Origin of the sequence: Acidisarcina polymorpha, from assembly GCF_003330725.1 — a bacterium.
Classification (GTDB): domain Bacteria; phylum Acidobacteriota; class Terriglobia; order Terriglobales; family Acidobacteriaceae; genus Acidisarcina; species Acidisarcina polymorpha.
The window spans coordinates 4,086,201-4,143,871 of record NZ_CP030840.1; the positions used below are offsets into that span (position 1 = coordinate 4,086,201).

Annotated in this window: 47 protein-coding genes (2 of these 47 cut by a window edge); 34 read left to right on the forward strand and 13 right to left on the reverse strand. The window is 57.7% G+C overall.

The genetic code is table 11. The annotated features are described in order from the left end of the window. Nucleotides 1–1,032 carry the 5' portion of a VWA domain-containing protein gene (locus ACPOL_RS17355; protein WP_236656845.1) on the reverse strand. The gene continues 240 nt to the left of window position 1, outside the view, so only the first 1,032 of its 1,272 coding nucleotides appear in the window; the start codon lies at nucleotides 1,030–1,032; its stop codon lies off the left edge, out of view. Nucleotides 1,033–1,296: 264 nt separating this feature from the next. On the opposite strand from ACPOL_RS17355, the gene ACPOL_RS17360 reads away from it, so the two are divergent. The 13 genes from ACPOL_RS17360 (at nucleotide 1,297) to ACPOL_RS17420 (ending at nucleotide 12,216) form a co-directional block, all read left to right on the forward strand. Further along, a complete protein-coding gene (locus ACPOL_RS17360) occupies nucleotides 1,297–2,370 on the forward strand; it encodes a VWA domain-containing protein (protein ID WP_114208171.1) in 1,074 nt (357 codons plus the stop codon). A gap of 181 nt (nucleotides 2,371–2,551) precedes the next feature. Beyond that, nucleotides 2,552–3,040 carry an HNH endonuclease gene (locus ACPOL_RS17365; RefSeq protein WP_114208172.1) on the forward strand — a complete coding sequence of 163 codons (489 nt, stop codon included), beginning with the start codon at nucleotides 2,552–2,554 and terminating at the stop codon, nucleotides 3,038–3,040. A 63-nt stretch (nucleotides 3,041–3,103) separates the two neighbouring features. Continuing rightward, complete coding sequence (locus ACPOL_RS17370; protein ID WP_114208173.1) at nucleotides 3,104–3,358, forward strand: DUF3253 domain-containing protein; 255 nt, start codon at nucleotides 3,104–3,106, stop codon at nucleotides 3,356–3,358. 117 nt (nucleotides 3,359–3,475) lie between these two features. Beyond that, nucleotides 3,476–4,021: an MmcQ/YjbR family DNA-binding protein gene (locus ACPOL_RS17375; protein WP_114208174.1), complete on the forward strand. Its 546-nt coding sequence runs from the start codon at nucleotides 3,476–3,478 to the stop codon at nucleotides 4,019–4,021. A gap of 211 nt (nucleotides 4,022–4,232) precedes the next feature. Continuing rightward, a complete protein-coding gene (locus ACPOL_RS17380) occupies nucleotides 4,233–5,030 on the forward strand; it encodes an SDR family NAD(P)-dependent oxidoreductase (RefSeq protein ID WP_114208175.1) in 798 nt (265 codons plus the stop codon). 92 nt (nucleotides 5,031–5,122) lie between these two features. Further along, nucleotides 5,123–5,914 carry a hypothetical protein gene (locus ACPOL_RS17385; protein ID WP_236656846.1) on the forward strand — a complete coding sequence of 264 codons (792 nt, stop codon included), beginning with the start codon at nucleotides 5,123–5,125 and terminating at the stop codon, nucleotides 5,912–5,914. Nucleotides 5,915–6,007: 93 nt separating this feature from the next. Beyond that, nucleotides 6,008–6,544 (forward strand): 3-hydroxyacyl-ACP dehydratase FabZ, encoded by a 537-nt coding sequence (gene fabZ / locus ACPOL_RS17390; protein ID WP_114210881.1) that lies wholly within the window; start codon nucleotides 6,008–6,010, stop codon nucleotides 6,542–6,544. Beyond that, complete coding sequence (gene lpxA / locus ACPOL_RS17395) at nucleotides 6,541–7,317, forward strand: acyl-ACP--UDP-N-acetylglucosamine O-acyltransferase (RefSeq protein WP_114208177.1); 777 nt, start codon at nucleotides 6,541–6,543, stop codon at nucleotides 7,315–7,317. Before fabZ ends, lpxA begins: the two co-directional genes overlap by 4 nt. 5 nt (nucleotides 7,318–7,322) lie before the next feature. Further along, a complete protein-coding gene (locus tag ACPOL_RS17400) occupies nucleotides 7,323–8,213 on the forward strand; it encodes an LpxI family protein (RefSeq protein ID WP_114208178.1) in 891 nt (296 codons plus the stop codon). A gap of 73 nt (nucleotides 8,214–8,286) precedes the next feature. Next, nucleotides 8,287–8,847: a peroxiredoxin gene (locus ACPOL_RS17405; protein ID WP_114208179.1), complete on the forward strand. Its 561-nt coding sequence runs from the start codon at nucleotides 8,287–8,289 to the stop codon at nucleotides 8,845–8,847. Between the two features lie 8 nt (nucleotides 8,848–8,855). Continuing rightward, nucleotides 8,856–9,299: a DinB family protein gene (locus ACPOL_RS17410; RefSeq protein ID WP_161557419.1), complete on the forward strand. Its 444-nt coding sequence runs from the start codon at nucleotides 8,856–8,858 to the stop codon at nucleotides 9,297–9,299. A gap of 226 nt (nucleotides 9,300–9,525) precedes the next feature. Beyond that, nucleotides 9,526–11,745, forward strand: a complete 2,220-nt coding sequence (locus tag ACPOL_RS17415) for a DUF748 domain-containing protein (RefSeq protein WP_161557420.1) — start codon at nucleotides 9,526–9,528, stop codon at nucleotides 11,743–11,745. Nucleotides 11,746–11,769: 24 nt separating this feature from the next. Beyond that, entirely contained in the window at nucleotides 11,770–12,216 is a 447-nt protein-coding gene (locus tag ACPOL_RS17420; protein ID WP_114208182.1) for a cupin domain-containing protein, read from the forward strand. 154 nt (nucleotides 12,217–12,370) lie between these two features. Here ACPOL_RS17420 and ACPOL_RS17425 read toward each other — a convergent pair whose 3' ends face one another. Further along, nucleotides 12,371–13,330: a YsnF/AvaK domain-containing protein gene (locus ACPOL_RS17425; RefSeq protein ID WP_114208183.1), complete on the reverse strand. Its 960-nt coding sequence runs from the start codon at nucleotides 13,328–13,330 to the stop codon at nucleotides 12,371–12,373. Nucleotides 13,331–13,760: 430 nt separating this feature from the next. Between ACPOL_RS17425 and rplA the strand changes: the two genes are divergently transcribed. From rplA to ACPOL_RS17455, 6 genes are all read left to right on the forward strand, one after another. Further along, nucleotides 13,761–14,471 carry a 50S ribosomal protein L1 gene (gene rplA / locus ACPOL_RS17430; protein ID WP_114208184.1) on the forward strand — a complete coding sequence of 237 codons (711 nt, stop codon included), beginning with the start codon at nucleotides 13,761–13,763 and terminating at the stop codon, nucleotides 14,469–14,471. 127 nt (nucleotides 14,472–14,598) lie between these two features. Further along, a complete protein-coding gene (rplJ, locus tag ACPOL_RS17435; RefSeq protein ID WP_114208185.1) occupies nucleotides 14,599–15,432 on the forward strand; it encodes a 50S ribosomal protein L10 in 834 nt (277 codons plus the stop codon). Between the two features lie 195 nt (nucleotides 15,433–15,627). Continuing rightward, complete coding sequence (rplL, locus tag ACPOL_RS17440; RefSeq protein WP_114208186.1) at nucleotides 15,628–16,005, forward strand: 50S ribosomal protein L7/L12; 378 nt, start codon at nucleotides 15,628–15,630, stop codon at nucleotides 16,003–16,005. A gap of 661 nt (nucleotides 16,006–16,666) precedes the next feature. After that, on the forward strand, nucleotides 16,667–21,145 hold the full coding sequence (gene rpoB / locus ACPOL_RS17445) for a DNA-directed RNA polymerase subunit beta (protein WP_114208187.1): 4,479 nt from the start codon (nucleotides 16,667–16,669) through the stop codon (nucleotides 21,143–21,145). A 201-nt stretch (nucleotides 21,146–21,346) separates the two neighbouring features. Then, the gene (gene rpoC / locus ACPOL_RS17450) at nucleotides 21,347–25,537 is read left to right on the forward strand and encodes a DNA-directed RNA polymerase subunit beta' (RefSeq protein ID WP_114208188.1); all 4,191 of its coding nucleotides are present in this window, start codon (nucleotides 21,347–21,349) and stop codon (nucleotides 25,535–25,537) included. A 490-nt stretch (nucleotides 25,538–26,027) separates the two neighbouring features. After that, entirely contained in the window at nucleotides 26,028–27,737 is a 1,710-nt protein-coding gene (locus tag ACPOL_RS17455; RefSeq protein ID WP_236656847.1) for a DUF2075 domain-containing protein, read from the forward strand. 219 nt (nucleotides 27,738–27,956) lie between these two features. Here the strand turns inward: ACPOL_RS17455 and ACPOL_RS17460 are convergent, their stop codons facing one another. Both ACPOL_RS17460 and ACPOL_RS17465 read right to left on the reverse strand, forming a co-directional pair. Next, nucleotides 27,957–28,181, reverse strand: coding sequence for a DUF433 domain-containing protein (locus tag ACPOL_RS17460; RefSeq protein WP_114208190.1), 225 nt, complete (start codon nucleotides 28,179–28,181; stop codon nucleotides 27,957–27,959). Between the two features lie 122 nt (nucleotides 28,182–28,303). Continuing rightward, complete coding sequence (locus tag ACPOL_RS17465) at nucleotides 28,304–28,732, reverse strand: hypothetical protein (protein WP_114208191.1); 429 nt, start codon at nucleotides 28,730–28,732, stop codon at nucleotides 28,304–28,306. Nucleotides 28,733–29,006: 274 nt separating this feature from the next. On the opposite strand from ACPOL_RS17465, the gene ACPOL_RS17470 reads away from it, so the two are divergent. The 3 genes from ACPOL_RS17470 to ACPOL_RS33625 all read left to right on the forward strand — a co-directional run bounded on the left by ACPOL_RS17470 (nucleotide 29,007) and on the right by ACPOL_RS33625 (nucleotide 30,162). After that, entirely contained in the window at nucleotides 29,007–29,213 is a 207-nt protein-coding gene (locus ACPOL_RS17470) for a DUF6582 domain-containing protein (RefSeq protein WP_114208192.1), read from the forward strand. A 155-nt stretch (nucleotides 29,214–29,368) separates the two neighbouring features. Continuing rightward, nucleotides 29,369–29,758, forward strand: coding sequence for a VOC family protein (locus ACPOL_RS17475; protein WP_114208193.1), 390 nt, complete (start codon nucleotides 29,369–29,371; stop codon nucleotides 29,756–29,758). A gap of 212 nt (nucleotides 29,759–29,970) precedes the next feature. Next, nucleotides 29,971–30,162 (forward strand): hypothetical protein, encoded by a 192-nt coding sequence (locus tag ACPOL_RS33625; protein ID WP_161557421.1) that lies wholly within the window; start codon nucleotides 29,971–29,973, stop codon nucleotides 30,160–30,162. A 181-nt stretch (nucleotides 30,163–30,343) separates the two neighbouring features. Here ACPOL_RS33625 and ACPOL_RS17480 read toward each other — a convergent pair whose 3' ends face one another. From ACPOL_RS17480 to ACPOL_RS17490, 3 genes are all read right to left on the reverse strand, one after another. Beyond that, nucleotides 30,344–31,036, reverse strand: coding sequence for a hypothetical protein (locus ACPOL_RS17480; RefSeq protein WP_114208194.1), 693 nt, complete (start codon nucleotides 31,034–31,036; stop codon nucleotides 30,344–30,346). A gap of 83 nt (nucleotides 31,037–31,119) precedes the next feature. Further along, nucleotides 31,120–32,289, reverse strand: coding sequence for a methionine adenosyltransferase (metK, locus tag ACPOL_RS17485; RefSeq protein WP_114208195.1), 1,170 nt, complete (start codon nucleotides 32,287–32,289; stop codon nucleotides 31,120–31,122). 144 nt (nucleotides 32,290–32,433) lie between these two features. Continuing rightward, a complete protein-coding gene (locus ACPOL_RS17490) occupies nucleotides 32,434–33,003 on the reverse strand; it encodes a helix-turn-helix domain-containing protein (RefSeq protein WP_114208196.1) in 570 nt (189 codons plus the stop codon). A gap of 309 nt (nucleotides 33,004–33,312) precedes the next feature. On the opposite strand from ACPOL_RS17490, the gene ACPOL_RS17495 reads away from it, so the two are divergent. Together ACPOL_RS17495 and ACPOL_RS17500 are read left to right on the forward strand one after the other, a co-directional pair. Then, nucleotides 33,313–34,416 (forward strand): ABC transporter permease, encoded by a 1,104-nt coding sequence (locus ACPOL_RS17495; RefSeq protein ID WP_114208197.1) that lies wholly within the window; start codon nucleotides 33,313–33,315, stop codon nucleotides 34,414–34,416. 111 nt (nucleotides 34,417–34,527) lie between these two features. Continuing rightward, nucleotides 34,528–36,048, forward strand: coding sequence for an ArnT family glycosyltransferase (locus ACPOL_RS17500; RefSeq protein WP_114208198.1), 1,521 nt, complete (start codon nucleotides 34,528–34,530; stop codon nucleotides 36,046–36,048). A gap of 72 nt (nucleotides 36,049–36,120) precedes the next feature. On the opposite strand, the gene mgrA is transcribed toward ACPOL_RS17500, so the two are convergent. Next, nucleotides 36,121–37,158: an L-glyceraldehyde 3-phosphate reductase gene (mgrA, locus tag ACPOL_RS17505; RefSeq protein WP_114208199.1), complete on the reverse strand. Its 1,038-nt coding sequence runs from the start codon at nucleotides 37,156–37,158 to the stop codon at nucleotides 36,121–36,123. Between the two features lie 220 nt (nucleotides 37,159–37,378). On the opposite strand from mgrA, the gene ACPOL_RS17510 reads away from it, so the two are divergent. The 7 genes from ACPOL_RS17510 (at nucleotide 37,379) to ACPOL_RS17540 (ending at nucleotide 47,532) form a co-directional block, all read left to right on the forward strand. Next, the gene (locus ACPOL_RS17510) at nucleotides 37,379–38,572 is read left to right on the forward strand and encodes a glycoside hydrolase family 18 protein (protein WP_114208200.1); all 1,194 of its coding nucleotides are present in this window, start codon (nucleotides 37,379–37,381) and stop codon (nucleotides 38,570–38,572) included. A gap of 147 nt (nucleotides 38,573–38,719) precedes the next feature. After that, complete coding sequence (locus ACPOL_RS17515) at nucleotides 38,720–39,304, forward strand: KdsC family phosphatase (protein ID WP_114208201.1); 585 nt, start codon at nucleotides 38,720–38,722, stop codon at nucleotides 39,302–39,304. A gap of 63 nt (nucleotides 39,305–39,367) precedes the next feature. Further along, the gene (locus tag ACPOL_RS17520) at nucleotides 39,368–43,018 is read left to right on the forward strand and encodes a glycosyl hydrolase 2 galactose-binding domain-containing protein (RefSeq protein ID WP_114208202.1); all 3,651 of its coding nucleotides are present in this window, start codon (nucleotides 39,368–39,370) and stop codon (nucleotides 43,016–43,018) included. Between the two features lie 120 nt (nucleotides 43,019–43,138). After that, nucleotides 43,139–44,356 carry a hypothetical protein gene (locus ACPOL_RS17525; RefSeq protein WP_236656848.1) on the forward strand — a complete coding sequence of 406 codons (1,218 nt, stop codon included), beginning with the start codon at nucleotides 43,139–43,141 and terminating at the stop codon, nucleotides 44,354–44,356. A 2-nt stretch (nucleotides 44,357–44,358) separates the two neighbouring features. Then, on the forward strand, nucleotides 44,359–45,804 hold the full coding sequence (locus ACPOL_RS17530) for a hypothetical protein (RefSeq protein WP_114208203.1): 1,446 nt from the start codon (nucleotides 44,359–44,361) through the stop codon (nucleotides 45,802–45,804). Between the two features lie 114 nt (nucleotides 45,805–45,918). Beyond that, nucleotides 45,919–46,674 (forward strand): SDR family oxidoreductase, encoded by a 756-nt coding sequence (locus ACPOL_RS17535; protein ID WP_114208204.1) that lies wholly within the window; start codon nucleotides 45,919–45,921, stop codon nucleotides 46,672–46,674. 90 nt (nucleotides 46,675–46,764) lie between these two features. Beyond that, complete coding sequence (locus ACPOL_RS17540; protein ID WP_114208205.1) at nucleotides 46,765–47,532, forward strand: SDR family NAD(P)-dependent oxidoreductase; 768 nt, start codon at nucleotides 46,765–46,767, stop codon at nucleotides 47,530–47,532. 46 nt (nucleotides 47,533–47,578) lie between these two features. On the opposite strand, the gene ACPOL_RS17545 is transcribed toward ACPOL_RS17540, so the two are convergent. The 4 genes from ACPOL_RS17545 to ACPOL_RS17560 form a co-directional block, all read right to left on the reverse strand. Beyond that, entirely contained in the window at nucleotides 47,579–48,742 is a 1,164-nt protein-coding gene (locus ACPOL_RS17545; protein WP_236656849.1) for an acyltransferase family protein, read from the reverse strand. A gap of 14 nt (nucleotides 48,743–48,756) precedes the next feature. After that, nucleotides 48,757–49,461, reverse strand: coding sequence for a UMP kinase (gene pyrH / locus ACPOL_RS17550; protein ID WP_114208206.1), 705 nt, complete (start codon nucleotides 49,459–49,461; stop codon nucleotides 48,757–48,759). Nucleotides 49,462–49,542: 81 nt separating this feature from the next. Beyond that, nucleotides 49,543–50,139, reverse strand: coding sequence for a pyridoxamine 5'-phosphate oxidase (gene pdxH, locus ACPOL_RS17555; RefSeq protein WP_114208207.1), 597 nt, complete (start codon nucleotides 50,137–50,139; stop codon nucleotides 49,543–49,545). 170 nt (nucleotides 50,140–50,309) lie between these two features. Next, nucleotides 50,310–50,870 (reverse strand): glutathione peroxidase, encoded by a 561-nt coding sequence (locus tag ACPOL_RS17560; protein WP_114208208.1) that lies wholly within the window; start codon nucleotides 50,868–50,870, stop codon nucleotides 50,310–50,312. Nucleotides 50,871–51,147: 277 nt separating this feature from the next. On the opposite strand from ACPOL_RS17560, the gene ACPOL_RS17565 reads away from it, so the two are divergent. The 3 genes from ACPOL_RS17565 (at nucleotide 51,148) to ACPOL_RS17575 (ending at nucleotide 56,430) form a co-directional block, all read left to right on the forward strand. Further along, on the forward strand, nucleotides 51,148–51,903 hold the full coding sequence (locus ACPOL_RS17565; RefSeq protein ID WP_114208209.1) for an AIM24 family protein: 756 nt from the start codon (nucleotides 51,148–51,150) through the stop codon (nucleotides 51,901–51,903). 272 nt (nucleotides 51,904–52,175) lie between these two features. Then, nucleotides 52,176–55,346 (forward strand): DUF7948 domain-containing protein, encoded by a 3,171-nt coding sequence (locus tag ACPOL_RS17570; protein WP_114208210.1) that lies wholly within the window; start codon nucleotides 52,176–52,178, stop codon nucleotides 55,344–55,346. 247 nt (nucleotides 55,347–55,593) lie between these two features. Next, nucleotides 55,594–56,430 carry a glycosyltransferase family 2 protein gene (locus ACPOL_RS17575; protein WP_114208211.1) on the forward strand — a complete coding sequence of 279 codons (837 nt, stop codon included), beginning with the start codon at nucleotides 55,594–55,596 and terminating at the stop codon, nucleotides 56,428–56,430. Here ACPOL_RS17575 and ACPOL_RS17580 read toward each other — a convergent pair. Next, nucleotides 56,424–57,671 carry the 3' portion of a TonB-dependent receptor gene (locus ACPOL_RS17580; RefSeq protein ID WP_114208212.1) on the reverse strand. It continues 2,112 nt past the right edge of the window, so the window shows 1,248 of its 3,360 coding nt (coding positions 2,113–3,360); its start codon lies beyond the right edge, outside the window; its stop codon occupies nucleotides 56,424–56,426. The two genes, ACPOL_RS17575 and ACPOL_RS17580, sit on opposite strands and share 7 nt — an antisense overlap.

The following is a 57,671-nucleotide window of genomic DNA, read 5'->3' on the forward strand; positions in this document are numbered from 1 at the left end:
GTACTTCGGCAGCACGTTGTTGGAAGGCAGCAGCGGTAGCTTGAGCCGGTCCAGATAGCCGTAGCCCCAGGTCGCGGCGTCGCCGACCATCGTCGCGTAGACGCTGATGTCGTTTCCCTGAAGGTACCGGATGACTTCCTTGAGCGTCGCCTTGCTGCCTGACTCCTTGCCATCGCTGATGACGTAGATGATGCGTCTGCGCCCGCGGCGGCGCTGCGACAGGTCCTTGGCGGCGAACAGAATAGCGTCATTCAGTGTGTGGATCTCTTTAGGCAGGGTCAAGAAGCCGCCAATGCCCCCGGCGTTGCCGCGATCCAGGTTTGGATCGACCGATTTGCCATTGATTGTCGGACCGCTGGCCAGTGGTCCCGAGTTGACCGGGACGCCTTCATCGCGGCCCGGCCGCTTGGCTGCCTGCAACGCAGCCGGAAGCCGATTGCCTTGCGCGCCGGTGAAGTCGGTGATCTTTGCCGGACCGTTGTTGTATGTATAAACGGCGACTTCGTCATACGGGGTGAAAGCTCCAGCGACCGCAGTCAATGATTCGTTCACCTTGCGCATCGTGCCCGCAGAAACGCTCTGGTCAATCACAAAGGCCACCGACAGCGGAACCGCGTCGGTGCTGAAATAGGTGATCCGCTGACGCTCTTTGTTCTCGTAGACCCGGAAATCGCGGAAGGTAAGTCCCGGAATGAGATTGCCCTTCTTGTCCCGTACCGTAACTGGGACCTGGACGATGCCGATTCCGGCGGGTGGCAGGACGTAGGGGTTCGATCCCTTATTTCCCAGCTCGGGCTCTTCCTGCTGAGGTTGATCATCCGCTGCCGGTGGAGCTTGCGGCGCCGCTGCCGGGGCAGGGGCAGGGGATTTCGGTTGGTCAGGAGGGGCATCCGGGGTTGCCGCCTTGCCGGGAGTCACGCCGTCCGACAATCCGGAAGGAGATTGTGGCAACGGTGCGTCGGGCACAGGCTGCTGCGATTGTTGTTGAGCCAACATCAAAAAAGCCAGGGCGATCCCCAAAGCACCTTGCATTTACCAAAAACCCCCAGATCGGCAGACCGGTCAAACCAGACTTCCAGCCCACGCGACTCGTTACTTCACCCTCTTCGCACTGCTTTTACTAGACTCGCATCCGCTGAAAAGGACATCGTGGAGATAGATGCAGTTCATCGTAAAAGGTAGGCAGGGCTAACTCCCAGACTAGCAGATCGAGACTAGTAGCGGGCGCCGCCGCCAACTGCGTTCGTGCCGTACACTGGTGCTGTCTTTATGCGCTTCTTCACCGTCTAAGCCGATATGCGATTACGCGCCTACTGTCGAGCTGTGTTTCTCACCGGCACTGCCATTCTAGGACTGGCCGCAAGCCAGGTGCAGGGGCAGTCTGCGCCCGACCCCGATGCTCCTCCGGTAAGCACCGCTCCCGACGCTGCTCCTCAAGACGACCAGCTCCCCACTACGACGCTGAAGGTGAACGTCAACCTGGTCAGCCTCTACTTCTCGGTGAGGGACAAGCACAACGGCCTGGTCTCTACGCTCACCAGGGAAGATTGCACGATTCTCGAAGACAAGACGCCGCAGACCATCAAGAATTGGACGGCCGAAGCCGACCAACCTCTCACCCTGGGAATCCTGCTCGACACCAGCGGCAGCCAGCAGAACGTTTTGCCACTCGAGCAGGAGACGGGAAGCGCATTCTTAAAGCGGGTTCTGCGGTCGAAAGACGAAGCCTTCCTGGTTTCCTTTGATGTGGATGTCGACCTGCTCTCGGACTACACCAGCAGCGCAAGTCAACTGTCGAAGGCAATGAACAAGGCAGAGATCAACACTGCCGGCGGGAACGGAGCCGGCGGCGCACCGGGAATCGGGCAAGGCCCGGTGCCCACCCATGGCGCTCCAAAGGGAACCTTGCTCTACGATGCCGTGTATCTGGCCGCCAACGACAAGATGCGCTCAGAGAATGGCCGCAAAGCGATGATCCTGCTCACCGACGGCGGCGACCAGGGTAGCAGCAAGAAGCTTGCCGATGCCATCGAAGCCGCTCAGAAGGCCAATGCCATCGTGTACGTGCTGCTGATTGCGGATCGTGGCTTTTATGGCGGCATAAGCTTCGGCTATAACGGTCCGGCGGAGATGAAGCGGCTTGCAGAACAGACGGGCGGCCGCATGATCGACGTTGGCAACAATGGTCCCAAGATGGAAGCCGCCTTCAAGCAGATCGAGGACGAATTGCGTACCCAATACGTCGCCAGCTACACGCCCGTCAACGCGAAGCTGGATGGCACCTATCGCAAGCTCGACATCCAGTGCAAAGGCGACGGCCTGAAGGTCCAATCGCGCAAAGGGTATTACGCGATTGCACCCAACGACTAGAACTGAGGACAGGTCGCCAAGATCGGCTTGAATCTCTTCAGGCAGTAGATCTTTTCAGACAAAAGATTTGCCGCGGCTCTCTCCTGAGATCGTATGAATTCTACGAAACGTCATGCGCTGCGTTCCGGTTACCTCGTCGCATACTCCCCCTAAAGCCTCTCCCGCATTTAGAACAAAAGGAGTGAGTACAGCGCGAGTATTGGCGGGCGGCTGGGTCGACCGGAAGACTATGCCCCGCGGAGCAAACGGTCGCGGTCTATGCCGATGGTGTTCGCTCGAAGTGCCTCCGCGTCGCTATACCTTTTGTTCCGCTTACTGCGTTCACGAATGGAAGCTACGCACCCAGCCCGCTTATCTGCGGGAGCATGTCTTCCAACGTGACCGCGGTGTCTGCGCCATTTGCTCGATCGATACGATCGCCGAGTGGCGCAGACTCAAGCGCTCCCGCGGCACAACGCGCTCAGCCTTGCTTAAGCATTGGGGCCTGAAGGCGAGGATTGGCAAGAGCCTCTGGGATGCGGACCACATCCTTCCCGTCGCTGAAGGCGGTGGCCAATGCGACCTGGTCAATCTCCGCACTCTTTGCCGCCGCTGTCATAGCGTGGTCACAATGCAGCTTCGCGAACGGATTCGTAGCGCCAAGTTCGCAGCATCAATTCGGCCACTGTGAGAGCATCATCCTCAAGCGACGCTGCTGCTTCTGGCGGATCTTTACCGGCTGCAACCATCCTTAATGACGGACATCGACCTCGACACATCCCTGGAGCGGGCCATTCTTGAGCTTTTGCAGCAGCGAGGCCCGGGCAAGACCATCTGCCCGTCTGACGCAGCCAGGAAGGTTGCGGGGGAAAGCTGGAGGCCGCTGATGGAACCAACCAGGCGAGTCGCGCGGCGCCTGGCCGCCGCTGGTGAAATCGTCATCACACAACACGGAATGGTCGTCGATCCTGATCAGGCCAAGGGTGCTATCCGACTACGGCGCAAATAAAGCCCTTCATCGAGTCGCAGATAAAAAAGTTGTTTTTTGGGATTAGCAGGCCAAGCATCAAGGACGTCCATAAGGCATAATCCGCATCGGGCACGCAGAACGAGGGAACGTAGAACAATGGACGCAGAACGCATCCGCGATTTTCTCCGCAAGCTCCCCCACGTTCAAGAAACCGTACAGTGGGGCAACAATCTCGTCTTCTGGGTGGGCGACAAGGTTGTCGGCGGGAAGATGTTCACGGTGGTGAACCTCGACGAGGACGGGCAGGCAGTCATCTCTTTCTCGGCCGGCCCGGAGCGCTACCACGAGCTGCTGGAAAACGAAGGAGTCATCCCCGCTCCCTACTTGGCGCGTATTCACTGGGTGGCGTTGGAGCGGTGGCACGCGCTTTCGGCAAATGAGTTGCTGGATCTTCTCAAAGACGCCCGCGATCTCACCTACCGGAAGTTGCCGAAACGCACGAAGGATCTCCTCGCGCTTTCCCCGGCGGCGCTACAGGAAGCGGTGCAAGAGCGGAGGAAGCTGCTCGCGGCACGCGCCAACGAGCAAGCTGCCGCCAAAGCAGCAGCCAAGTACGCTCAAGAGGCGGCTGGCAAAACCGAGGCGGGCAGAAAAGCGCAGGCGGCAAAGAAAGCTGTTAAGAAAGCGTCGCGTCGGCGATGAGAATGCTCGAGAAGCATTCCCGGTAGATCGCCAAGAGCATGAACCCATTGATGTCAAAGCCGTCAAGATGGCGTAAAGGATGTGACGTCGCTTGGCGGCAGCGCCGGCTGCCGGAGAAAGTGCAAACCCGGCAGGCCACCTTCGAGGCCTGGACGTGCAGCCCGGCGAGCACAAGTTGCTGAAAAATGAGAAGGTTTTGTAGGGTGGGAGCATGGAAACCGTAAGCCAGGGTGTGTCGCTTTCCTTGTCGGGCAAGTCCGCGCTGGTCACCGGCGGATCCCGCGGCATCGGGGGGGAGATCGTCAGACTGTTTCGTGCTGCCGGCGCGAAGGTCGCCTTCAACTACCGCACCGCCCGCCGCCAGGCCGAAACGCTCGCCGGCGAGTGCGGGCAGGATTGCCTTGCCATTGAACAAGAGCTCGCATCTCCGCAACAGGGAGGCGAGCTGGTGGCGAAAGCGGTCGCTGGTTTTGGACGGCTCGACATCCTGGTCGTCAATCACGGCATCTGGCCCCCGGAAGATGCGCCGATCTCCTCCATGAGCGACAGCCAATGGCGTCGGACCATGGATGTCAATCTGGACAGCGTCTTCGGACTGGTTAAAGCGGCTACGGCCCAGATGAAAACTCAAAGTCGGGCCAGCAGCCAACCAGCCGGACATATAGTCCTCGTTAGCTCGACTGCGGGGCAGCGCGGGGAGGCCTTCCATGCCGATTACGCAGTGACCAAAGGAGCGATCGTCAGTCTTACCAAGAGCTTGTCCAGTGAACTGGCCCCGGAAGGCATCTATGTGAATTGCGTTGCCCCCGGTTGGGTAGAGACGGATATGTCGACCCCTGCGCTCGACGATCCGGCCAGGAGGGCCAAGATCTTTTCCGGAATTCCTCTAGGCCGGGTAGCGACACCGCGAGAGATCGCCGGGCCGGTATTGTTCCTGTGCACACCGCTGGCGGGTTTCATCAGCGGAGAGATCTTCAATGTAAATGGCGGAGCCGTCCTCGTCGGATGAGTTCTGATTGGAAAAGTTCTCGTTGAACGAGTTCTGGTTGGATAAATCTGGTTGGATAGAGTTACGAGTGTGGAATGCGATCGAAGATGAGATTGGGTAGTTTCGGAGTTTGGCTCGCGGTTGTTGCCTTCTATGCCGGAAGCACACTTGCCCAGAATGGCGATCAGGATGCCATCGAGAAGGCCAACGCACAGAAGGCCCGCGCCACCATCGCCGCCATGGTGCAGGCGCTCGGCGGCGACCGCTGGCTCACGCTCAAGGACGAGACTTTTGAAGGACGGACCTCTGGTTTTTATCAAGGCAAGCCAACCGGGGCGATCGGAGACTACTTTGATTTGCGCCGCTTTCCAGACCGGGAACGCGTCGAACTTGGCAAGAAACGCGATGTTGTCGAGTTTTTTCTGGGCGATGCTGGCTGGGAGGTCACCTACCGCGGCAAGAAAGCACTGCCCCAGGATCAGATCGATGAAGTTCTTCGCCGCCGCGACCACTCTGTCGAAACCGCCATCCGCGTCTGGCTCAAAGACCCGAAGACGATCGTCATCTACGACAAGCAGAGCCTGGTCGAGCGCCACCTCGCCGATCAGGTTACGCTGATCTCCTCGACCAACGACTCCATCACCATTGAGATGGACGCGCAAACCCATCTGCCTCTTCGTCGAACTTTTCAATGGCGCGACCCGGTCTACAAGGACAAGAACCAGGAAGCCGAAGAGTATGACGACTACCATCTGTTCGACGGCATCCCGACCCCGGTCACCGTCACCCGCTTCCACAATGGCGACATGACCAATCAGCGGTATCTTTACAAGGCCGCTTACAACACCAATCTCCCCGACAGCATGTTCGATGTCGATGCCACGGCGGCAAAGATCAAGAAATAACTTTGACCCGCCGCTCCGCCATGAACTTCGCTCCTTTCCGGAGTGGCCTCTCTCGGTAGCCCCCGGCTTCCCGTTATAATGCAGCTTGCAACTATGGATGCTGAAAACCCCACTCCGCAGTCGAAGCAGGTGCTGGACATCGCCCAAATCATGGCGATCCTGCCGCACCGTTATCCTTTTCTGCTGATCGACCGCGTCGTTGAAATTACACGCATGAAGCGTATCGTGGCGATCAAGAATGTCACGATCAACGAGCCGTTCTTTGCCGGCCATTTTCCTGAATATCCGATCATGCCCGGCGTTCTCGTCGTCGAAGCGATCGCTCAGGCGGGGGGAGCCCTGCTGCTGACCGAGATTCCCGATCGGGAGAAGAAGGTCATGCTCTTTACCGGCATCGAACGCGCCAAATTCCGCCGCCCCGTGGTTCCCGGCGATCAACTGCGGATCGTAGTTGAAGTGTTGAACTGGCGAGTGCGCGCGGTCAAGATGGAGGGCAAAGCTTACGTCGACGGAAAATTAGCCTGTGAAGCCGTCATCATGTGCGCCGTTGTCCCTCGCGTCGCCGAGGCCACTCAGACCGCCGAGCCTGAGCCGGAAGCGCGGGTTCTGGAGGCGGTAGTTACTGAGTGAGCATTCACCCGACAGCGATCGTTGCGTCGAGCGCCATCATTCCCCAATCCTGCAGCATCGGGCCTTACTCCGTCGTCGGTCCCGACGTGGTTCTTGGAGAAGACTGTGAGTTGGTCTCACACGTCATCCTTGATGGCCATTTGCAGGTCGGGGCTCGCAACCGGATCTTTCCCTTTGCCAGCGTCGGCGTCGCTCCCCAGGATCTCAAGTACAAGAACGAACCAACCCGCGCCGAGATCGGCGAAGATACCGTCATTCGCGAGAGTGTCACCATTTCCCGGGGGACCGTCGGCGGCGGGGGCATTACCCGGGTCGGCAGCAATTGTCTCATCATGGCCTACGTGCACATCGGCCACGATAGCCAGATTGGATGCCACTGCATCCTGGCGAACGCGGCGACCCTGGCTGGCCACGTCGTGGTGGAAGATTACGCCACCGTCGGCGCGCTCTGCCCAGTTCATCAATACTGCAGAATCGGAAAATACTCCTTCGTCGGCGGCGGGACCACGATTACGCAGGATGTGCTGCCGTTTTCCCTCACTTCGGCGAAACGCGAAACCCACGCCTTCGGACTGAACAAAATTGGCCTCGAGCGTCGGGGCTTCACCCGTGAGCAGCTGCGCGCGCTGCAGCACGCCTATCGCCTCTTGCTGGCGGCCAAATTGAACACCAGCCAGGCCGTGGAACGCCTGAAATCGGAAGGCTTCCCCAGCGAAGAAGTCGCCTATCTGGTCAAATTCGTCGAACAATCGCATCGCGGTGTTCTCAAGTAGCCGCCATGCAGTTCGATCAGCCCAACAAATTGGATCCACGAAAAAAGCTCGGCCTGATCGCCGGCAATGGCCGCTTTCCCTTTCTGCTGCTCGACGCGGCCCGCGCCCACGGCGAGGAGATCGTGGTTGCTGCGCTCAAAGAGGAGACCGATACGGAAATGGATGCTCGCGCGGCGGCGGATCCGGGAATCCGCGTCCACTGGCTCTCGCTCGGCGAACTCTCGCGCCTTATCGAGACCTTCCAGGCCGAGGGAGTGACCCGCGCCATCATGGCCGGCCAGGTCAAGCACAAACAGATCTTCTCGAGCATCCGGCCCGACTGGAGACTCGCCAAGCTGCTGCTGTCTCTGCGAACGCGAAACACCAATATGTTATTGGGAGCAGTCGCTAAGGTCCTCGGCGATGAAGGCATTGAACTTATCTCGTCGACGTCGTATCTCGAGCCGATGTTGGCGAAGCCGGGAACTCTCACCGTGCGCGCGCCCAATGAGCAAGAGCAGCTCGATATCGTCTATGGCCGCGAGATCGCCCGCATGATTGCCGCTCACGACATCGGGCAAACCGTCGTCATTGCTGGCCAAGCCTGCGTAGCCGTCGAGGCCATGGAGGGCACCGATGCTGCCATTCTCCGCGCCGGCTTGATCATGAAATCGCTCGAAGCGGCAGCATCGACCTTGGATCGAAGCTTGACCGTCATCAAGGTAGCCAAGCCGAAGCAGGACCTTCGCTTCGACGTGCCGGTCATCGGGGTGGCGACGATCCATGCTATGAGGGAAGCGGGCGCCACCTGTCTCGCCTTAGATGCCGGTCGAACATTGATTTTTGATGAAATTGGACTTTGCAGGCTGGCCAACGAGTCCAATATTGCGGTAGTCGCGTCATTGTACCCAGCGTAAAGTCGATTGAGGCGTAAAGTCGATTCAGAAGACCGCCAGGTGGCGCAAGATCGTTGTACGGGAGAACCATACGATGTCCAAAACAAGCTTGTTCGTTGTAACTCTGATCGTTGCCGTAGTGGGTGTCGCAGCGTTCGCTGCCCGCAGCAGCTTTGCCGACGACAGCAGCATGCCGCAGGTTGGCCAATCGGCGCCTACCTTTACTCTGCCGTCGCAGGATGGTACCCAGATCTCTCTCGATAGCTTTAAAGGTAAATGGGTCGTGCTTTACTTCTACCCCAAGGACATGACCACCGGCTGCACCATCGAGGCTCACAATTTCCAGCGCGACCAGGATAAGTTCACCAAGGAAAATGCAGTGATTCTCGGTGTGAGCGTCGATTCGACCGACAGCCACAAGCAGTTCTGCACCAAGGAAAATCTGACCTTCCGCCTGCTCGCCGATCCCGATAAGAAGGTAGTCAAAGCCTACGGCTCCCTGGGGAGCTTCGGGCCGATGGTCATCGCCAAGCGGAACACCTTCCTCATCGACCCCAGCGGTAAGATCGTTAAGGTCTGGACAGGCGTCGATCCCTCCAAGCACAGCGAGGAAGTTCTCGCCGAGCTCGCGACCGTAGAACAGAAGGGCATGTAGTCTTTCCTGTGAGTGAACTAGTCGCCGCGTTCTCCAAGGGCTGCGCAGAGATTCGCGCAGCCCTCGTCGCCTTCCCTCCCCATCGGGCCAATACTGCCTACCGCCCCGGGAGCTGGACCCGCAAACAAGTCCTTGGCCATATGCTCGATTCCGCTTCGAACAACCACCAGCGCTTCGTCCGCGCAGCTCTCGACGGGTACTACTCCGGCCCTGGCTATGAGCAGGACCGTTGGGTCCTCCTCCACGGCTATGCCGAGCTCCCTTGGGAACTACTCCTGGCACGTTGGCTGTCCGCGCATCTTATGCTCGAGCAGGTCGTCCAACATATCCCCGAATCGCGCCTCCAGGCCGCGTGTGTCGTGGACAATGCCGCGCCCGTCACCCTGCAATTCCTGATCGAGGACTACATCGCCCACCAGCGTCATCATCTGGCGCAGATCATCCTCCAATGATTTAATTCCGGAGACCTCCTACTCGAGGGGCTAGCCCCAAGCCTCCGCTTACCGAAGTTCATTCCCAAAGAAGCGGTTCCCGAGTAAGCTGCCTAGAACAGTCTCGCCATGGAAACCCGCAGCAAGCGGCGTTATGCATGGCCTTTTTCTAAGAAAAAGCCACTTTGCTCGATCTTCGAGACTCCATAACAGAAGGCATACTCTCTGGCAGAGGAAGGGAATCGATATGACCAGCCGCAATCGTAAAATCTTGATAGTCGCAGCTTCGGTGATCGTCCTCGTCGTGGTGGTGATTACCTGCATTCCGCTGTTCCTGAATGCGGACAACTTTCGCGCTCGGATCGAGACCACACTCTCGAATTCGCTTGGCCGGAAAGTCACGCTCGGGAAGCTCAGCTTATCGGTATGGTCCGGCAGCCTGGTCGCCGACAATGCCTCCGTCGCCGATGATCCCTCCTTCAGCACCCAGCCCTTCCTGCAGGCGGCTTCAGTAAAAATCAGTGTGGAATTGCTGCCGCTGATCTTGAGCCGTCAACTGCATATCTCCGGATTTACCCTCGATTCTCCAAAAATCCAACTGCTTCGCACCGGCACCGGCACCTGGAACTACTCGAGCATCGGCAACTCTCAGACCAAAGCCCCCAGTAAACAGCAGGACACGGCTGACGTCTTTGGCGGCCTCACCGTCGGCTACGTCGACGTGAACAACGGCCAACTGACCGTGGGCAGCGTCCCTGCGGCCGGAACCCCCACTCTGCCCACGCGCGTCTACGACAAGCTCGACCTCGATGTAAAGAAATTCTCGTTCGATAAGCAGTTTCCCTATAGCGCATCAGCAAGCCTGCCCCATGGCGGGAGCGTCACGATTCTCGGAAACGCCGGTCCGGTCAATCAGAAAGACGCATCCCTGACTCCGTTCTCTGCGCGTCTCGTCCTGAAAAACCTAGATCCGCTCGCCGCTGGCTTTGTCGATGCGGCTGAGGGCATCTCCGGCACCGTCGACTCGATCACGGCCGATGCGCTTTGGAATGGCCGCCTCTTGCATATCACTCAGCTGGCCATCGATTCTCCCCGCCTCACGCTCGCCAGCACCAACCAGCCTCCCAAGCCCGCCCCCGCCAATGGTCAGGCCGGCAACACCATGTTGAATAACTTTGCGCTCGACAAACTCGAGGTGAAGAACGGGACTATCACCATGACCTCGGCGGGCAAAGCCGGGCCGCCTGCCGTCTACCAGCAATTGAACGCCAACCTCACCAATTTCTCCTCTACCACCTCCGCTCCTTTCACCCTTAGCGCAGTGGTTCCTTCCGGAGGAAGCGTCAACGCCAGCGGCCACGCCGGTCCTCTGAGTCCGCAAGCCTCCTCCTCGACCCCCTTCGACGCACAGATGGCGCTCAAACACATCGACCTGGCAACCAGCGGGCTGCTCGCGGCCGATGCAGGAATTGGCGGGATCGCCAACCTCGATGCCAAAGCCAACTCGAACGGTCAAGTCCTCAATGCTACGGGAACCGCGCATGTCGACGGCATCCGGCTGGCCAAGAATGGTTCGCCCTCCTCGATGCCCGTCGATGCCAGCTTTGCGGTTAGCGAAAATATCTCGACGCTCGCCGGGAGCGTGCAAAATACGACCGTCGCGATAGGAAAGGCGCCCATCGCCATCTCCGGTACGTACCAGACCACCGGACCGGCCACCACGCTCAACCTGAAAGTGAACAGCAACGCAGTCTCAATCGACGAATTGCAGGCTTTTCTTCCCGCTCTCGGCGTTCACCTGCCGCCTGGCTCCAGGCTTCAGGGCGGGACCCTGACTACCTCGCTTGCCATCACCGGATCGAGCGCGAGCCCGGTCATTAGCGGCCCGGTGGCCCTCGAGAATACGCAGCTCAGCGGCTTCGATCTTGGCTCCAAACTGTCGACAATCACCGCCCTCACCGGCGGATCCCATACCGGGTCCGCAACCGCCATCCGTTCCCTCAAGATGAACGTCCGGGTAGATGGAGGCGACGTTCGAACCGACAATGTAGCCCTCGTCATGCCGGCGCTCGGCTCAGCGACCGGCAACGGGACCGTCAGTGCGGCGGGCGCGCTGAACTACCAGATGCTCTTGAAGCTGACGGCCTTAGGTGGCGGCGGCACCACTACCTCGGCAAACTCCTCCGCCGGGGGCATTGCTGGCCAGCTAATGGGCATGATCCCTGGCCAGGGATCTGGTGGAGGATTGGGAGGCATCGCCGGCGGCGCTCTCAAGAACGGAATCCCTGTCGCCATCGGGGGAACGACCAGCAATCCAACGTTCACCCCCGATATGCGTGGCCTGGCCACAGCTGGCGGCATCAACGCTGCCCAGGGCCTGCTTCATGGCAAACAGTCCCAAACGCCTGCTCAAACCAATCCGCTCGGCAATGCCCTCGGCGGACTGCTCAACCATCAGAAGAACTAGACACGGCGTGAGGAGACGCGACCAATGAAGTGGCTGATCAGCATCTTGGTGAAAGGGATCACGGGCATCCTGGTGATTGCCATGCTGGGTTTTCCGAGAAACGGCTTTACCGAAGACGACACATCTGTCAAATCGGAGACGTTGCTCAAGACGACCACATCCTGGGATGGTGTTCCGTATGCTTCCTATCCGAAAGGCCAGCCGGAGCTTACGGTGTTGAAGATTACCATCCCAGCCCATACCGAGTTGCAGTGGCACCAACACCCGATGCCGAATGCAGGCTATGTTCTCTCCGGCGAGATCACTGTCGAGAAGAAGGACAACGGCGAGAAGCGACTGATCACCGCCGGGCAAGTGCTGCCCGAGATGGTCGATGCACTGCATCGAGGAATGACCGGCGACTCACCAGCAGTGCTGATTGTCTTCTATGCGGGAACGCCAGGAATGCCGCTGGTTGTGGCCGGCAAGTAGGTTAGGGCAAGTGGGTTAGTTGGATAAGGAATAAGTCGATTTTGGTCCGGGATAGGTGCAAACCGAGCTGTTCTCTACCTGGCCAGATAATTCTAGTTGCAAAAGCAGATAGGACACCCATTTGGGTGCCCTATCTGTTCTCGGAAGCCGCCCTTTACGCAGTGCGCTTGGTTACATCGGCGTCGCGGGTGGAATCCTCGACCACCAGTTCTTCGTGGCTGATGTTGTCGCCAACGCTGCTCACGTTTTGAACTGCGCGCTTGCCCACAGAGACCTCTTCGCGAACCACTGTGTCCTTGCCGACCGAAGCAACCTCTTCGGACAGCGGAATGCGAATCTCAGTACCCTCGCCTACCCGGCCGGTCGCAGTATGAACATCGGTGGGCGCAGTCCGCTCAATGACGAGTTCCTCGCGGGTCACAGGTACTTCCACTGTTTGGGTCTCGGTGATGACCTCTTTGCGGATGCGAACTTCTCCGCGGCTCACGCGGTCCTTCTGGACCCGAAGAATTTCGCCCAATAATTGGATACGCTGCGGACCTTCCACGACGGAAGGGGTCGCCGGCTGGCTGTAATCGTAGGAAGAGGCTTCGTTGCCGAGGTCTCCGCCATTTTCAACGAGAATGCGCTCCGCATCTGCTTCGCGGCCGGGAGCGTTCACAGTCACGACCGAACCCTGCTCTCCGCTGCTGAAACGATGTCCAAAGTAGCGGGACCGCTCTTCCGGAACCGACAGCCCAGAGAGAGACTGATGAACGTCTTCACTCGAGTAAGCGCTTCGGTCGGTGTAGGGGTCAGCGCCGGTAATCTCGTGGCTGGCGAAGTCGCCGCGGGTGCGCTCGTCTGCATACGGCTCGACCGGCTCAGAGCTGAAAAAGTTACGCACCTTGTCCCAGGCGCTCTCTTGGTTGCCAGCAGCATGAGCCGGCTTATTGGTCGAAGAGGCCGTTGTGCCTGCCGCTCCGGTGTCAGAAGGATTGCTGACTCGAGTCGCGACACCAATTTGACTGCTGCTGAAACCGGCATCTCGCAGCTGACTTACCGCATTTTCAGCCGCGGATTCATTCGTAAAGTAAGCGACGATGGTCGTCGATGATGCGGTGGTATTCGCCATGTGAAAAACTCCTGTAGTTCGTCAGTCGTGCTGGTGAACTGAACAAAGCTCCGCCCCTTCCCCATTTGAGGGCGACAAGCTTCAATGAAATTTAAGGATTGTTGATGAAGGGCGCTCTTTCCGCGAAAGAGTTCATGTGCTTGGTGACTTCATCCTCCCGCCGCCCTCGCAATTCAACACACACGATTGGTAGGTTTTATTGCGGGAAAGGTTGCACAACTTCGAATGTGGAAAACATGAATTCACCCGCATGAATTAACCTCCCCAATTAGCCAGATGATGGGTTCATCAACAAAGCGCTCGCGAAACCTCCCTTGCTAAAGCGGGCGTTTTCCGGCATACTCATAAGAGTGTCTCAGCGCCAAGTTGAGACCAGTCGCACACCACGGCCGGATGGCTCTAGGTTCCTGGCGGTGGGAGACGAGGAAAAATGTCAACTAAAGTATCCAAGAATATAGCGAAGGCGCGCGCGCAGGTGGAGAAGCGTCCTTACTCCCTGGCCGACGCGGTGCCGCTCCTGCAAAAAGTTAAGTTTGTGAAATTCGACGAAACCGTCGACCTGACCCTCCGACTCGGAGTCGATCCTAGGCATGCCGACCAGATGGTTCGCGGCACGGTCGTTCTACCCCATGGTCTGGGGAAGACCAAACGGGTGGCCGTCATCGCTTCAGGCGATCGTCTCAAGGAAGCGGAGACCGCAGGCGCTGATTTTGTTGGCGGGGAAGACATCGTCGAAAAGATCCAGAAAGAGGGTTGGACGGATTTTGACGCCCTCATCGCCACTCCCGACATGATGAAGTCCGTTGGACGCCTGGGTAAGGTGCTCGGTCCGCGCGGCTTGATGCCTAACCCGAAGACCGGTACGGTGACCAACGATGTTGCCGCCGCCATTCGCGAGATCAAGGCCGGTAAGGTGGAGTTCCGCACCGATAAGACGGCGCTGGTTCATGTCCCGGTCGGCAAGCTCTCGTTCCCGGTGGAAAAGCTGATCGATAACGCGACCACGGTGATCTCGAGCGTGGTCCGCGCCAAGCCTTCGGCGGCAAAGGGTAAATACATCAAGGGAATCACCATCAGTTCGACCATGGGCCCCGGTATCGCGCTTGATAGCGCGGTTGCCGACTCCGCGGCGAAAGCCTGAAGATAGCCCTCGCTTCTAGCGCTAGCCGCTAGCAAGCTCGCTGGGCAAGCGCACGACCAAGCCGCTATGCGGCAGACAGAATCGGATTTTTAGCTGAGAGCTAGTAGCTAAAAGCCAGAGGCTATTTATGGCATTGACCAAAGTAAAGAAGGCGGAGAAAGTCGCCCAGCTCGCCAAAGAGCTGGAAGGCTCGACCAGTGCGATCGTAGGCACCTTCGCCAAGTTGACTGTAGCGCAGGATTATTCCTTGCGCGGCGTCGTGCGCAATGCGGGCGGCCGTTATCGCGTACTCAAGAACAAGCTGGCTGCGCGTGCGTCGCAGGGAACCGGCGTCGAGGCAGCGCTCCAGGGGCTTAAGGGCGTCTCGTCGGTCGCTTACACCTCCGGCGACCCGGTTGCACTCGCGAAGGCGCTTTCCGCCTGGGTTAAAGACAACGCTGAATTCACTTTCAAGCTGGGCATTGTTGAAGGCAAGGTCATTACCGTTGAAGAGGTTGGTCAACTGGCGACCATGCCGGGTAAGGAAGAGATTTATGCCAAGCTGCTCTTCCTGATTCAGTCTCCTGCCCAGCGTCTGGCAACGGTGCTCAATGCCACCGGTCGCGACCTCGCCGTCGTGCTGAACCAGGGCGTCGAAAAGGAGAAGTTTGCGGGCAAAGCGGCTCCGGCTGCCGCCAAGGCAGAGGCTTCGGCAGTGGAAGCTGCTCCGGCGCCGGCGGCAGCAACCGAAGCTCCTGCTCCGGCAGAGGCAGAGTCGACTCCTGTGGTTGAAGCTGCGGCGCCTCCAATCGAAGTGGCTCCCCCAGTTGAGGCTGCTCCTCAAGCCGAATCCCGCCCGGATGGCCCCTCCGCCAACGAGCAGGCAGCCAGCGAAGACCCGGTTGAAGGCAAAGTGGAAGCAGTGGCCGAGACTCAGAATCCAGAGACGGCGGCTGCCGCGCCAGAAGCGCCAGCCAGCTAAGGATTAGAAGTGGCGGCGCAGTATGGCCGCTTAGTGAAGTTTCGCGGCGGAAACCAATGAGGGGTGCTGGTCTGGGCACAACGGAAACCTCAAAGGGCTATGCGGCAACCGGAGCGCGGAAGTTCTCCGGATCGATGGGCAAAGTTGGATTGACAGGTTTCAGGTAAGAACAAATTTCAGGTAGTGGAGAGAATCATGGCGGATCTGCAGCAGTTGGAAGATCAGTTAGTCGGGCTTAGCCTGTTGGACGCGGCGGCCCTGGTCAAGAAGCTTGAGGAGCGTCTCGGCGTCTCCGCGGCAGCAGCGGCTCCGGTCGCCGTAGCCGGCGGGGGTGGAGCGGCGGCGGCAGCGCCAGTCGAAGAGCAGACCGAGTTCACCGTCATTCTTAAGGATGCCGGAGCGAACAAGATTGGCACCATCAAGGCCGTCCGCGAAGTGACCTCGCTCGGATTGAAGGAAGCCAAGGATCTGGTCGATGGAGCACCTAAGCCGTTGAAGGAAAACATCAGCAAGGAAGAGGCTGAGACCATCAAGAAGAAGTTTGATGGCGTGGCCACCGTCGAAATCAAGTAATGGCTGTTGCGAAAATCTAAGGTTGTCAACAAGGCAAGTTGCATGCCAAACCAGAACGCGCTATCCTAACGGATGTGCGTTCTGGCTGGCATGGTCGTCTTTTTAATCGGCATAAAGTAGTTCTTCGGTCTTCACGGCGCAATGGCGCCAGGTTTTTACTGGGTGGGCGGCCCGCTAAAGACCTTCACTCGCCAGCAGCACGGGGCGCAGACGTCAGGCAGGATTCGGACAAGCTGTTATTGAAAAGTGCACAAGTCGAATGTGGCGCTCGCGAGACTTCCTGTCTCCGCGAGCGATTTGCTTGTTTATCGACACATTCGGCAACTGTCGTGAGTGTGGCCGAGGCTTGCGGTCGGACCGCTCGAATACTTCGCAGTATCGCGTGACTTTGATCTTTAATCAGCGGCGTCTTCTCTCCCATCGCTCTTCGATGCGGCAGGGTGAGCGTCCAGTGTCGCAGTAAACGTAGTCTGTCTCGCGGGATGCACCATCTGCGAGGCTGACTACTCGGTAGAAAGCGCTATGTCTCCATTCGATCGAGGCGGATGGGGACACTTAGAGCGTATCGCCACAACAATGGATCTCCGCGCGGCCCGGGCGGCGGTTCCCTTTTCCGGTCAGTTCTCCGGAACCTCGCGTTTACGGGCCATAGGAGTGATGCATGCCGAACGAGAATCGCGCCCTTCGTAGCCGTCTCGATTTTTCCAAAATCCCAACTGCCATCCAGATTCCTAACCTGATCGAAGTCCAGCGCCGCTCCTATGAGCGCTTTCTACAAATGGACAAGCTGCCCTCCGAGCGCGAAGACAATGGGCTTCAGTCCGTCTTCACCTCGGTTTTTCCCATCACCGACTTTCGCAATATCTCACAACTCGACTTTGTGGATTTCTCCATAGGCAACTGGGAGTGTAAGTGCGGCCATTTGAAAGGTCTGCACCACCTTCGTACTACTTGCGTTCATTGCGGAGCCATGGTCATCACCGACCCGTTCCACCCTGGCGACGTGCTTTGCCACAAGTGCGGCACCTATAACAAGAACACGCCTGACTTCTGCAATAAGTGCGGCGATCCGGTTGGCCTGCAGTTGAAGTATGACCAGTCCGAATGCGAAGAGCGCGGCATGACCTACTCTGCTCCCCTGAAAGTCACGGTCCGGCTGACTATCTATGACAAGGATGCGGAGACCGGCGCCAAGTCGATCCGGGATATCAAGGAGCAGGAGGTTTTCTTCGGCGACATTCCGTTGATGACCCAGAACGGCACCTTCATTGTCAATGGCACCGAGCGCGTCATTGTCTCGCAGTTGCATCGTTCGCCCGGCGTCTTCTTTGAGACCGCCAACAACCGGACTTATTTCCTCGGCAAGATCATTCCATACCGCGGGTCGTGGGTCGAGTTTGAGTACGATCAGAAGAACACGCTCTACGTCCGCATCGACCGTAAGCGCAAGTTCCTGGGCACCATCTTCCTGCGTGCTCTCGGCCTGAAGACTGATGAGGAAATCCTCAAGACCTTCTACACCGTTGACACCATCACGGTGCAGGAAGGCAAGCTGCACTGGAGGATCTCCGAAGACGCCACCAAGCCGACCCACCTGCTTGGCGCGAAGCCGGCGCACGCTGTCGTCATCAATGGCGAAGAAATCGCCCACTCCGGCCGCAAGATTACGCCCAGCATCCTCAAGGCCCTGCGCTCCAAGGTGGCCAGCGTCGAGGTTGAAGCTTCCGAATTGGACGCCGCCGTCACCGCTGCTGACGTGGTCGATACCACCACCGGCGAGGTGATCGTCGAAGCCAATCTCGAGCTGACCTCCGAGCGCCTGCACCGCATCACGGAAAGCGGCGTAACCTCGATCGAGGTCTTCTTCCCCGAGCGCGACGATGTGGGCAACATCATCACCAATACCCTCCGCCGCGACTCAGTCCGCAAGCCGGAAGAGGCGCTGATCGAGATCTACCGCAAGCTGCGTCCCGGCGATCCGCCGACTTTGGATACAGCCACGGCGCTTTTCGAAGGCATGTTCTTCGATCCGCGCAAATACGACTTCTCCCGCGTCGGCCGGCTGAAGTTCAACATCAAGCTCTATGAGAACCAGGATGCCGGTGGCCTCGACAAGCGCACTCTGACTCCCGAAGATTTCTATGGGACGATCCGCTACCTGCTCAAGCTGCGCAAGAACATCGGCGTCGTCGATGACATCGATCACCTTGGCAACCGCCGCGTTCGGGCCGTCGGCGAGCTGATGGAGAACCAGTTCCGTATCGGCCTCGTCCGCATGGAGCGCGCCATCAAGGAAAAGATGAGCGTCTATCAGGAAATGTCGACGGCCATGCCGCATGACCTGATCAACGCCAAGCCGGTGATGGCCGCAATCCGCGAGTTCTTCGGTTCCTCGCAGCTTTCGCAGTTTATGGACCAGACCAACCCGCTGTCGGAGATCACGCACAAGCGCCGTCTCTCCGCCCTTGGGCCTGGCGGTCTGAGCCGCGAACGCGCAGGCTTCGAAGTCCGCGACGTTCACCCGACCCACTATGGCCGTATCTGCCCGATCGAGACCCCGGAAGGTCCGAACATCGGTCTGATCAGCTCGCTGTCGTGTTTCGCTCGCATTAACGAGTACGGGTTCATCGAGTCGCCCTATCGCCGCGTTCGTGACGGTCAGGTGCTCGACTATGTCCAGGTCGCGAATGCCGGCGAGAGCGGCCTTCGCGTCGGCGATCACCTGGAAAAGGGCGAAGCCCGTCAGCTCAATGAGAAGCTCAAGGCTGAAGGCAAGCGCGGCCTCGATGTTGAAGCCTTCTCCTTCTACCTTTCCGCATGGGAAGAGGATCGCCACACGATCGCTCAGGCCAACATCGAACTCGACGAGAACCTTAAGATCACCGAAGAGCTGGTCAATGCCCGCCGCACCGGCAACTTCGTGCTCGTCAATCGGTCGGAGGTCGATTATGTCGACGTCAGCCCGAAGCAGCTCGTCTCGGTCGCCGCTTCGCTCGTGCCGTTCCTCGAGCACGATGATGCGAACCGTGCACTGATGGGTGCGAACATGCAGCGTCAGTCCGTGCCGCTGCTCGTCGCCGAGGCTCCGCTGGTCGGGACCGGTATGGAAGGTGTGACCGCCCGCGACTCCGGCGCCGTCATCCTTGCCCGCCGTAACGGCTTTGTGGATTCGGTCGATTCAGAGCGCATCATCATCCGCGTCGAGGGCGAACATCACCCCACGCAGTTGTCGCGTGAAGTTGGTTCGGATATTTATCAGCTGACCAAGTTCAAGCGCTCCAACCAGAACACCTGCATCAACCAGAAGCCGATCGTTCGTCACGGCGACCGGGTGGTGAAGGGCCAAGTCATTGCGGACGGTCCCTGCACCGAACAAGGCGAACTCGCTCTCGGGCGCAACGTGCTCGTCGGCTTCATGCCCTGGCGCGGTTACAACTTCGAGGACGCGATCCTGATCTCCGAGAAGCTGGTACGTGAGGACTATTACACCTCCGTCCACATCGAGGAGTTCGAGATTGAAGCCCGCGACACCAAGCTCGGGCCGGAAGAGATCACGCGCGACATTCCCAACGTCTCTGAGAATGCGCTGCGCGATCTCGACGAAAGCGGCATCATCCGCATCGGCGCCAAGATCAAGCACAACGACATCCTGGTCGGGAAGGTGACGCCTAAGGGCGAAACTCAGCTGACTCCGGAAGAGAAGCTGTTGCGCGCGATCTTCGGTGAAAAGGCCGGCGACGTTCGCGATGCCTCGCTGACTTGCCCTCCGGGAATCGAAGGCACCGTGGTCGATGTCCGCATCTTCTCCCGCAAGGGTCAGGAAAAGGACGAGCGCGCCAAGATGATCGAAGCCGATCAAATTGCCAAGCTGGAGAAGAACCTTGCCGATGAGATTCGAATCCTCACCGACGAGCGGCTGAAGCGTCTCGATGCAATCCTCGGCGGCAAGACGGTCTTGGCCGACCTTCACGATGAGCGCACCAACAAGCGTCTCCTGGTGAAGGATGCGATCCTCGACCGCGACGCGATCGAGCGCATCTCGACCAAGAACCTGAAGCGCATCCGCTATAGCGACAAGGATCCGCGAGTCAACGAGCAGATCGATGAGATCGAAGAGATGACTTCGCGGCAGATCGACGTGCTTCGCAAGATCACCAACGAGCGCATCGCCAAGCTGCAGAAGGGCGACGAACTGGCCCCCGGCGTCATCAAGCTGGTCAAGGTCTACATCGCCATGAAGCGCAAGCTCTCGGTTGGTGACAAGATGGCAGGTCGTCACGGCAACAAGGGCGTCATCGCTCGCATCCTGCCGGAAGAGGACATGCCGTATCTGCCGGATGGCACCCCGGTCGAAATTGTTCTCAACCCGCTCGGTGTTCCTTCGCGTATGAACGTTGGTCAGATCCTCGAGACTCACCTCGGCTGGGCTGCTCACGAACTCGGTGTCAAGATTGCTGAGATCGTCGAGAAAAATCAGGAAGCAAATGCCATTCGCGAAGCAGTCAAAGAGGGCTTTGCCGGCACCGCGACCTTGCAGCTGCTTCTCGACCTCGATGATGACATGTTGATTCGCGTCACCAAGGGTATGAAGCGCGGCATCTGGTTCGGCACCGCGGTCTTTGACGGTGCCCGTGAAGAAGAGATCAAGGCGCTGCTGGCCTCGGCTGGTCTGCCGAGCTCCGGCAAGTCGCATCTCTTCGACGGCATGACCGGTGAGCAGTTCGAACAGCCGGTCACCGTCGGCTACATCTACATGTTGAAGCTCTCGCACCTGGTCGACGACAAGATCCACGCTCGCTCGATCGGACCGTACTCGCTCATCACCCAGCAGCCGCTGGGCGGCAAGGCGCAGTTCGGTGGCCAGCGCTTCGGCGAGATGGAAGTCTGGGCGCTCGAAGCGTACGGCGCTGCCTACATCCTGCAGGAGTTGCTCACTGCCAAGTCCGACGACGTTTACGGCCGTACCAAGATCTATGAGGCCATCGTCAAGGGCGAAGCGGCGATCGAACCCGGCGTACCAGAGTCCTTCAACGTGCTCATCCGCGAACTGCAGTCGCTCTGCCTCGATGTGGAACTCATCAAGCAGATCGATGGCAAGAAGGTGCTCGTGCCCGTTCCTGCGATCGCAGCAGCCGACTAAAACTGCTTTAGCCGCACAGCTCGCAGTTTTTAGCTGGGAGCTGAGCGGCAAAAGCGACAGGGAAGCATGGGGCTTGAGTCCCAAGCGCAACCTGAAGATGAAGACCGAGGCTGTCTATGCCCGGCCAAGTTTAGAAACAGTAGTAAACGCAGCTAAGAGCTCATAGCTAGAAGCTAAGAGCTAGCCGCCAGGAGGGTCGCCTTGTACCGTTCCAGCCCATTCGAACTCACCAGCCCGATCACCGACTTCGACGCTATCAAGATCAGCCTTGCATCCCCAGAAAAGATTCGCAGCTGGTCGCACGGCGAGGTCACCAAGCCCGAAACCATCAACTACCGCACCTTCAAGCCGGAGCGTGACGGACTCTTCTGCGCCCGCATCTTTGGCCCGGTCACCGACTGGGAATGCCTCTGCGGCAAGTACAAGCGCATGAAGCATCGCGGCGTCATCTGCGACAAGTGCGGTGTTGAAGTCACTCTCTCCAAGGTCCGCCGCGAGCGTCTCGGCCACATCGAGTTGGCTTCGCCCTGCTCGCACGTCTGGTTCTTCAAGGGACTGCCGTCCCGTATCGGCCACTTGCTCGACATCTCGCTGCGCGATCTCGAAAGCGTTCTTTACTTCGAGAGCTACGTCGTTGTCGACGCCGGCGATGCGCCGGTGAAAGAGCGGGAGATCATCAAGGACGAAGTCCGCTTCCGCGAACTCGATCAGCAATACCGCCCCGGCGGCTTTAAGGGCATGATGGGCGCCGAGGCCATCAAGGAACTGCTGAAGCGCGTCAATGTCGACGAGCTCTCGATCGAACTCCGCGAGCGGATGAAGGTCGAAACCTCGCTCCAGAAGCGCCTCAAATACGCCAAGCGTCTCAAGGTCACCGAGGCATTCCGCAAGTCGACCAACAAGCCGCAGTGGATGATCCTCGACGTGATCCCGGTCATTCCGCCGGAGCTTCGCCCGCTGGTACCGCTCGATGGCGGCCGCTTCGCGACCTCCGATCTGAACGATCTCTATCGTCGCGTAATCAACCGCAACAACCGCCTCAAGAAGCTCATGGACCTCCATGCGCCTGAGGTCATCGTCCGCAACGAAAAGCGCATGCTGCAGGAAGCCGTCGACGCTCTCTTCGACAACGGCCGTCGCGGCCGTGTGTTGCGTGGCGCCAACAACCGTCCGCTGAAGTCGCTCTCCGACACCCTCAAGGGCAAGCAGGGCCGCTTCCGTCAGAACCTGCTCGGCAAGCGCGTCGACTACTCCGGCCGCTCGGTCATCGTCGTTGGTCCGGAACTCAAGCTCCACCAGTGCGGACTTCCGAAGAAGATGGCGCTCGAGCTATTCAAGCCATTTATCTATCACCGTCTCGAACAGACCGGCCACTGCACGACCATCAAGCAGGCTAAGGAACTGGTCGAGCTCCAGGACCCGATTGTCTGGGACATCCTTGAAGAAGTCATCAAGGACCACCCGGTGCTGCTCAACCGTGCCCCGACTCTTCACCGCCTTGGCATCCAGGCGTTTGAGCCGGTGCTCGTCGAAGGCAAGGCCATCAAGATCCACCCGCTCGTTTGTACCGCCTTCAACGCCGACTTCGACGGCGATCAAATGGCAGTCCACATCCCGCTGTCGCCCGAGGCCCAGGTCGAAGCCAGCGTACTCATGCTCGCTTCGCACAACATCCTCTCGCCGGCATCCGGTCAGCCGATCACGGTGCCCACTCAGGATCTCGTCCTCGGTCTCTACTATCTGACCAAGGTCAAGAAGGGTGGCAAGGGAGAAGGCCGCGTCTTCGCCAACACCGAAGAAGTGCTGATGGCGCTTGAAGCCAAGGAAGTCGAAACGCTGACGCCGATCCGCCTACGCTATACCGGTCCGGTGCTCGACATGACGACCGCCTATGACGATCAGGACCTCACCCATACCGAGCCGGTCCACTATGAGAAGCAGTACATCACCACTACGGTTGGCCGTGCGATCCTCAACGATTCGCTTCCCGACGGCATGCCGTACGTCAACGGCCTGCTCAAAAAGAAGGGCATCGGCCAGCTCGTCAACTACTGTTACTTGAATCTCGGTCTTGAGGTGACCGTCAAGATGCTCGACCGCATCAAGGAGCTCGGCTTCGCTTACGCGACCCGCAGCGGCTTGTCGGTGGGCCTCGACGACATGGTCATTCCGGATTCGAAATACACCGTCGTCCGTGAGGCGGAAAAGACCGTCATCGCCATCCAGCAGCAGTATCTCGATGGCGCGATCACCAACGGCGAACGCAACAACAAGGTCATCCAGATCTGGTCTGCGGTCACCGAACGCGTCGCCGACGAGATGTTCAACAACATGAAGAACGCCGACAAAGAGGGAGCCATGAACCCGATCTACATCATGGCCGACTCCGGCGCTCGTGGTTCGAAGCAGCAGATTCGTCAGCTCTCCGGCATGCGCGGCCTGATGGCCAAGCCTTCCGGCGAAATCATCGAGCAGCCGATCACCGCGAATTTCCGCGAAGGCCTTACCGTGCTGCAATACTTCATCTCGACCCACGGCGCGCGTAAGGGCCTCGCCGATACTGCATTGAAGACTGCTGACTCTGGCTACCTGACCCGTCGTCTCGTCGACGTTGCGCAGGACGTCATCGTCACCGAGCCCGATTGCGGCACCGTCGAAGGCATCTACGTCGGTCCGATCGTCGAATCCGGCGAGATCATCGAACCGTTGCGCGACCGCATCGTCGGCCGCGTCTCGCTCGAGCGTCTCAAGGACTTCGAGGGTCAGGTCATCGTTGAGGTCAACCAGGAGATCACCGAAGACATTGCTTCCGCCATTCAGGCAGCCGGCATTGAAAAGGTGCGTATCCGCTCGGTGCTTACCTGCGAATCCCGTCGCGGCGTTTGCGTGCTCTGCTACGGACGCAATCTCGCCTCCGGCCGTCTCGTCGAACTCGGCGAAGCCGTCGGTGTCATCGCCGCTCAGTCGATCGGCGAGCCGGGAACCCAGCTCACCATGCGTACCTTCCACATCGGCGGTACCGCATCGCGAGTGAATGAACAGTCCAGGCTCGACGCCAAGAACAACGGCTTCGTCCGCTTCATCAACATGGTCACCGTCCGCTCCAAGGGTGGCGATCTGGTTGCCATGAACCGGTCGGGTTCGATCGCCGTCGTCGATGATCGTGGCCGCGAAAAGGAACGCTACCAGGTTGTCTACGGAGCCAAGCTCAAGGTCGAGGACGGCGCCGCCGTCAAGCTCGGCCAGGCCATGGCCGAGTGGGACCCGTACACCTTCGCGATCCTCACCGAAATCGGCGGGACCATCCAGTTCAAGGACCTGCAGGAAGGCATCACCCTTAACGAAGAAGTCGATGAAGTCACTGGCCTCTCCCGTCTCGTCGTCTCCGACGCCGCCGACGAAAAGCGCCAGCCGGCCATCGTCATCAAGGGTGCCAAAGGCAACAAGCGTTACCTCATGCCGTCCCGTTCGCACCTCATGATCCAGGATGGCGACGAGGTCTTCCCTGGCGATATCCTTGCCAAGATCCCGCGCGAAACCACGCGCACCAAGGACATCACCGGCGGTCTGCCCCGCGTCGTCGAACTCTTCGAGGCCCGCAAGCCCCGCGAAACCGCGATCATCAGCGAGATCGATGGCACGGTCAAGTTCGGCGAAGTCTCGAAGGGTCAGCGCAAGATCTACGTCACCGCCGACAACGGAGAAGAGAAGGAATACTCCGTGCCGCGCGGCGTCCACATCAACGTGCAGGAAGGTGAGCGCATGCGCGCCGGCGAACCTCTTATGGATGGTCCGCTGAACCCGCATGACATCCTCGCCGTGCTCGGTGAAAAGGAGCTGCAAGGCTACCTGGTCAATGAAATCCAGGAAGTCTACCGGCTCCAGGGCGTCACTATCTCCGACAAGCACATCGAGACAATCGTTCGCCAGATGCTTCGCTGGGTGAAGATCGAAGAGGTCGGCGACACCAGCTTCCTGCTCGAGCAGCAGGTCGACAAGTTCCGCTTCCGCGAGGAAAACGATCGTGTCATCGCTGAGGGAGGCCGTCCTTGCGTCGGTCGTCCGCTCCTGCTCGGCATCACCAAGGCCTCGCTCTCGACCGACAGCTTCATCTCGGCCGCTAGCTTCCAGGAGACCACGAGGGTACTCACCGAAGCCTCCATCAACGGAGCCATCGATAACCTCCGCGGCCTCAAGGAAAACGTCATCGTCGGTCGTCTCATCCCTGCCGGAACCGGCATGGAATACTACCGCAACATCCAACTCTCGCCCGAACTCGAAGAGGCAGCGGCCAAGGTGCAGCAAGAAGTCACCGCCGCCTTCGAAGAAGCCGAGCGCGAACTCGAATTAATGCGCCAAGAAGGCGAAGCCGAAGAAATGGCCGCCGAGTAGGACTGGCCGTCCAGGCAATCGCGCCTTTGGCGCAAAACTAAAGCCGTGGAGCAAAGCTCCACGGCTTTTTTGTTCTAGGAACTAAGCTCATCAACACAAATTTGTCATCCTGAGCAAAGCGAAGGATCTGCGGTTAAGGATGACCGCATGATCACGGTGTGGTCGCAGCAATAAGGCTATTCTGTTACCAGGCAGAGTAGAGAAGATGAGAGATCCTCTACCAGTAAGGATTGTAATGGCTATTAAGGCCTACTACCGTGCACCTGTACCTAGCTTTCTGGATGATGATGTTGAGCGGATTCTCGGTGTCCTCACGTCCGCGCATCATCATGCATTGGAGGAGTCACAGCGTTGGGCTTGGCTTGAGCAGTTGCCGATCTTAAAGACGGCGTTTGCGGGGCATCCAGACGGATGGGTGTTTCTAGAACTATACATACCGAGAATGGGAAAGCGGGTCGACGCCGCTCTTATCGCACGGAACATCGTCTTCTTGATTGAGTTCAAAGTCGGAGCTAAGGAGCATAGCTTACACGCTCTTGATCAAGTACAAGACTACGCCCTTGATCTCAAGAACTTTCATGAAGGTAGCCACGATGTTCCGATTGTTCCTATCCTGGTTTCTACAAAGGCTGAGTCAAAGCCGCTTCAGGAACTCAGATTTGCAGACGATCTTGTAGCCTTTGCAGTCGGAACAAATCGAGACGATCTTGGACCTTTGATCGATTTTGTTTGCGCTCGGCGAATCTTTCCAGCTTGGAATATTGAACTATGGATGACGCGAGGCTACAAGCCCACTCCCTCAATTGTCGAGGCAGCAGAGGTTCTTTATCGGACCCACAGTGTTACTGAGATATCTCGATCCGACGCAGGAGCGATCAATCTTCGCGAGACTAACACTAGCGTAAGCACAGTCATCGATCGATCGCGGCTAGAAAAGTCAAAATCTATCTGCTTTGTGACTGGGGTGCCGGGATCCGGAAAGACATTAGCAGGATTAGATCTAGCGACACGACGCTCCCTTGAACATGTCGAAGAGCATGCCGTCTTTCTCTCTGGAAATGATCCCCTCGTTGAGGTTCTGAGAGAAGCTCTGACGCGCGACAAGGCGAAACGCGAAGGTATATCCAAGAAAGAAGCAGAGCGCGAGGTTCGAAGCTTCATCCAGAATATCCGTCATTTCCGAGATGAATATGTGGGAAACGATTCGATCCCGACTGAGAAAGTGGTAGTCTTCGACGAAGCCCAACGTGCGTGGACCCGCGAGCAGGCAGCGAGCTTTATGCAACGCAAGCGTGGCCAAGCTAATTTCGACATGTCGGAGCCAGAATTCCTTCTGAGCGTGATGAATAGGCATGCGGATTGGTGCACGGTAGTTTGCTTGATCGGCGGTGGCCAGGAAATTAACACCGGTGAGGCGGGAATATCCGAATGGATCAGCGCCCTTGAAGTTCGCTTTCCAAGCTGGGAAGTCTACGTTTCTCCGCGAATCGTGCTCCCTGAGTACGGTTATCAAGGAGATATTGATGTTTTCTTGGCATCACCGCGCGTGCACAAGGACGAACGTCTTCACCTTGCCGTTTCTATGCGATCATTTCGGGCTGAGTCTCTTTCTGAATTTGTAGGCTACTTGATAGACAATCGGTCTGATGATGCGAGAACTACCTACGAGGTAATTCACAAAGACTACCCCATCTTCTTAACTCGAGATCTGGGTTCCGCACGGAATTGGCTGCGTAGCCATGCTCGGGGAACTGAGCGCTTTGGGCTCGTTGCATCTTCGGGTGCGCTGCGCTTAAGGCCAGAAGGCATTTTTGTCAAAGCAGATATAGAGCCGGCTAATTGGTTCTTGAATTCTAGTAGTGACGTTCGATCTTCTTACTATTTGGAGGATGTAGCGAGCGAATTTGTAGTCCAGGGTCTTGAACTAGATTGGGCAGGAGTATGTTGGGACGGAGACTTTCATCACAAGGGTACAGGCTGGGCCTGTCAGTCGTTCAAGGGCACAAAGTGGCAGTCGGTCAGCGTTGAGTCCAGACGACTCTACCTCAAGAACGCCTATCGCGTCCTCTTGACGCGCGCCCGACAAGGAATGGTTCTCTTTGTTCCGCGAGGCAGCACGGCAGATAGGACGCGCTCTCCGTGCTTCTACGACGGTACCTTTGAATATCTACGCAATTGCGGAATTCCAGCTCTAGATTAGCGTGCCGCCTAGTGGCATCACCCAGATTGGCGGGTCGTCCACATCGGTTAAGTGGGCCAAGGAACGCGGCTGGGTCAGTGGCCGAAAGGCCCGCAACCAACTCCTCTGGATCCTCACCATTCTTCTTGCCCGAAAAGCCAGCCCCCGGAACGGTCTGACAGTCCAGACCGATCAGGCTCTTCTTAAATCTGCGTGGAACGCACTCGTCGAGCAACACCTTCATTGCAGCTGGCCGGCCAAGGACGCCTTAGCCAACTCCAAAGCGGCAATGGCCGCTTCATGGCTCACCGTAGGGAAGTCTTCTAAAAACTCGCTGAGCGGCTGACCGCCTTCGAGGTAATCCAGCAGCGCCTGAAAAGGAACACGAGTTCCGCGAAACACCGGAACCCCACCCAGTATCTCCGGGTCTCTCACAATGATCGAGTCTTCGGTCGATGTCTCCATACCAAGAAACTACCACGCCCAGGGACGCTCGGCCCATTCAAGCGCTCAGTTGGCTTGGGTGGGAGGATCAAATCTCCCGGCCTTCTTCAACCAAGCCGAGTATAGCCCTCAGGCCACTAACCTTACTTACCCTTCCCTTGTTCTTCCACTCGTTTCTTAAACTCATCGACATCTAGAGTGGTTTGACTATGAAACGGCTTGTTCTTAGAGACAGACCATAGTTCATTATTAGTTTGGTCGCGTACAGATAGAAGGATAGGGGTAGGGGACACATCGATATTGTTGCCTGGAGGGGTGGGTCTGCCAGCGGTGTCTGCCGTGAACCGAAGGACCAGATCGGCGTCCTTTGCTTCCTTCACGATTTTGAATCGTCCCCACTTACTTAATGCTTCGTAGGCTTTGTCGGTAATGTGGGAACTTCCCGTCTGATTGTCGATGTATACCGTTTTGGCCGCTGTCACGCTTGCCGGGAGTGGCGGATATTTGTCCGCCGCATACATCGGAGACACGACGAGAACGATGGCAAGAGCGACTGTTTTTGCTGCCTTCATGCAATCTTCCTTTGAGAACTAGAATTCACCGATCTGCGCAGCGCATTCAGTGTAACCAAACGGGCGGACGTTGATGATTGCGGAGCCAATCGTCGAGGAACAGGAGTGGCCCGATGTGGGAACTTCATTCGGCCTACACCCTCAGCGACATAACCACGGAATAACTGTTCCAGCTCGTCGCCAGAGGGGCTTTGCGCATCCTAAAAAACAGCGACGTCCGCAACTCAAGGGAAGCAGTCGCCGCTCGATATCTCGATTTCCGACGAGGTGACAAATGGCCAAACTATCCAGTGCTGAGAGAAAAGAGCTTCCGTCAAAGTCCTTTGCCGAACCAGAGAAACGGAAATATCCGATCGAAAATGAAGCGCACGCCAGAAACGCCCTCGCTCGTGTCTCGCAATCTGGCACACCTGCTGAGAAAGCAAAGGTCAAGGCTGCGGTGAAGAAGAAATATCCGTCTATAGGCAGCGATAAGAAGTAGCAACGACAAAAAGTAATCTGGGCGGCCGCCGCCAAGTCCGATTACTGACCACTGCTCCGCATCGAATCAGTGTGGCAGTAGCACGGGCGCGGCGGTATCCGTTACACTCGTCGCTGCTATCCTGCGGTCGATCCGCAGCTGGCACAGCGACGCTCATGAGCCGACCTCTCATCCAATCCATCTCTCCATTCTTCATCGTCAGCAATGTCGACCAAACCATCACCTTCTACCGCGACAGGCTCGGGTTTGAGACGAGGCTCCAGCAGCCGGAACGAGATCCATTCTTCGCCCTAATCGGGCGCGATGGAGCTCAGTTCTTCGTCAAAGCCGAAAAAGACGTATTGCCAGTACCGAACCACATGCGTCATCGCCAATTGCGGTGGGATGCCTATGTCTACGCACCAGATCCGGATGCGTTGGCCGCCGAATTTGCCAATCGCGGCGCCACATTCAGTGAACCGCTCCAGGACACCCACGACGGTCTGCGCGGCTTCGAGATAAGCGACCCGGACGGTTACGTCTTGTTCTTCGGTCGACCAAAGTAACAGCACACCAGGGCGAACAAACAGGTTGTCTCAAGGATTACGGGAGGCTGACTAAGGGGCTCACAGATAGCTAAGCCACCAATCTTTCCGCCGGGCTCGCAGGCGGCTGAACCACAGGCAGCTGGGATGGAGCAGCAGCACAAAGGCGATCCACAAGCAGTAAATACCAGGCAGGGAGAATCCCCAGTTGGGGGCCGATCTCCGAGCAGAGCTTGAGGACCGATAAAAAGACGCCAGTTTCTGTGGGTGGCGATGGAGAGCAGCAGCGCCGTTCCGTGGACAAGGTGGATGTGCTGCACATAATAGAAGAACGGTACGCGGCCATCCGCCGCATCGATAAAGAGGAAGTTCCGTCGGAGACCGGGCAATGCGGATGCTGTCAACGGCGGGAGGTGCAGCCATGATTCACCGGTTGATAGATGCGGTTGATTCTCCCGCCCACGATACTTCAGGCGGCCGGGGACCTTCGCAAAGACTTTTCATAAACGCGCGAGAAAAAGACCCCGAAGCCTTTGCTCCAGGGTCTTTGGATTTTGATTCTGTCGCACGACTCTACCGGGTAAACAGCGCGACATCTCTGAAAGGTCACTCTGTGGGGCAGTCGTTGTGCAGCGGGTTCGAGGGGTCCGGAGAACTCTCAACACACGGCACTGCGCTCAAATAATCGTAGATGGCATGCAAGTCATGATCGGTCATCTCGTGATAAGTAGGCCAAGGCATGATCTGAAGCAGCGAGCCGTCGAACGGAGGAGTGAGGCAATTGGTCGTGATAGTCGACGAGCAGTTCGGATGCAGGTGATCGTAATCCTTACCCGTCCTCATGATGGTAAGGAACTGTTCGAATGTATGACCGCCCTCTGGTAGTCCGCTCTTGTCAGGGGTCAGATTGCGCGAGATGATGTCCGGAGAATCAGGCCCTTCGAGCTTGCCGAAGTCTCTGCCGCCCCCGAGGTAAGTTGCTGGATTGATCTTTGTAGGCTGATTGAAGTAGGGATTGCCGCCAGGCAAAAACTGGGTTTCTACACTGGCAGAGTGGCAATCGTTGCAACTCCCTACCGCATTGACCAGGTAGCTGCCCAATCCTACAGCCCTCCAGTTCTTTCCTTTCAAGTTAAGAGGAACCGGCGCAATTTCATAACCGCGCCGTATCTGCGCGTCTTCATTAGTCTGTCGATCATTTGCTTGGACGCGGTGGGAATTGTAGATCGTTGCGGTTGCGACGACGGCGACACCAATTACAAAGGCACCGAATCTTCGGGTGGCAGTCTGTTTCTTCATGGTTGTTCTCCTCCGGACGCTTTCCGGACGCAAAAAGACCCGGGTTAGATACCCCCGGGCCCTTTGGTCTGGTACGAAGCTAATTAGGCTTTGACGGCTTCAGCGTTGGCTCCAGCTTTGAGTGCTTCCGCTTTGTCGGTCGCTTCCCAGGTGAAGTCCTTATCGCTACGGCCGAAGTGACCATAAGCGGCAGTCTTCCGGTAAATCGGTCTGCGGAGATCCAGGCCCTCGATGATTCCCTTCGGGGTCAGCTTGAAGTTGGACCGCACCAGCTCCTGCAGCTTCGAAGCATCGACGGTCCCGGTTCCGAAGGTGTCCACCAATACGCTAACTGGCTCGGCCACGCCAATGGCGTAGGCAAGCTGGACCTCGCAGCGCTCGGCAAGCCCGGCAGCGACGATGTTCTTGGCAATATAGCGCGCCATGTAGGCCGCGGAACGGTCGACCTTTGTCGGATCCTTGCCCGAGAAGGCGCCGCCGCCGTGACGGCCCATGCCGCCGTACGTGTCGACAATGATCTTGCGCCCGGTCAGACCGGTGTCGCCCATGGGGCCGCCGATGACAAACCGTCCGGTGGGATTGATGTGGTATTTGGTGTCTTCGTCAAGCAAATGGGCCGGTATTACCGCCTGGATGACATGCTTGAGGATTTCACCGCGCAGCTGTTCGTTGCCGACGTACTCAGCATGCTGAGTGGAGATGACAACGGCGTCGACACGAACTGGCTTGCTGTTGGCATCGTATTCAACCGTGACTTGGCTCTTGCCGTCCGGCCGAAGATAGGAAAGCTGGCCGTTCTTACGGACCTCGCTCAAGCGGGCGGTGAGCTTGTGGGCGAGCGAAATGGGCGTCGGCATCAGTTCTGCCGTCTCGTTGGTGGCATAGCCGAACATCATGCCTTGATCGCCGGCGCCACCGGTATCCACACCCATGGCGATGTCCCCGGACTGCTTGTTGATCGAGGAGATGACGGCGCAGGTATTCGAATCGAAACCATAGAGGGCATTGTCGTAGCCGATCGAGGCAACTACGCCACGAACCAGGGCTTGGAAATCGACGTATGCCTTGGTGGTGATTTCGCCGGCTATGACTACCAGCCCGGTAGCGGTGAGAGTTTCGCAGGCCACGCGGCTATAAGCATCCTGCTCAAGGCAAGCATCAAGGATGGCATCGGAGATCTGATCGGCTATTTTGTCGGGATGACCCTCGGTCACCGACTCGGAGGTAAATAGGAATCTGTCACGTTGAGACAAGGAAACTTCCTCCTGCTGGATTGGCGCCCGACGCTCTCACCGAAAGAGCCAGGTATGCCGGATTCAGTACTGGATAATAATAATTCCATCGTACTAAACCAGGCTTGCCTTGGCAAAAGGAGAACACCAGGCGAGCAGCAGAAATCATCCAGAAATGGATTGGAGAATACTGCCCCGGCGAGGACTGACTAGTTGGTCCCTTGCGAAAAAGCTTGCGGATTCCCCCGAGGAAAAAGGCAGAAGATCAGGAGCGACAACTGTAGCCAATACCGTGAACCCGGCAGATGGATTTGTTGCCGATATCCTTTCGCGCACGAAGTGGTAAACAAACCAACCCAACCCGGCAATCAGCATCAGCAGAAGAAAAACTCCAGCCCAGCGGAGTCGCGCAGCCGGCCGGTCTCCCTCGGACTTCCGGCCCTTGACCACGTTTTCCGCGAACTCGACCCAGTCGCCGTCCTCTGCTTTGAGCAGCCCGCTTTCCTTGTAGGCGGACATAAAGCGTTGAATCCATGCCTCTTCATCGATGCCAACAGCGCGGGCATAGCCGCGCACGATACCTTTGTTGAAGACGCCGCCGGGAAGTTGCTCGAATTGCTCCCGCTCTAGCGCCGAAAGGTGCCGACCGCTAATCTTGGTCGAGTTGATGATGCACTCCAGGGAAACTCCGCGGGACTCCCGCTCTCTGCGTAGTTCTTCGCCAAACTGTCCCATACTCGTATCCTGTTCCGAATCTCGCGTCAGAATGTTGCTCTGCCGCTCCTTCGCCCGTCTCTAGCACCGCCTGACGATCCCGGCACCTTCCTTCCGGCACCACAATTTGTGCATAAGGTACGACTTTGCGGGCCGAAAGGCAAAATAAAATCCCGAATTTCGTTTGTTCAGCCTCCCATATCGGCTGGCGGCCCGGAATTGTTCATGGTTCTCGCCTCTGAATGTGTTCGTCTGCGGGCGCCGGTGTCGCAATGGAACGTCTTCCGCTTGCTACACTTCCTAGAGAGCCTGAAATGAAAGCGGGAAGCGTTGAATAGACTGGTCATCGGAAATTTGCTGCATCGTCCTCTGCGGACCTTTATCAGTGTCTTCGCCATCGCAATAGAGGTCGTTATGATCCTCTGCATCGTTGCGATCATGCTCGGGCAAGTCAACGGCGCGCGAAGCCTGGCCACCGGTATCGGGGCCGATATGATCGTCCAGCCGCCAAACTCAACCTTTCTTTCCGGCATCAGCGGAGCACCGGTTCCGGCGAAGATCGCCGACGTCCTGCGCAAGGTGCCTCATGTCGCGGTCGCGGCGCCAGTGATTGTCAACCTCACGGCCGGAGCTTCCTTGGAGACGATCTGGGGCATCGACTACGCCAGCTTCAACGCCCTGCGGCCTTTTGTCTTCATCTCCGGCACGCCGTTTCAGGGGCCGAACGATGTCATTGTCGACGACTATTTCGCTCGCTCCGACAAAGGCCATCACGTCGGCGAAATGATCACCATCCTGACCCACGAATTCAGGATCTGCGGCATCGTAGAACATGGCAAAGGCGGCCGGAAGTTTCTTCAAATCAGGACCCTCGGCGGCCTGATGGATAACCCGGACAACGCTTCGCTGTTCTATCTGCGCAGCGACGACCCCAACAATGAAGATCTCATTCGCAAAGAAATCGTGGCGACCCCCGGCCTTTCCGATTATCAGGTGAAGACCATGGCGGAACAGCTCTCCATGCTGACCCCGGAGCATCTTCCGGCTTTTACCATCGCGCTGGATGTGGTCATCGGGATAGCGGTAATTATCGGCTTTCTTGTCATTTTCCAGTCCATGTATACAGCGGTCATGGAGCGCACCCGAGAGATTGGCGTGCTCAAATCGCTCGGTGCCTCGAAGGGATACATCGTCAATGTGGTGCTGCGGGAAACAGCGCTGATCTCGATCTGCGGGATTGCTTTGGGCATGTTGCTGACCCAGCTGATCAAAACATGGATGTCCTATCGTTTTCCGACCTTGCCGTTCTTTGTGACTGCCGACTGGTGGCTGCGGGGGACGCTGATTGCATTTGCCGGGGGAATACTTGGCGCCATTTATCCGGCGCTTAAAGCGGCCAGCAAGGATCCGATCGACGCTTTGGCTTACGAGTAATCAAGGTTTGCCCACGAATAGCTAAAGACCGTGGAACCAAACCCGGGATTTTGGGTTCCTACGGATAGAAAGACCGCGGCAATCCGCCTGCGGAAGTTGTGTCTTCCAGGGATGAAGCAGAATCCAACAGCGGCGCGAGCCGCGTCGCTTGTTGCAATCGCCTTCGTGGCGATTCTCCTCGCGGTCCACTTCGTTCACCCGCGCGCGGATTTCCCGAACTTTTCGCCGTGGATGGACTACGCGAAGTATACCGACGAAGGCTGGTATGGCAATGCAGCAATCGCCTACTTTGTTCGCGGCGGCTGGTATGTTCCTGGAGACTTCAATCCGGCTGTAGCCCTGCCGGTATGGCCCTTCCTGGAGTGGATCCTCTTTCATTTCACGGGCGTCAGCCTGATGTCGGCGAGAATTCTCGCGGTCGCCATCTTCGTCGGCAGCGTTGCCCTAACTTACTTGCTCGTCAAGACCGAAGCGCCGCGCTGGGCGGCGTTGCTCGCGGCCGTGATCGCGGCAAGCAATGCTTTTCTCTATTGCTTTAGCCGGCTCGCGATCCTGGAACCGTTATTGATCTTCCTTGGCCTGCTTTCCTGGCTGCTTGCATTGCTCCTGCCGCGCACGCGGTCCTCGCGGCAGCGGATCACTGTCCTGGTCGCGATCGGGATCCTGCTCTGTCTGATGGTACTCACCAAGACGACGGCAATCTTTCTCTTTCCGGCCGTCGCTTATCTTCTATGGAGGTCTCAGCGGCATGACCGGCGAAGCCTGTTTTCAGCAGTGACCCTAGTCGGACTCGCGGCGGCAATTCCGTGGGGCTTGTATTATTTCTTCCTCGTCAGGCCACACTATCTCGACGACTATCATTACCTTTTCACCGCGAATGTCTATCCGCAACCAACCACGGCGAGTGGGTGGTTCATGGCACTCTGGTACGCCGTCCATGGAACATCATGGGTGGATCCAAAGCTGGTCACGGTGACCACTGGATTGGTAGTTCTCTCCGTGTTCCTCTTCAGGAGCGTATGGCGAAGCCCCTTGTTTGTTGCTTCATTCCTCGCCAGCGCGAGCTACCTGGGCTTCATCGGCTTTCACAACAATATGCAGCCGCGTTATTACCAGGTGGTCGCTTTCCCGCTGATCATCATGACGGTTTTGGCGTTGCATAGACTGGCGTCAGGCCTGGACTGGGCGCGACGGGCCTTGACGGCAATTGCGGCTCTCGGCATTGCGGTTAGCCTTTTCATCAATACCCATGAAACTCTGTGGTTTGCCTTTCACCCGCAATATACGTTCGTCAATGCTGCCGAAGGGTTGACTCGCTACGTCGATCAGCATCCGAACCGCAACCGGCTGCTGCTCTCGATCAGCGGTAGTGACATCGCCTTAATCACCGGCCTCCCGGCGATCTGCGACGACTTTGGGACGCTCGATCTTCCCGCCCGGATCCGTAAATACCAGCCCGGATGGTATGCCGCCTGGAATGAGCTCGACCCCGGGACGCTCGAAGATCTCCAAACCCAGTTCCGGCTAACCGAGGTCGCGAATTTCCCAGCCTATGACGATGAAGACCGTAATGACCTGATCCTCTATAAACTGACGCCGTTAAAAGACAGCGATGCAAAGAGGCGGTTTTGATTCCGACAACGCTGCCTGGATCGAACGTTAAGATTGTTTTTCGGGCGCTCCGCAAAGGAGCGTCGGTGTCGGCTACGCCGCTCCTTCCCGCGCGCTCTTCCAGAGGTCGATAGCTCCGTCTTTAGCGTAGTGATCAATCTCCTCCAGCTCTGCTTGATTGAATTCGAGTTTGTGAATTGCATCGAGAGAACTGTCAAGCTGCTTCACATGCCGTGCTCCGATCAGCGCAGAGGTCACGCGCCGGTCGCGCAGAACCCACGCGATCGCCATCTGCGCCAGTGTCTGTCCGCGTCGCTTTGCAATCTCGCTTAGTGCACGAACCCGGCCAAGATTGTCGTCGCTTAAGAACTCTTTCAGAAACGAACCCTGCGCCTGGGCTCGCGAGTTCTCGGGTACTCCGTGCAGGTATTTGTCGGTTAATAGGCCTTGAGCCAGAGGAGAAAACGCGATGCAACCGACCCCGAGTTCTCCCAGCGTGTCGAGCAGCCCCTCTTCCACCCAACGGTTCAGCATCGAATACGACGGTTGGTGAATCAGCAGAGGGACGCCGCCCTCTCTCAAAATCTGCGCGGCTTCGCGGGTCCGTTCGGGACTATAGGACGAAATGCCAACGTAAAGTGCCTTCCCCTGGCGCACCGCTTGAATAAGAGCTCCCATGGTTTCTTCGAGCGGTACATCCATGGTTGGGCGATGGGAATAGAAAATATCGACATACTCGAGCCCCATGCGCTGCAGGCTTTCATCGAGCGATGCCAGCAGGTACTTTCGCGAGCCGCCAATCCCATAAGGGCCAGGCCACATGTCCCATCCAGCCTTCGAGGAGATCAGCAGTTCATTGCGGTGGGCGCGGAAATCCTTTCGCATAATCTCACCAAAGTTCTCCTCGGCGGAGCCGTAAGGAGGCCCGTAGTTGTTCGCCAGGTCGAAGTGGGTCACACCCCGGTCAAAGGCTCGCCGGATCATCGCCCGTCCGGTCTCAAAAGCATCGATGCCGCCGAAGTTCTGCCATAAGCCAAGCGACACCGGCGGCAAAACTATCCCCGACCGCCCGCATCGCCGGAATGTCGCTCCGTCGTAGCGCTTCTCATCCGGTACATAAGTCTTTTCCAAAACCAATCTCCCTTGCTTTGCTCAGATGCAATCAGCGGACGTCGCCAGGCGAATCCGCTCTCGCAAAGTATTTCATAAGGAATAGCGGTGGCCCGTTCTGGTTGGCGCCTAACTTCTGCGAACATGGATCATCGCGGCTTTTACTCCTTGAACTCATTGGACCGCCAAGCTTGTGCTACGAAACGGAGCGATTTTGAGTGTTTCATCTCTGAGGAATTTGATGTTCTCCGATCGCCCCCCAGGCGATCCATCTTCGTTCTGGCTTTTAGGTCAATTTGGCGGGTGGCGCACCAGGACTGCCATTCTGCTTGTTCTTCTGTTGGCGCAAGTGCGAGGCGCTACCGCGCAGCCAGTTGTAACCGCTTATGTTTTTGCGAAAGACAGCCTGATCGCCCCGGCTCAAATCGACGCCCGGAAGCTCACGCGGGTGAACTACGCATTTGCCAATATCGCTAAAGGCCGCATGGTGGAAGGCTATGCGAGCGATGAAGCAAATTTTGCCACTCTCAACTCATTGAAACTCGAAAATCCTGGCCTGACGGTGCTGGTATCGGTAGGAGGGTGGCTATGGTCGGGAGGATTCTCCGATATGGCGTTGACGCCGGCCAGCCGCGCCATCTTCATCGACAGCGTGGCGGATTTTGTCGTGCGCTACAAGCTCGATGGACTGGACATTGATTGGGAATATCCCGGTATGGCCGGAGCAGGGAACCCCTTCCGGTCCGAAGACAAGCAGAACTACACGCTGTTGCTCAAAGAACTGCGCGAGCGCTTCGACAAGGTCGAGAAGCAGATCCATCGCCGACTCTACATCACCATCGCTACCGGCGCATCAACCGAGTTTCTGGAGCACACCGACATGAGGACCGTGCAGAAGCTCGTCGACACGGTCAACCTGATGAGCTACGACTACTATGAGCCAGGAGTGGATAAGATCACCGGCAACCACGCGCCATTGTTTGTCGATCCCTCCGATCCAAAAGCGGTTTCTGCAGATCAATCCGTAAGGGATTTCGAGCAAGCCGGTGTGCCCGCATCCAAACTGGTGCTGGGCGTACCTTTCTACGGGCACGTATGGGGACAGGTTCCGCCGTTGAATCATGGTTTGTTTCAGGCAGGAGCGCCCGTACCCAACGCCTTCGCCAACTACGCGTCAATCGCGACTACCATGCTGGGTCAGGGCTACTCTCGTTATTGGAATGAGAAGGCTTCGGTGCCCTACCTATACAACGCCGAGAAGCGAATCTTCGTCTCCTATGAAGATGCCGAGTCGCTTTCGGTGAAGTGCAAGTACGTGCTGGATCATCATCTCGCGGGAGTCATGTTCTGGGACTATACGAGCGATCCCTCGGGCGCATTGCTCGGCGCGATCCATTCGGCGCTCAGGCCAAGTGCCAAGGACGCTCAAAAGTGAGTGTCAGAAGCAGCGCAGGTGTTGAGCAAAACAGAGCCGCCCTAAGCAAGCCGAGGAGTCGTTCTGTAGGTTCTTTCTTAGCGAAAAAGCTCGTCTAGAGTAGCTGTTCCACATTACACCTGCTCTGCTTTGCTCTAGCATGGAGGCATGTCCGATACCATGCTTGCTTCCCTGGCCTCGCCCGATGTGCTCTCTCGTGCCCGCAAGATCAAGCTCTTCCTCATGGATGTGGACGGCACCCTCACTGATGGGGGCGTCTGCCTGATCGGAAGGGTGGCCGCGGAAGGCCCGGAAGCCGGGGCGGTCACCGAGATGAAGGTCTTCAACGCTCAGGATGGTCAAGGCCTGTCTCTGGCCCACACCATGGGCATTCAGACTGGGTTCATCACCGGACGCCACTCCCCCGCGGTCGCACAACGCGCCAAAGAGTTGAAGGTTCGCTTCGTCTATCTCGGTCAAGCTAAAAAGACCGTGGCTTTCGAGGAATGTGTCAAGCAGGCCGGAGTTTCCGAAGAAGAGGTCGCGTACATGGGCGACGATCTCCCCGACATCCCCCTCGCCCAGCGCGCTGGACTTGCGGTATGCGTGGCCAACGGCGCCCCGGAGTTGCAAGCAGTCTGTCATTACACCACAAGCCGCCTGGCCGGCCAAGGCGCCGCGCGAGAGATCGTGGAACTCATTCTTAAATCGCAGGGCCGGTGGGAGGAAGCAGTTCCTCTGGCATTGGCATAAGTCCCTCATTCGAGACCTCGACCGCTCCCGGCAAGCAAGGTATGGTGAAGCTGGGAGATTTGAATGACCACATCCAGACGGGATTTTCTGAAGAACACGATGATCGCGAGCGCAGGAATTTCCCTGCCCGCTCTGCCGGCTTTGGCGTCTTCTTCGCACGAGGCAAATGAAGTGTTAGCTCAGGCGGCCCAGTCATCCGGTGCATCTTCTGGGGTCGACTTAGGGTTTACTCGCGGTATCGGTCTCTATCCTGGTGCTCCCTCTGAGAATTTTGCTCCCGAGCTAATAATCGACGCGTCCACCTACCGGAACCTGGCGCTACTTCGACCCGCCTATCATTCCAGCAGCTACGACTACAACCTGACCGCGCAGCTCGTGACCGACGGCATCAAGGACACCCATCTTCCAACTTGGATTTCTACGTCGGTAAGCGGGCGCGGCATCCTGCCAAAGGCCGAGCGGGAGATGCTCCTCGATCACTTTCATTCCAACCTGATCGAGCTAGAAGGTCCGCAGGTGGTAGTCCAGTTCAGGATCGGCGGCGGGGAGGAAGCCCCGTCGGTCGATCGTCTCGCTGTATTCGCGGTGCTCTCGGACAAAATTCCCGTGGAGAGCTTGACCTTTACAGTTTCAGTCTCCGAGGATGGCCGCGAGTGGCAGCCCGTCGGCAAAGCCAACGCCTCAGAGCCTCTTTCTCCAACGGACTATCCGCCGGATATTACCCGAGGAAGACACCTCTTCTATCCTTCCATTCCTCTTCAGCAGACCTCTCAGCATCGGTACTACCAGGTAGAGTGCGCGTGCTCATCGGCGGACTTCGCCGAGATGCAATGGGGTCTCGGTCAGGTGGAGTTCTACCAAGGTGAGCGGCGTGTCCAGATCGGTGGCCCATACAGCTTTACCAGCGCGTGGATGAGCGCAGGACTCGACGAGGAATGGGTTTACGTCGACCTTGGCGCTCGATGTGAATTCGACCGGATCGCCCTGTACTGGATTGCTCGCGCAGCGGAGGGTTCGGTGCAGGTGTCTGACGACGCCAGATCCTGGAGCCACGTGCTTCCTCTTCCCGGCGGATCGGCAATGGTCGACGATCTCAAGCTGGCAACGCCGGCGAAAGGCCGCTATGTGCGCGTGCTGATGACGCGCCCAACCTCTCCCGATGGATACATACTGAGCGAACTCGAAGTCTATGGAAGAGGCGGCCCGATCGTTAAGCCAAGAGCCATGCCTTTAGCCCAAAGTGAAAGACGCATCGACCTGGCCGGAGGTGCTTGGCGGTTGCAACGCGCAAGTCTTGTCACAGGTACTGGAGAATCTCTATCGCACCCCGAGTTCAAAAATGAGGATTGGGTGGTCGCGACTGTTCCCGGCACGGCACTCACCTCCTATTTCAATGCCCGCGCCATCCCGGATCCTAACTTCGGCGAGAACCAGCTTCACATCTCGGATTCCTTCTTCTGCTCGGATTTCTGGTACCGGACCGAGTTCAATATTGCCCCGATCCCTGCCGGAGAGATTGCGTGGCTCAACCTGGACGGCATCAACTGGAAGGCAGATGTCTTTCTCAATGGCGAGAAGTTGGGACGCATTGAAGGCGGCTTTCATCGCGGCCAGTTCGACATCACCGCCAAGCTGGCAGCCGGAAAACCGAACATCCTGGTATTGAAGGTTGAAAAGAACGCTACGCCGGGCAGCACCAAGCAGAAGACGCTCGAGAACGTCGGTAAAAACGGAGGCGCACTCGGCGCCGATAATCCGACCTATCACGCCTCGATAGGTTGGGATTGGATCCCGACCATTCGGGGAAGGAACAGTGGTATCTGGGGCAATGTTTATTTGACCTTAACCGGGCAGGTGACACTCGAGAACCCCTTCATCACCTGCAAACTGCCGCTTCCCGACACCTCAAGCGCCGAAGTAACGGTCAACGTGGATTTGGTCAACCACGGAACTAAGCCCATCTCCGGGACTTTGCGCGGACTTTTCGGCAGCGTACCGTTCGAACAGCATGTCGTTGTGGAAGCTTCGACACGAAAGAGCATCCAGCTCGATCCCACAACGCATCCAGAGCTGCGCCTGAAAAGTCCAGAGTTGTGGTGGCCTGCGGGCTATGGAGCCCCCCACCTCTATGACGTCGAGCTCAGATTCGAGATGAAGGACCGGAAGGTGCTCGACAAGAAAACGTTCAAGGCGGGTGTCCGTCAGTTTACCTACAGCGAAGAAAACAGCGCGCTCAAGATATGGATCAATGGACGCCGGTTCATCGCCCGGGGCGGGAATTGGGGCTTCGGGGAATCGATGCTCCGCTACCGCGCTCGCGAGTATGATGCTTCCGTTCGTTATCACCGTGAGATGAACTTCACCATGATCCGCAACTGGGTTGGCCAGATCGGAGACGATGCTTTTTACGAGGCTTGCGATCGACATGGAATCGTCGTATGGCAAGATTTTTGGCTCGCCAACCCGTGGGACGGTCCGATTCCCGAAGATAACGACCTCTTCATGAGCAACGCAAAAGATTTTGTGTTGCGAATTCGCAATCACGCCAGCATCGGACTCTACTGCGGCAGAAACGAAGGCATTCCTCCGAAGCCGTTAGAAGACGCTATCCGCAAGATGCTGCCCCAGCTCCATCCAGGACTGCACTACATTCCAAGCTCCGCCGACCTCGTTGTCAGCGGTCACGGTCCTTATCAGGCGCTGCCGCCGGTGAATTACTTCCGCATCGTGGATGCCAAGCTGCATAGCGAGATCGGTATGCCGAACATCCCCTCGCTTGAAAGTGTGAAAGCAATGATGCCTGAAACCGCTCTGTGGCCCCAGGGGCTCAGTTGGGGACTGCACGACTTTTGCCTCGACGGGGCGCAGGGTGGCAGCGGTTTCCGATCCATCATCGATCATGGCTATGGGGGCGCTACCAGCGCCGAAGAGTGGATCTCGCTCGCGCAATTCGTGAACTACGAGGGCTATCGGGCGATGTTCGAGGCGCAGAGCAAATATCGCATGGGCCTGCTGTTATGGATGAGCCATCCCTGCTGGCCGTCGTTTGTATGGCAAACCTACGATTATTTTCTCGAACCCACCTCCGCTTACTTCGGCTGCAAAAAAGCGTCCGAACCGCTGCACATCCAATGGAACCGCCTGACCGACACCGTGGAAGTGGTGAACTACAACGGCGGGAATGCCACTGGACTTACCGCCAAGGTCGACATCTTGAACATGAACGGGTCGACCATGTGGTCGAAGACCGCTACTCTCGATAGCGCTGAAGACAGTACCTCTCAATGCATTCCGATGGAGTATCCAACCGGCCTCGATCCGGTGCATTTCCTGCGACTATCCCTGACACGCGGAGCAACCGTCCTCTCCAAAAATATCTACATGCGCGGGCGAGACGAGAATGACTACCGGGCAATCCGCCAACTGGCAAAAGCCAAGGTGAGGACTGTCACCAGCGCGGAGCGGCAAGGCGACCTCTGGTGGCTGACCACCAATATCGAAAACACCTCGGCCTACCCGGCTTTGATGGTGCGACTGCAGGCCGTCCGGGAAAGCACCGGGGACCGCATTCTTCCCGCTATCTACGAAGACAATTACCTTACGCTTATGCCCGGCGATCGCCAGACGATCAAAACCGAGCTGCGTCACGCTGATACTCGCGGAGAAAGACCCCGCATGGTGATTGGAGGATTCAACGTAGAGCCGATCTCCTAAGCGCGCGAGTGCCGGAGGAGTGAAGGCGTTCTGAAGCGAGAGGATGTTCGGCAAATCGACGCGACTCAGAGCGCCGTCGAGGGCTTTCAGCGATAATTGACGCAGTTTGATGGAGGTACCATGTCAGCGACTGCTGGATCACTTCATCCTGTTGGGAGTCCGGCTGCTACGGATGCTCTCGCTCAATCGTCAATTCAGAGAGTTTCCGTTCCCTGGTATGTCTGGTGCGGTGTCCTGGCGGTGACGTCGGCGGCAATTGGCGGGGCGTGGGATGTTTCCTGGCACCGCTCGATCGGCCGAGACAGTTTCTGGACGCCAGCGCATATGGCGATTTATGCATGTGGGGTGCTGGCCGCCGTAGTCTGCGGCTACTTGATCTTTGCGACCACCTTCGGCAAGTCGCAACAACTGAAAAAAATCTCGGTTAGTGTGCTCGGCTTTCGTGCACCCTTAGGTGCATTCATCGCAGCCTGGGGCGGCATTGCGATGTTGACCTCTGCTCCCTTCGACAATTGGTGGCACTCGGCTTATGGTCTCGACGTCAAGATTGTCAGTCCGCCGCATACGCTGCTGATTCTCGGAATCAGGGCGGTGGGCGTCGGCGTGCTCTTCCTAATTCTGAGCGCCATGAACCGGGCGATCACCGATGGCCATACGGAAGACCAGGGTTACCACAAACTTCAGCTCCTTTTTCTCTTTCTGGGTGGCTTGATCGTCTCCGGACAAATGTTTTTCCTGCTGGAATATACCTGGGATGTCATGCTCCACGGCTCGACTGCCTACGTGGCAATGGCGATTGCCGTACCAGTAGCGCTGGCTATGCTCTCTCGTGCTTCACAGCATCGTTGGGCAGCGACGCTTGCGGCCGCTGTTTACACGATTTTTGCGATCGCGGAAATCCTCATTCTGCCGCTCTTTCCCGCACAGCCGAAGCTCGGGCCGGTCTTCTATCCGGTGACGCACCTGGTGCCAGCCAAGTTCCCGATCTTGATCATTGTTCCGGCCCTGGCTCTCGATCTGTTATGGAAGCGGACCAGAGCGTGGAAGACCTGGCAGGTTGCGCTGCTCTCAGGCGCGGTCTTCGTCGCAGTCCTGGTTGCGGTCGAGTGGCCCGTCGCCAGTTTCCTCATGACGCCCGCATCGGCAAACCGCTTCTTTGGAACGATGTATTTCGATTACAACTCGCCTTCGTGGGGAGTGGATCGTTTGCGGCAGTTCATCGAAACCCAACAGGGCCTGGCCCTCTTTCGCGGTCTGAGCCTCGCTGCGATCTGCGCTTCCGTCGGCGTTTGGATCGGCCTGAGCTTTGGCAGCTGGATGCGGAAGGTCCAGCGGTGAGGATGCTTGGCGCAGTCTTCCTCCTGGCCTTGATTCTGCCGCAATCCGCGCATGCGCATGTGGGCAGTAAAGATGTCTTTCAGCAAGTTACGGCTGGACCGTACAAACTTTTTGTTACGGTTCGTATGCCGGATGTAATTCCGGGGGTTGCGAACGTCGAAGTGCGGTCGACGGGAGCGGCGATCTCGACGCTGAAAATCACTCCCATGCCGATTACCGGGGAAGCGTCGAAGCACCCGCCCACCGCGGACACGATGAAGGTTTCGCCGGTTGATCCCGCATTTTATACCGGCGGAGTATGGATGATGAGCTCCGGCTCCTGGGAGGTAAGGCTCGACATAACCGGCGCTGGGGGCGACGCGACAGCCTCCGTGCCGGTGCTGGCAGTCGCGATCGCGACACTGCAGATGCAGCGAAAGCTGGGCGTACCGCTAGCCTTGCTCGGCCTCTTCTTGATCATCAGTATGGCGGGCGTGGTCGGCGCGGCTTTTCGCGAAGCGCGGCTGCCCGCGGGTGAGGCAGTGACTCCACAGTTGCGCCGGCGCGGCCTTATCGCGACAGTATGTGGCCTGGCATTTATGGCTTTGCTGGTATGGGGAGGCGCGAAGTGGTGGCACGTCGAGGCGGCGAGTTACGCGGAGGACATCTATCGTCCTCCGTTAGCGCAGGCCAGCCTGTCGGGAAATACACTTGATCTAAAGGTAGAATCGTTTCTCTCCGGCAAGACATTCCGCGATTCCGCAACCGCATCTCTGCTGCCGGACCACGGTCATTTGATTCATCTCTATGCGATCCGAAAGCCGGGAATGGATGCGGCGTTCCACCTTCATCCCGAACTTGTCGCGCCGGGAGATTTCCGCATGGCGCTGCCCAGCATGCCTCCAGGTACCTACGCGCTCTATGGAGATATTGTCCATGCAAATGGCTTTCCCGAGACGCTCGTGACCACGCTCGAGGTTCCGCCTGGCATGCATGGCGCCCCGCTTGCTCCGGAAGATGCTTCTGCTTTTCCTGCACCGCTCGGCAACGGGCTGAATGCCGGACAACTCGGCGACTCCTACAAGCTGCCCGATGGCTACACAATGGTCTGGGATCGTCCGACGCCGCTGACCGCCGATACCGCGTACTCCTTCCGCTTTCACCTGCTTGCGCCTGACGGCTCGCCAGCCAGCAATATGCAGCCGTATCTCGGCATGGCCGGTCATGCGGCTTTTGTCAAGACTGACGGAAGTGTATTCGCCCATACTCATCCCGAAGGCTCCGCGGCTATGCCCGCTGTCATGCTCGCCAATGGGATGGATGGGGGCATGAATATGGCTTCCGAACCGGTCACCAGCACCGTGGAGTTTCCGTATGGATTTCCCAAACCTGGAGCCTACCGGATCTTCATCCAAATGAAGCATGGAACGACCGTGGAGACAGGGGTCTTTGACGCGATCGCCCAGTAACATGCGATTTGCTGGATTCTAGTCAATATTTAAATGAAGCCGGGAAACCCCGGCGCGCAAGATTCAAGCGCCCAATCATCGCTTGAATCTTGGAACTTAGAGGGAGAGCGAGACATGGCAGGCAGGCTTCAAGGCAAGGTCGCACTGATCACGGCGGCGGGGCAGGGAATCGGACGAGCGTCAGCACTCAGCTTCGCGGCTGAAGGCGCCACTGTCTGGGCGACTGACATCAACCAAGCGGCACTTGAGACATTGGCGGCAGAGCGCCCCGGCATCCAGACCCGCGTTTTGAATGTACGCAACGAAGAAGCGATCCAGGCGATTGCCCGGGAGCTTGGGACGCTCGATGTGCTCTTCAACTGTGCCGGGTTCGTCCATCAAGGAAGCATTCTTGAATGTTCCGAGGAGGATTGGGCGTTCTCTTTCGATCTGAACGTGACCTCGATGTACCGCACCTGTCGCACCTTTCTGCCGGGGATGATTGCGGCGCGCAAAGGGAGCATCGTCAATATGTCGTCCGTGGCTTCAAGCATCAAGGGGGCGCCGAATCGCTTTGTCTATGGGGCGACCAAGGCGGCCGTAATCGGCTTGACCAAAGCCATCGCCGCGGATTACGTCACCCAGGGCATTCGCTGCAACGCAATCTGCCCAGGGACCATCGAGACTCCATCGCTCGGCGAGCGGGTGGCAGCCCAGACCGACGCCCATCGCGATCTGGAGACGGTGCGTGCCGCCTTCGTCGCGCGTCAGCCAATGGGCCGTCTCGGGCGTCCGGAAGAGATCGCTGCTGCGGCCCTTTATCTGGCCTCCGACGAGTCGTCTTTCATGACTGGACAAATGATTGTCGCGGACGGCGGCTGGAGCAACTAAAGTCGACCGGCTTGAATACTTGATGCCAAGATCGAATGGTCGGGCGCTCCGGCAATGCTTTACAACCGAACTTCCGTTGAGGGATATCGCATGGGCCCTTTTGCAATCTATCCCAGCCTCCGAGACAAGGTAGTTCTAATTACCGGTGGAGGGTCGGGGATTGGCGCCGCCTTTGTGGAACACTTCGCCCTACAGGGGGCTAAAGTCGCTTTTTTCGACATCGCCACTGACTCTGCAGAGAGCCTGCTTGATTCGCTTTCGACACGATGCGCGCATCAGCCGTACTTCCTAGCCTGCGATGTGACGGACACTCAGACGCTCAGGCAGATGATTGCCAAGACCTCCGCCGACCTTGGAAACATAACAATCCTGGTCAACAATGCTGCCAGTGACAATCGACATTCTTTCGAAGAAGTAACCCCTGAATACTGGGACGAACGGATAGCCATCAACCTGAAGCATCAGTTCTTTGCCGCGCAGGCTGTCGCCGCAGGGATGAAGGCGGCCGGCGGAGGTTCGATCATCAATATGAGCTCGATTGCCTGGATGATCCCATCCCCCCAGGTTGCTGTCTACGCTACCGCCAAAGCCGCCATTGTCGGCATGACTCGTTCGCTCGCGCACGCGCTCGGAGCCGGCAACATCCGGGTGAACTGCGTGCTTCCCGGCGCGATCTTGACTGAACGCCAGCGGCGGCTGTGGATGACGCCGGAGTACCTGGAGCAGACCATCGCTCTTCAATGCATCAAGCGAACTCTTCTGCCCGAGGATGTCGCGAGGCTCGTGCTCTTTCTCGGCTCGGATGACAGCGCGGCCATTACCAACCAAAGTCACATCGTCGACGGCGGTTGGATTTAAAGCCCTGCCAGCACGAAAACTGAAACGGCGTTAGGAAAATGAACCTCTACCCCTTGGCCAGGCGACGGATCAGTCGTTGGCCGGGGCGTTCAATCCATTTCATGGTCATGACCGCCGCCAGCACGAGCAACAGGTAGCTGAACCAGGGATCGAGTCGGACCAGCCCTGTCTTCTGCAGCACCCCTGAATCGTGCATCAGCGTCCATAAGTTGAAGTGCAGCAGATAGAGGCAGTAGCTGGCTTCCCCGAGCATGACAAAAGGCAGAAATCCGAAGAGCCGGGCAAGAATGTTCTTGCCGGCGAGCCCCAGGATCGTCAGTCCGAAGAGCGGCATCAGCAAGCCATCGTGCAGAAAGACATAGGGAAGTCGATCACCGTTCGAGAGCACAAAGTAGAGTGAGCCGAGACCAGCGAAGCCGAGCAGCAGTCGCCATCGGTTCTCAAGAGGAAAGCGCTCGTTCAGATCCGCGAGCACAATGCCGAAGAGGAATGACGGAACGTGGGGCGGAGGGGTGAACTTGAGTGCCCGCATCCACCAGCCATTTGAATATCGATCCGGGTGCAGGTCCCCGTCGGGATGCAACCAGGTATAAAGCGCGGGGCACAGCATGCCCACTAGCCAGAACGACATCAAGAGTGCAAATAACCAGCGAATTTTACGCGGACGCTTCCAGCGGAGGGCGAGCGGAAATAGCAGATAGAAGAATGCCTCGGTGCACATCGTCCAGGCAGGCGTGTTCCAGAAGGTCGAGAGCGCCGGACTCCACCCTTGCAGGAGGGTGAGAGTCAGGAAAAATCCGGCAAAGAACATCGGCCGGCTTTGCGAGTGGTATTCCGTCTCGAGCATTGCCAGCGAAATAATCAGGCTGAAAAGGTAGACAGGGTAGAGCCGGGAGAGACGCGCAACCCAAAACTCGCGCACATTCATCTCGCCGCGGGCCGCCCGATCGGTGTAGTTGTAGGCCAGAATGAAGCCGGATAACAAAAGAAAGAAGCTTACCGACGTATAGCCATTGTCGACGATCGGCGAGAACCAGCCAAAGTCTTTTGGATCGCCGAAGTGGAAGAACACCAGATTCAAAGCCGCGAAGCTTCGCAATCCAGTGAGCGCTGGAAGGCGAGATTTTCTGCTGGGAGGCTCCGTTTTGTTCAGCGCCGCCGTCGAAACTTTGAGGGGTGGATCAAGTACTGCCGCAGACGGTCTGAGCACGGTTTGCTTCGAGGTCAGGCCGTGACCAGGGAGCCGATCTTCTCCTCGCAGATCACCCGCTGGATATTCCCTGGCTGGTTCATGTCGAAAATGATCATGGGCAGATTGTTGTCTTTGCACAAGCTCACCGCAGTTGCATCCATGACCTTCAACCCAAGCCGAAGGATTTCCATGTAGGTTATTTCGTCAAATTTCACAGCTTCTTTATTGATGACCGGATCGGAGTCGTAGATGCCGTCGACTTTGGTTGCCTTTAACAATACGTCTGCTTTGATCTCCATGGCCCGCAGCGAAGCAGCGGTATCGGTCGAGAAATACGGGTTGCCGGTACCGGCGGCGAAGATGACGATGCGCCCTTTTTCCAGATGCCGCACAGCGCGGCGGCGAATGTATGGTTCACAAACCTGGTTCATCTCAATCGCCGACATCACCCGGCAGAATACGCCTCGCTTTTCCAGAGCATCCTGGATGGCGAGAGCGTTGATGACCGTCGCCAGCATGCCCATGTTGTCGGCGGACACCCGATCCATGTGCTTGGCTTGTTCGGCGACTCCGCGGAAAAAGTTACCGCCGCCAACAACAATGGCAATCTCGACGCCGAGTTTATGGACTTCGGCGATCTCGCCAGCAATTTCGTGGATCTTGGTGACGTCCACGCCAAATCCGCGCCCGGCTGCCAGCGCTTCTCCAGAAAGCTTGAGGACCACTCGTTTGTACATTCTTCTGAAGTATCGCATATTGGAGCCGCGCCAAAGGCGAGTTGGCGCACCAAAGTGCGCCGCATTACTCGACCTTTCCGATCACGGATAGAGCCGGGTCTTCGTCCATCCACCTGCCGAAGACTCAAAGAGAAACCGGTCATGCAGGCGGTCGGCGCCGTCCTTCCAAAACTCAATCCGGTCGCCGCCTACGCAATATCCCCGCCAATACTCCGGTCGAGGCACCTCTCCGGGATGCTCCTTGCCAAAGTTTTGCACCTGCTCTACCAACGATTCTCGATTGGCGAGCGGCCGGCTCTGCCGGGAGACCGCCGCGCCTAACTGGCTTCCTCGCGAACGGCTGTGAAAATAGGCATCCACTTCGCTGTTCTCCAGCTCAGAGACCCGGCCCTCGACCCGTACCTGGCGACGCAGGCTCTTCCAGTGGAAACATAGGGCAGCCACTGGATTCGCCGCCAGTTCCAGGCCTTTTTTGCTTTCTGCGTTGGTGAAGAAGCAGAATCCACGCTGATCGATCCGCTTGACCAGGACCATACGCACACTCGGAACCCCATGTGGCGTTGAGGTCGCAAGCGCCGCCGCGTTCGCATCATTCGGCTCGGCCGTCTCCGCTTCGCTGAGCCACAGCCGAAAGATCTCGAGCGGATCCGCTGTGTCCCAATCTAATTCCTCACTCATGCACTCATGGTAGACCGATCCTGGTACTGGCAGAGGGCGGGAAGAGGCTCAAGTCCAAAGCGGGACAAGGATCTTGCAGTGGAACCAACATCATCTGTTTTCGGTATGAACGAGAACCAGGTCTTCCGCGGCAGAGGTCTTCCGCCGCGAAACGCTGCGAATCCACCGGCCTACTTGAGCGCCGCCTGAACTGCCGAAATCACTTCTGGTGAGTCAGGCGTGATGGCCGGCTCAAACCTTGCCACTGGATTGCCGTTCCGGTCGAAGAGGAACTTGGTGAAATTCCATTGGATTTCGCCGCCGAACTTTGGGTCGGACGACTTGTCGGTCAGGAACGCATAAAGGGGCGCTTTGTCCTCGCCCTTGACTGAAACCTTCGACATCATGGGAAAGCTGACGTTGTACTTATTGGTGCAGAATGTCTTGATCTCGGCGTCGGTTCCGGGTTCCTGGCTCATGAAGTTATTCGCCGGAATGCCGACGATGACCAAGCCCTGACCTTTGTACGTCTCATATAGCTTCTCAAGCGCGGCATACTGCGGAGTGTAGCCGCATTTACTCGCCACATTCACCAATAAGAGCGCCTTTCCGTGATAACTCGATAGACTTACCGGTTGATGGGTATCAATGGATTTTAAGGAGAAATCATAGACACTGCCCGCCGTTGCCGCCATCGCCACCCCTGCTACTGCCGTAAACAACATCCCCGCCAATTTTGCCAGCTTCCGCATTGATTCCTCCAGAGTTGCCTCAAATCATAACTTAGCCGGGAACCGTAATTGTCTTAGGAGTGTAACTTCAGGTGTATTTTGGCTGGCAGGCGAATGGGAATCTCTGGGTACCGCATGGCCTGATTTCCAGCAGCGAGGACTGGGGTGCCTGGGCGCCTGCCAGCATCCTGAATGAGAAGTAAAGTAGCTCGAGGGCAGCCGGGAGCGATATAGTCGTATCCAATTCGGCGGACCCATCTCCCGCGTCGTTCAACCTGATTTTGTAACAGGAGCGTCTATGCAGAGCAATATCGTTGGCACCACGATGCCGGTGCTCGAGTTCATCCTCGAGCCCAATGAAGCCGTCATCTCCGAAGCTGGAGAGCTGTCCTGGATGGGTGCTTCCATCCAGATGACCACCCACACGCAGCTGGCGGGCGGCGGCGGTCTTTTCGGCGCCATTCGCAGGGTCGCCGGGGGAGGCAGCCTCTTCATGACGGAATACCGAGCCGTCGGCGCTGCCAGCGAACTGGCGTTCGCGACCAAGGTTCCGGGTCACATCCTTCCAGTGCCGGTGGGCAATGGCTATGAATACCTGATTCATCGCCACGGCTTCTTGTGCGGAACACCGCAAATCCAGCTGGGCGTCGGCTTCCAGCAATCTCTGGGCGCTGGCATCTTCGGGGGCGATGGATTTCTCCTGCAGCATGTGAGCGGCGTTGGAACCGCGTGGATTGAGCTGTCGGGCGAGGTCATCGTCAAGGACCTGCGTCCCGGTGAGACTCTGCGGGTCCACCCCGGTCACGTCGGCGCGTTTCAGACCAGCGTCTCTTTCCAGATTGCGCGCATTCCGGGTATTCGCAATATGATCTTCGGCGGAGATGGCATCTTCCTCGCGGCGCTGACCGGCCCGGGCAGGATCTGGCTCCAGTCGCTGCCGATCTCCCGTCTGGCTCACGCGCTCGCCGAGTATCTTCCCAATCGAAACGAGCAACGCGCGGAAGGCGGCGTTGTCGGCGGAATTGTCGGGTCGATCTTGGGCGGGATGAAGTAGGAGAACTCCACACCGGCCGAATCGTGCTACTAGGGACACTGTCTTGCCGAACCGTTGGACAGGCCGGCAAGAACAAATTGCTTGCCCGGTTATAGATTCTTCCCGCAACTCCCGCTTTCCGGATTGACTTTCGCAGGGAACCGTCGCATCGTTGATGTGCTTCAACAACCGCGTTCGCGAGCGGATCCACTGGGAACAGTTCGTCCAACCGCCAACCAGAGAGGCGAGCTCGCCGCCTGAAGCCGCCTGCCTCCCGCCATTAGGAGCACACCGTGAAAACTTTGACTTCCTGCGCAGCCGCGCTGCTGGCTCTCGGCCAGTTCGCCGCCTCTGCGCAGATTTCCTCTTCTTCTGCCTTCGCCTCTCAACCAACCCAGAATTCCAAACCCTCCGCCCTGAACCCGGCGGTGACGGCAAACTTCGCCAAGCTGCCGCTCAGTTTTGAAGCGAACCAGGGCCAGACCGACAGCCAGGTACGCTTCGTATCCCGCGGCCAGGGCTACTCACTTTTTCTGACCAACCGCGAAGCCGTGCTGGCGCTGCACAAGAACGAGCCGCAGCCGGTCCATGGACGCGACGGCAAGCCAGCGCTCTCGGCGAAGGCCGGAAAGACCGCCGTGGTCCGGATGGAGTTGGACGGCGCTTCGGATGGATTACGCGTCGTCGGCGAAGAGCCGCTTCCCGGCAAGTCGAACTACTTCATCGGCAGCGATTCGTCGAAGTGGCATACCAACGTGCCGACCTACTCCAGGGTGAAATACACGGGGGTGTATCCCGGAATCGATCTTGTTTACTACGGCAACCAGCAGCAGCTGGAATACGACTTCGTCGTCGCGCCGAACGCCGATCCGAAGCAGGCGCGGCTGCATTTCGCCGGAGCCGACAAGCTGAAGTTGAACCACGACGGCGACCTGGAGATCATCGCCAAGGAGGGCGAGATCGCCTTCCACAAACCGGTCGTCTACCAGATGAAGGACGGGCAGCGACAGCCGGTTATCGGCAGCTTCAGGCTTTTGGCGAAGAATACGGTTGGATTCGAGCTAGGCAGCTACGACCGTAGCCGGGAGTTGGTGGTGGATCCGGTTTTGGCCTATTCGACTTACCTGGGTGGGACACAGGCCGAATATGCGGAGGCTCTTGCCGTGGATCAGGATGCGAATGTTTACGTTACCGGGGAAAACTACTCGACGGATTTTCCCCTCACGAAACACCCTCTGGAGAAAACCTCGACTGCCGTATATCTGACCAAGCTCAACCAGACCGGCACCGCCCTTGACTACTCCACTTACTTCGTCTCCGACGTCTACAATACCGTCTCGCCTACCGGCCTTGCGGTCGATGCTGCCGGGGATGCCTATTTGACCGGAGCGACCGGGGATGGATTTCCAACCACCAGCGGAGCCTTCCAAACCGCTTATAAACGAACCGACGGGAATGACACCGGATTTGTAGCCAAAGTCAACTCCACCGGTTCGGCGTTGGTCTACTCCACGTATCTCGGCGGAAGCGGGGGACACATTAAGTACGAAAACGGATACTGCCAGGCGATTGCGGTTGATGCCGAGGGAAATGCTTATGTGACCGGCTACACCGACTCCGCCGACTTTCCGGTGACCAAGGGCGCTTATCAAACCACCAAGAAAAGCGAACTCTCCGCATTTGTAACCAAGCTGAATCCAGAGGGCACAGGACTTGTCTATTCAACCTTTCTGGGCGGAACCTCTGTCGCTCCCCTCGGAGAGATTCCAGAGGACGACGGCTATGCCATCGTATTGAACTCAGCCGGAGAAGCTTACGTTGGGGGCTCGACTGTATTCACAGACTTCCCGACGACGGCTAATGCCTTTCAGACCGTCAAACCGTCGCCGGGCTCATCCGGAAGCAGCGGTTTTGTCACAAAACTCAATGCCGCCGGTTCTGGACTGGTCTTCTCGACCTTCCTGGGGGGAAGTAATCCGGTCGGAACTCAGAACTTCGGTCAACCCGGAGACTTCGTCGTCGGCGTCGCAGTCGACCCCCAGGGAAATGTGTTTGCCGTCGGCGAAGCCTCCTCTACAGATTTTCCGGTGACCAGCAATGCCATTCAAAGCACTGCCGAGAGCACACTCGACGGATTTGTCACCAAGCTGGATCCGACTGGGTCCGCCTTGGTCTACTCTACTTATTTGGGTGGCACTAGTTTTACAGATGGAGGTCTCCCTTTACCAGGCGCAGTGGTTGCGGGAGTGGCAGTGAATAAGCAAGGAGATGCTTTTGTCACCGGGCATACTATCGCAACGAACTTCCCAGTAACAAGCGGGGCCATCCAGCGGCATAACCTTGCGGCCAGCAAGAAGAGTACCAACGCCTTCCTGACTGAATTCGATCCAGGCGGCTCGCTTCTTTATTCCACATATTTTGGGGGAAACGGGAAGGTTCCAGGGTATTCAGATGCGTATGACGGTGGTGACAAAGCAATTGCTGTCGCCCTCGACTCTTTAGGAAACGCGTATATCGCGGGTACGACGATTTCAAGTGATTTCCCGGTAACACCCGGCGCGTTTCAGACGCAATATCAGACGTCTATCGATTCTGACGGTATACATACCACCTTCGTGGCCAAGTTCGCCTTTCACAAACCAACCAGCACCACCTTGGTAGGCAGCAGCAACCCAGCGGTCCTTGGAACCACCGTAAAGTTCACCGCCACGGCGACTCTTGTGTATGGTGGAACCCCGGTCGGCGATGTCAGCTTCAGCGTCGACGGCCCTGTCGTGGCCCATATACCGGTCGATGCCTCCGGGCAAGCCGTCTTCTCGACGAGCACACTGTCTGCCGGGCAACACACGATTACTGCGCGCTTCCCCGAAGATACCGACAGTTACTCGAGCAGTAGCGCTACTTTAGTTGAGACCATCACCGGAGGGCAGGTAGCCACACCATTCTTCCCCAGACTCGGAGGAACTTATCATTCCGGAGACAAGTTCGCTATCGAGGATTCAACGCCGGGCGCGACTATCTACTACACAGTCGACGGAACGACGCCAACCGCAGCCTCTACGCGGTACACCAGCCCGATCCTCATTTCCACCACTACGACGATTAAAGCGATCGCCGTTGTGAGCGGGGACACCAACAGCGCGGTGGCCACGGCGACTTACACAATCGTGCCTGCCGCAGTCACAACCACAACCTCGCTGACTTCCTCCACGAATCCCTCAACCCTGGGCGACGCGGTGACGTTCACAGCGACCGTAACCGCCGCTTCCGGGCCGACTCCCACGGGCGCGGTCACCTTCAAGAACGACAGTGTGGTGCTTGGAACCGTCCCGCTGACCGGCGGCAAGGCGTCGATCAGGACCTCCAACCTTACCGTTGGCGGCAATACATTCGCCGCCATCTACACCGGCAACGCGACCGACGCGGCCAGTGCAGCCACCATCACTCAGGAGGTTGCCCAATAACCGCGTTTCACGACAACGACGAATGACTACGGCCAGAGCAGATAGAACGATCTCTGGCCATAGTCAGAACTGCGTGGGAGGTGCCCGCCAAGCGCTTCGCCGTCGGCAAGCAACACGCGTTCGTAATCTTAATCTGGAAGTCCGCATACCACATGTGCGCGTCCCACCGCCCCAGAAGGGCCGAAAACGGGTGTTCGGCTAGTTCGTGGACACTACTCCGTGGACACTACTCTAGGATAACGGCAGCATGATCTCTGTCGTGATCTTGACGCGGAATGAACAACTTGACCTCCCCGGCTGTCTCGCTTCGGTCGCCTGGTCGGACGATGTTCATGTCTTTGATTCTTATTCGACTGACAACACCATCGAGATTGCCCGGGCCGCTGGAGCCACGGTCCACCAGCGGGTCTTCGACAACTACGCGGCTCATCGCAACGCTTCGCTGCAACTTACCTTTACCTATCCTTGGCTCTTGATTCTCGATGCGGATGAGCGGCCGACGCCTGAACTCTGTTTGGAGATGCAAGCGGCGGTCCGGAGGGCTTCAACGGACATTGGCGGCTTTCGTATTCGCCGGCGGGACTTTCTCTTCAACACATGGTTGGAACACGCGCAGATTTCACCGTTCTATATCCGTCTGGTTCGCCCGGAGCGATCGCGCTACACGCGAGCCGTTAACGAAGTCATCGAAGTGACGGGCAAAGTCGGGGAACTCAGTCAGCCACTCGATCATTTTCCCTTTTCAAAAGGAATGGCGCATTGGATCGCCAAACACAACACCTATTCGACCATGGAGGCGGAGCTGATCGCGAGCGAACAGAGCTTGCAGAACTCGTCGCTGACTCCGTCATGGAAAACCGCTCTCCTAGACCCGGATTTTCATACTCGCCGGCGGCACCAGAAGGCGCTTTTTTATCGAATGCCCGGGAGGCCGCTGCTCAAGTGGCTATACATGGTGGCCGTAAGGCGGAGCTTTCTGGATGGCTGGCCCGGTTTGACCTACGCCACGCTCCAAGCGATCTATGAGTATTTCATTGTGTTGAAGACGCGAGAGCTACTACGCCATTCGGCTAGGAATCAATAGAGCAGCTTCAACGAGAACTGAATCTGTCGCGACGTTCCCGCCGTTTTGCTGATCTCACCAAATCCGGAGCCACGAATCGTATTCGCCGACAAGCCCATATCGACGATGTTGAAGAGATTGAAGAACTCCGAGCGGAACTCTACGTCGAAAAGTTCGCCGCCCTTGGCGCGTGTCCCGACCGGCGTGTCTTTGATCAACGAGAAGTCGAAGTCGTAGTAGGCCGGACCACGAAAGGTATTTCTGCCCAACGAGCCGAAGACGCCCTGGTTCGGCCCGGTACCTCCTGGTACGCCGATAGGTATAGAAAAGAACGACGCATTGTTCGCGCCCTCTCCGAAATAGTCCTCACGGACCTTTCTCGCCGTCGACAGATGCGGCGTTGCGATCTGATCGGGTCGATCGACGCCATTCGATCCCGCCGCGGTTTGTTGCACCCCGGAGTAGATGGTGAAGGGAAGTCCGCTACTGATCGTCGAGATACTGAGCAGCGTCCAACCGGCGGTCACTCTCCTGCTGACCGGCTGCAAAAGCTGGGCTTTCTCGAGCTGAAGGTCCTGGGCAAGACTCATGGTGAAGCCATGTTTCACGTCGAAGCTTGATGGCCCTTTCTCCGGACGATAATCGAAAGGATTTTGCGGAAAGGGAACGGTGACCGCGCCGGTATTGCCGGTGCCGCCGATCACCGCGCTGGTATCGTCGAGCGACTTCGACCATGTGTAGCTGACCTGAACGCCCGGGCCGCCATGGGGCACGGTGCCCGAGAGCGATGCCTGCAATGCGTGATAGCTCGAATGCGAGTTTGCGATCACCAAAGTCTCCGTACCGAAGCCGCCAATCACATTCCCGGCATTGTCGAACTTGGTGTAAGGCGCAAACCCAGGGCCCGCGCCAGAGTAGCCATTCGGATAACTATAGCGGGGGAGCCTCACCGAAGCGGTCCCCACGTAGGCTGCATCCGCGGTCAGCTTGCCAAACTGCCGCTCCGCGCCAAGCGTCCACGTCTGCAGATAGGCATTGCCGAAGTTGCGGTCGACGCCGGCCAGAGTCAATGGAGTGACGTTCGTACCCGGCGAGAGCGCGGCCAGGTCCCGCTGATAGCGATCAATATCGAGCACCGTGTTCGCAGGAACTGTCTTAGTGTTTCCGCTCGCAAAAACGTCCTGGCCACTCGGCGTGTAGAACGTGGGAAGCTGCGCTGAATTGATTTGAAAACCATAAGCAACCGCCGCAGCGGGCGCGGC

Bases quoted from the DNA above. Each gene is read 5' to 3' on its own strand.
- ACPOL_RS17360 (WP_114208171.1), top strand. From the start codon at position 1,297: ATGCGATTACGCGCCTACTGTCGAGCTGTGTTTCTCACCGGCACTGCC.
- ACPOL_RS17370 (WP_114208173.1), top strand. From the start codon at position 3,104: ATGACGGACATCGACCTCGACACATCCCTGGAGCGGGCCATTCTTGAG.
- ACPOL_RS17375 (WP_114208174.1), top strand. From the start codon at position 3,476: ATGGACGCAGAACGCATCCGCGATTTTCTCCGCAAGCTCCCCCACGTT.
- ACPOL_RS17380 (WP_114208175.1), top strand. From the start codon at position 4,233: ATGGAAACCGTAAGCCAGGGTGTGTCGCTTTCCTTGTCGGGCAAGTCC.
- fabZ (WP_114210881.1), top strand. From the start codon at position 6,008: ATGGATGCTGAAAACCCCACTCCGCAGTCGAAGCAGGTGCTGGACATC.
- ACPOL_RS17400 (WP_114208178.1), top strand. From the start codon at position 7,323: ATGCAGTTCGATCAGCCCAACAAATTGGATCCACGAAAAAAGCTCGGC.
- ACPOL_RS17405 (WP_114208179.1), top strand. From the start codon at position 8,287: ATGTCCAAAACAAGCTTGTTCGTTGTAACTCTGATCGTTGCCGTAGTG.
- ACPOL_RS17415 (WP_161557420.1), top strand. From the start codon at position 9,526: ATGACCAGCCGCAATCGTAAAATCTTGATAGTCGCAGCTTCGGTGATC.
- ACPOL_RS17420 (WP_114208182.1), top strand. From the start codon at position 11,770: ATGAAGTGGCTGATCAGCATCTTGGTGAAAGGGATCACGGGCATCCTG.
- ACPOL_RS17425 (WP_114208183.1), bottom strand. From the start codon at position 13,330: ATGGCGAATACCACCGCATCATCGACGACCATCGTCGCTTACTTTACG.
- rplA (WP_114208184.1), top strand. From the start codon at position 13,761: ATGTCAACTAAAGTATCCAAGAATATAGCGAAGGCGCGCGCGCAGGTG.
- rplJ (WP_114208185.1), top strand. From the start codon at position 14,599: ATGGCATTGACCAAAGTAAAGAAGGCGGAGAAAGTCGCCCAGCTCGCC.
- rplL (WP_114208186.1), top strand. From the start codon at position 15,628: ATGGCGGATCTGCAGCAGTTGGAAGATCAGTTAGTCGGGCTTAGCCTG.
- rpoB (WP_114208187.1), top strand. From the start codon at position 16,667: ATGCCGAACGAGAATCGCGCCCTTCGTAGCCGTCTCGATTTTTCCAAA.
- ACPOL_RS17460 (WP_114208190.1), bottom strand. From the start codon at position 28,181: ATGGAGACATCGACCGAAGACTCGATCATTGTGAGAGACCCGGAGATA.
- ACPOL_RS17465 (WP_114208191.1), bottom strand. From the start codon at position 28,732: ATGAAGGCAGCAAAAACAGTCGCTCTTGCCATCGTTCTCGTCGTGTCT.
- ACPOL_RS17470 (WP_114208192.1), top strand. From the start codon at position 29,007: ATGGCCAAACTATCCAGTGCTGAGAGAAAAGAGCTTCCGTCAAAGTCC.
- ACPOL_RS17475 (WP_114208193.1), top strand. From the start codon at position 29,369: ATGAGCCGACCTCTCATCCAATCCATCTCTCCATTCTTCATCGTCAGC.
- ACPOL_RS17480 (WP_114208194.1), bottom strand. From the start codon at position 31,036: ATGAAGAAACAGACTGCCACCCGAAGATTCGGTGCCTTTGTAATTGGT.
- ACPOL_RS17490 (WP_114208196.1), bottom strand. From the start codon at position 33,003: ATGGGACAGTTTGGCGAAGAACTACGCAGAGAGCGGGAGTCCCGCGGA.
- ACPOL_RS17500 (WP_114208198.1), top strand. From the start codon at position 34,528: ATGAAGCAGAATCCAACAGCGGCGCGAGCCGCGTCGCTTGTTGCAATC.
- ACPOL_RS17510 (WP_114208200.1), top strand. From the start codon at position 37,379: ATGTTCTCCGATCGCCCCCCAGGCGATCCATCTTCGTTCTGGCTTTTA.
- ACPOL_RS17515 (WP_114208201.1), top strand. From the start codon at position 38,720: ATGTCCGATACCATGCTTGCTTCCCTGGCCTCGCCCGATGTGCTCTCT.
- ACPOL_RS17520 (WP_114208202.1), top strand. From the start codon at position 39,368: ATGACCACATCCAGACGGGATTTTCTGAAGAACACGATGATCGCGAGC.
- ACPOL_RS17525 (WP_236656848.1), top strand. From the start codon at position 43,139: ATGTCAGCGACTGCTGGATCACTTCATCCTGTTGGGAGTCCGGCTGCT.
- ACPOL_RS17530 (WP_114208203.1), top strand. From the start codon at position 44,359: ATGCTTGGCGCAGTCTTCCTCCTGGCCTTGATTCTGCCGCAATCCGCG.
- ACPOL_RS17535 (WP_114208204.1), top strand. From the start codon at position 45,919: ATGGCAGGCAGGCTTCAAGGCAAGGTCGCACTGATCACGGCGGCGGGG.
- ACPOL_RS17540 (WP_114208205.1), top strand. From the start codon at position 46,765: ATGGGCCCTTTTGCAATCTATCCCAGCCTCCGAGACAAGGTAGTTCTA.
- pyrH (WP_114208206.1), bottom strand. From the start codon at position 49,461: ATGTACAAACGAGTGGTCCTCAAGCTTTCTGGAGAAGCGCTGGCAGCC.
- pdxH (WP_114208207.1), bottom strand. From the start codon at position 50,139: ATGAGTGAGGAATTAGATTGGGACACAGCGGATCCGCTCGAGATCTTT.
- ACPOL_RS17560 (WP_114208208.1), bottom strand. From the start codon at position 50,870: ATGCGGAAGCTGGCAAAATTGGCGGGGATGTTGTTTACGGCAGTAGCA.
- ACPOL_RS17565 (WP_114208209.1), top strand. From the start codon at position 51,148: ATGCAGAGCAATATCGTTGGCACCACGATGCCGGTGCTCGAGTTCATC.
- ACPOL_RS17575 (WP_114208211.1), top strand. From the start codon at position 55,594: ATGATCTCTGTCGTGATCTTGACGCGGAATGAACAACTTGACCTCCCC.